The following is a 55472-nucleotide window of genomic DNA, read 5'->3' as shown; positions in this document are numbered from 1 at the left end:
AATCAAGATGTTAACGCAGAGATAGGAAATTCGTATTCTTGTGCTAACCTGTCTTTCAGGGGTATTGCAGCTAAAATCCCATCTCAAAAGCACGGAAATCGGCATGCTTGGTGTCGGACCCTTCGATAAAACCATTAATGTTGGCTATTACAGAGATAAGTTTTACCGCTCTAAATGCGCTTGATAATTATTATCATTTATATAGAGTGGAGATAAACGTAATTTCAGTAAGGGTTCAACATATGCTGAACAGTCGCGTGGTTGAAACCACCCCCGGTCGCTCCGCCAGAAAAATCAAACTCTCGCTGATGGGGCCCGCCTTCATCGCCGCTATCGGCTATATCGATCCCGGTAACTTCGCCACCAACATCCAGGCCGGCGCCTCGTTCGGCTACAGCCTGCTGTGGGTCGTGGTCTGGGCCAACGTGATGGCGATGCTGATCCAACTGTTGTCTGCCAAGCTGGGCATCGCCACCGGAAAAAACCTGGCCGAGCACATTCGCGATCGCTTTCCGCGGCCGGCGGTGTGGGCCTATTGGGTGCAGGCGGAGATCATCGCCATGGCGACCGACCTGGCCGAGTTTATCGGCGCGGCGATCGGCTTCAAACTGCTGCTCGGCGTGTCCCTGTTGCAGGGCGCGGTGCTGACCGGCATCGCCACCTTTTTAATTTTGATGCTGCAAAAACGCGGGCAAAAGCCGCTGGAGCGGGTGATTGGCGGCCTGCTGCTGTTCGTCGCCGCCGCTTACATCGTCGAGCTGGCATTTTCCCAGCCGCAGCTCGCGCCGCTGCTGAAGGGCATGGCGCTGCCCGATCTGCCTAACGGCGATGCGGTATTTCTGGCCGCCGGGGTGTTGGGCGCCACCATCATGCCGCACGTGATCTACCTGCATTCGTCGCTCACCCAAGTCGGCGGTGAGCACGATAAGGCGGAGCGCTATGCCGCCACCAAAGTCGACGTCGCCGTCGCCATGACCATCGCCGGTTTCGTCAACCTGGCGATGATGGCCACTGCCGCCGCCGCGTTTCATTTCAGCGGCCACAGCGGCATCGCCGATCTCGACGTGGCCTATCTGACGCTGCAACCGCTGCTCGGGCAAGCCGCCGCCACCGTGTTTGGCCTGAGCCTGGTGGCCGCCGGTCTCTCCTCTACCGTGGTGGGCACGCTGGCGGGGCAGGTGGTGATGCAGGGGTTTGTGCATTTCCATATCCCGCTGTGGCTGCGTCGCGCGGTGACCATGCTGCCGTCGTTTATCGTTATCATGCTGGGGATGGACGCCACGCGCATTCTGGTGTTGAGTCAGGTGCTGCTCAGCTTCGGCATTGCGCTGGCGCTGGTGCCGCTGCTGGCTTTCACCGGTAATCGGGCGCTGATGGGGGAAATGGTCAACGGCCCGCTGGTGCAAAACCTGGGCAAGCTGATCGTACTGGTGGTGGTGGGATTGAACGGCTACCTGCTGATCGGCAGCGTGCTGTAGGCAAAAAAAAACGCGGGCCGGCATTACGCCGGCCCGTCGTCGTTAATCGCGGTCGTCATCGCCGTGGCGGCGCCAGCGATCGCGGTCATGATCGTGGTGGTGCTTTTTCTCTTTCTTCCAATGGTGCTTATCGTAATGCTTGTCGTATTTACGATAGCGTCCTTCATGATAGTAATAGTGTTTGCGCCAGTAGTCGCGGTCGCGCCAGCGATAGCCGTCCCAGTAGTAACCGCGACGGCTGCGGTCGCCGAGATAGCGCCCCTGATGGCCTTGCCACCAGTCGCGATCGCGCCAGTCGTAACCGTCCCAGTAACGGCCGCGATTGTCCTGATCGCCGATGCGCAGTGAAACGCCCGGCATCAGATCGATGCTGATCCCTTCGGCGTGTGCTTGCTGTGCGGCGGGCAGTACCGTCGCCGCCAAGATGGCGGCCAAGAGCAGAGGTTTAAACATGGCTTCTCCTTCCCGCTTGCGCGGCTTGGCCGTTTGTCACTTTATGAAGCGCGTTCATCAGTTTAAAAAAGCGGCCTTATCGTTATTTTGCTGCAATATCGGCATCATAGCGCCAGCGCATAGGGTTGAATCTGAGAGCCACTCTGAAAACGATGCGGGAGGCCAAGATTTGAGATTTTTCTGGAGTCTCGCCGCTCGATTGAGCGGCGGAATTTGTAAACGATTACAATAAGATTTTCTCGATCTGCGCGAGCTCTTCTTCACTGAAGTGACGATTGGCCAGCATGCCCACCGCGTCTTCTATCTGCGCATTCTTACTGGCGCCGATCAGCACCGAGGTAACGCGATCGCCGCGCAGCACCCAGGCCAGCGCCATCTGCGACAGCTTCTGCCCGCGTTGCCGCGCCAGCGCATCGAGGCGGCGCACCTTGTCCAGCCGCTCGTCGGTCAACTGCTCCGGCTGCAGGAAGCGGCTGCCGCTGGCGGCGCGGGAATCTTGCGGGACGCCGTGCAGGTAGCGGTCGGTCAGCAGGCCGCCCGCCAGCGGCGAGAAGGCGATCGCGCCGACGCCATGCTCCGCCAGCGTATCCAGCAATTCCGCCTCCGGCGTGCGTTCCAACATCGAATACTTGGGCTGGTGGATCACGCACGGCGTACCGAGCCGCTGCAGAATGTCGAACGCCTGCCGCGCGCGCTCGGCCGGGTAGTTGGACAGGCCGACATACAGCGCTTTGCCCTGGCGCACCAACAAATCCAGCGCCGCCATGGTTTCTTCCAGCGGCGTGTCCGGATCCGGCCGGTGGTGGTAAAAGATATCCACATACTCCAACCCCATGCGCTTCAGGCTCTGATCGAGGCTGGCGACCAGGTACTTTTTCGAGCCCCAATCGCCGTAGGGGCCGGGCCACATGGTGTAACCGGCTTTGGATGAGACGATCAGCTCATCGCGCCAGGCCCGCAGATCGGCGTTGAGCATGCGGCCAAAGTTCTCCTCGGCGGCGCCGGGCGGCGGGCCGTAGTTATTGGCCAGATCGAAATGGGTAATGCCGCGATCGAAGGCGCAGCGGATCAGGCCGCGGGCGTTGTCATACAGCGTGGCGTCGCCGAAGTTGTGCCACAGCCCGAGCGAGACGGCGGGCAGCTTCAGCCCGCTGCGGCCACAGCGCCGGTATTCCATATCTTGATAACGCGTAGGGGAGGCTTGGTAGGACATAGTTATCCTTGTCGGCGAGAGGTGAAGTGCTTTGAGTGTATACGTTTCCACACCACGCTGCCGGGGGAGCGATCACAGCGCCGGCATGTAACGCCAGGTTGCCGTTCGATGCCGGAGCGTTTGTTCGAAATTTGAACGGCATCTTCGATAATTAAGATAATCGCTCCAGCTGCAGACAGGTGATGATCATGACTCAGACCTATACGGTGGCCGATTATCTTCTCGATCGTCTGGCCCAAATCGGCATCCGTCATTTCTTCGGCGTGCCGGGGGATTACAACCTGCAATTTCTTGATCATGTTCTCGCTCATCCGCAAATCACCTGGGTAGGCTGCGCCAACGAATTGAACGCCGCCTACGCCGCCGATGGCTACGCGCGCTGCAAACCGGCGGCCGCGCTGCTCACCACGTTTGGCGTCGGCGAGCTAAGCGCGTTGAACGGGGTGGCCGGCAGCTACGCCGAATACCTGCCGGTGATCCACGTGGTTGGCACCCCGGCGCAGCGCGCCCAGCGCGCCGGTGATTTGTTGCATCATTCGCTGGGGGATGGCGACTTCACCCACTTCGCCCGGATCGCCAAAGAGGTGACCGTCGCGCAGGCCAATCTGACCGCCGATAACGCCGCGATGGAGATAGACCGCCTGATCGGCGTCGCCTTGCTGGAACATCGCCCGGTTTATCTGATGTTGCCCAGCGACGTCGCGCAGGCGCCGCTGCCGAGTAAACCGGCGCCGCTGATGCTGCGCCAGGCCAAACTGTCGCAGAGCACATTGCAGGCATTTATCGCCGCGGCGCGCGAAAAGCTGCTGTCGGCGCGGCGGGTGTCATTGTTGGCGGATTTCCTGGCCGATCGCTTCGGCGCCGAAGCGGTGCTGGACGAGTGGCTGCAGGAGGTCGACATTCCGCACGCTACGCTGCTGCTTGGCAAAGGCGTGCTGGATGAGAACCGCACCGGTTTTGTTGGTACCTACTGCGGCGGCGCCAGCGATCCGGCGGTGAAACAGCTTATCGAAAACGCCGATGTGGTGATCAACGTCGGGGTGCGTTTGACCGACACCATTACCGCCGGTTTCACGCATCATCTGCCGGTGGAAAAATGCATCGATATTCAGCCGTTCGAAGCCTGGGTTGGGCGGCGGTGTTTTAGCCGCATCCCGATGCGCGAGGCGGTACAGGCGCTGCACCGCCTGAGCCTGTCGCTGGCGTCGCGTTGGCCGTTGCCGCCGATCGTCCGCCCGGCCCTGCCGGAAGGCAATGGGGAAGGGTTGGATCAGCACGCCTTCTGGCGGCAGATACAGGATTTCCTGCGGCCGGGGGATATCGTGCTGGCCGATCAGGGCACCGCCTGTTTCGGCGCGGCGGCGCTGACGTTGCCGCGCGGCTGCCGGTTGATCGTGCAGTCGCTCTGGGGATCGATCGGCTATACCCTGCCGGCGACGTTCGGCGTGCAGACCGCCGAACCGCAGCGCCGGGCAGTATTGCTGATCGGCGACGGCGCCGCGCAGCTGACCGTGCAGGAACTGGGATCGATGCTGCGCGACGGGCTTAAGCCGGTGATCTTCGTGCTGAACAATCAGGGGTATACCGTTGAACGCGCGATCCACGGGCCGGAGCAACGTTATAACGATATCGCGCGCTGGAACTGGACGCAGTTACCGCCGGCGTTGGCCGGCGAGCGGCCGGTGAAGGCGTTGCGGGTCAGCGATCCGGACGGATTGCGTCAGGCGCTGCGCGAGGTAGCGGACGACGAACGGCTGGCCTTCATCGAAGTGATGCTGCCGAAGATGGACATTCCGGAACTTCTCGATACCGTCTCCCGCGCCATTCAGGCGCGCAACGCCGCCGCTTAGGGCAGGGTATCGCCCAGTAGGCGCTCCAGCATCCAGAACCCCGCCGGGCCCGGCGGGGTCAGTTTGGACCATACCGCATCCACCGAAATCAGTTTTGGCCAGCCGCGCGGCCGCAGCTGGGTGAGCCTGCCGTGGCCGTATTGCTGCACCAGCCAGTGCGGCAACACCGCCCAACCGAATCCTTGTTCCGCCATTTCCAGCAACAGCAGATAGCTGGGCGCCGACCAGACCAGGCCACCCTGTCTGGCCGCCTCGGCGCCGGTGTAGGTATTGAGGATCAGTTGGCGGGTGCTGGACAATTGCTCTGGCGTCGGCGCGGCGACCTGCGCCAGCGGATGCTGATGGGCGACGAACAGCCCCATTTCGGTCTGCTCAGGCAGCCGGGAGAAGGCGATATCCGGCGGATAACGTTTTTGCACTTCTACCATGCCCAAATGCGCGCGGCCGCTTTGCAGCAGATCGATAACGTCGTCTTCCTCGGCGATCATCCATTCCAGCTCAATTTCCGGGTAGCGCTGTTCGAACAGCTGCATTAACCGATCGTGATGCTTGGGCTGGTAGGTATCGGAAAACACCATGCTCAGGCGCGGTTCAACCTCGCCCGCCAGCTGAATGCTCAGGGCATCGAGCCGTTCGCTGGCCGCGAGGATCGCCTGTACGTGCCCCAGCACTTTGCGGCCGGCGGCGGTGAGCACCGGCTGGCGCGCGCTGCGATCGAACAGCGTCAATGCCAGGTCGGCTTCCAGATTAGCGATGGCGGTGCTGACGGTGGATTGGCTTTTACGCAGCTTGCGCGCGGCGGCGGAAAATGAGCCGAGGGCGGCGGCTTCCACGAACGCCTGTAACGCTTCCGGTGAATAGTGCATATATCTACTTTATCGATGGAATCTATTTTTAATCTACCCAAAAAAGCGATGATAATCACCTGGCTTTCGCAACAACTGTTGAAAAAAAGGTGATGTATGCAACTGCAAAACAAGTCTCTCATTGAACGTATCGTCCACGCCGTCGGTTTCGAGGCCATCGCCGTGATGGTTTGCGCCCCGCTGGGCGCGTGGCTGCTGAACCGCTCAATGGTGCAGGTCGGTGCGTTGGCGGTGATGCTCTCCACCGTCGCGATGCTGTGGAACATGGTTTACAACACGGTGTTCGACCGCCTGTGGCCGGTCAGCCGGGTGGTGCGTAACCTGAAGGTGCGCGCGCTGCACGCCGTCGGCTTTGAAGCCGGTTTTATCCTGATCGGCGTGCCGATCGCCGCCTGGATGCTGAGTATCTCCTGGGCGCAGGCGTTTATGCTGGAAATCGGTTTCTTCCTGTTCTTCCTGCCGTACACCATGGCCTATAACTGGCTGTACGACACGCTGCGCCAGCGCTGGTTCGAAGCGCGCCAGCCGATCAATTCCGGCGCCAAATAAGGCGTCGTCAGCCCGGCGATTCTCAGGTAAGGTCAGAGGATTGTCGGAAATGCTGAGGAACGAAGGATGAAAGTGTTGGGTCTGCTGGGCGGCATGAGTTGGGAATCCACCATTCCGTATTACCGCACCATCAACGAGCAGGTAAAGGCGCGCCTCGGCGGGCTGCATTCGGCCAAAATCGTGCTCTACAGCGTCGATTTTCAGGAAATTGAACGCTTGCAGCATCAGGGCGATTGGGATGGTGCCGGCCGGCTGCTGGCCGAGTCCGCCGTGGCTTTGCGCGCCGCCGGCGCCGAAGCCATCGTGATCTGCACCAACACCATGCACAAGGTGGCGGAGGCGGTCGAGCAGGCCAGCGGCCTGCCGCTGATTCACATCGCCGACGCCACGGCGCTGCAGGTGCGGGAAAAAAACATTCGCCGCGTCGGGCTGCTGGGCACGCGTTTTACCATGGAGCAGACCTTCTACCGCGGCCGCCTGCAGGAATTGCACGGCATTGATGTGGTGACGCCGGTCAGCGCCGATCGTGACATCGTGCACCGCATCATCTATGACGAGCTGTGCCTCGGTAACATTCGCGATGCCTCGCGCGATGAGTATCGCCGGATCATCAGCGACCTGGAGCAACAGGGCGCGCAGGGGATTATTTTCGGCTGCACCGAGATAGGGTTGCTGGTGAGCGAGCGGGATGCGTCGGTGCCGGTGTTCGACACCACCGCGATCCACGCCCGCGCCGCCGCGGCGTTCGCGCTGGACTAATCGTCGTGCGGCGGTTGCCGGCGGTTCACCAGCATCAGCGGTTTGCCTGCCAGCGTCAGCCAGGCGGGCAGCATCACGATGCATAAGACGGGCAGCAGGTGCAGATCCGGCACCACCGCCACCGCCATGAACAGGCTGAGCCAGCCGTCGCGCGTGACCACCAGCACCAGCCCCATGATGGCGCAGGAGACGGTGATCGCCGCCGGCACCGCCGGAACGTGCTGGTGCAGCATCAGCCCCAGCGCCACCCCGACGAACACCGCCGGGAAGATGCGCCCGCCGCGAAAGCCGCTGGCGGCGGCGATCACCAGCGCCGCCAGCTTGGTCAGGGTAACGGTCAACAGCGCCGGCACCGAATAGTTGCCGTCTGCCGCGAGGCGCTTCATTTCATCCAGCCCTTTGAACAGGGTAATCTCTCCGCCCACCAGCGCCAGCAGGCCCAGCACAAAGCCACCCAGTCCTAACATCAACACCGGATTCTTCATCGAATGGAACAGGCGGTGAACGTGTGGGAAGCACCACAGCGCCACCATGCCGAGCGCGATGGCGATCAGCGCTACGATGGCGCCGCTGAAGATGTCCGGCAGTCGCGTTACGTCGTAGGCGTCGAGCTGCAGGGCGAAATTGGGTACGAAGAACATCTGGGTGGTGACCGCGCCGGCGGCGGCGGCCACCAGCGGGGCGAACAGCCGATCCCACAGCGGCGTTTCGTTATTGCCCGCCAGGGTTTGCGAGAAGATCAGTGCGGCGGCGACCGGCGTGCCGAACATCGCGCCGATGGTGCCCGCGGCCGCCAGGATGATCCAGTCCATGCGCGGCACCTTCGGCAGCAGGCGCGCCCCCGCCGCCGCCACCAGCGCGATATTGATGGCGGTGATCGGGTTTTCCGGCCCCAGGCTGACGCCGCCGGCCAGGCCGACGATCAGCGCCAATCCCAGCCCCGGCAGGGCGGAGAGCGGCAGCGGCATGCCGATCAGCGATTCCGTCGCCGGATCCGGCCCGGCGTGGCCCGGCATGTAGCGCACGATCAGGCCGACCGCCACGCCGGTCAGCGTCAGCATGCCGAGCGGCCACCAGGGTGCCTGGGCATCCAGGCTCAGCGCGTCGGGCAGCGTCACCCACAGCCATTGCTGCAGCGTAGCGGCGACTTTCATCATCAATAGCAGCACCAGACTGGAGGCGGAACCGATAATCAGCGCAGGCAAAGCAAAGGCCAACATGGCATTGGCGCGCGGATGCAGCATGGATAATCCCTTGTCGATGCCTCCATGCAGGGCAGGGAGAGCGGGTGGTTGGGCAGTGGCCACAGCTTGCCAGACTATCGGCGAGCAGGCACGCATTGATATTGCCCGGCGTCGATGACGGTTAACAGTCGCGGCGGCGCGTTTTTTGCCGCAATTTGTTTCAAATCGCGGCATCACAGGCAAGCTGAAACGTTTTTTGTGATCCGGATCGCTATTGGGGCGCAGATCCGAGGCGGGTGATTGTTGTTTTCGCAGCAGGATTTTACAGTGTGGGCAGCTTTTTATTTTTCATTTTGCGGAGACGAAATCAATGACCTATGCCCTCGTGGGTGATGTTGGCGGCACCAATGCCCGCCTGGCGTTGTGCACTGTTGCGACGGGTGAAATTACCCAGGCGAAAACCTATTCCGGCCTGGAGTTCGACAGCCTGGAGGCGGTGATCCGCCACTACCTGAAAGCGTGCGATATCGAGGTGCAGGACGCCTGTATCGCGATCGCCTGCCCGGTGACGGAAGACTGGGTCGCGATGACCAACCACAGCTGGGCGTTCTCTATCAAAGAAATGAAGGCCAACCTGGGGTTGAGTCATCTGGAAGTGATCAACGATTTCACCGCCGTCTCGATGGCGATCCCGATGCTCTCGCCGGACGACGTGCTGCAGTTTGGCGGCGGCGATGCGCAGCCGGGCAAACCGATCGCGGTGTACGGCGCCGGCACCGGGCTGGGTGTTGCCCACCTGGTGCAGGTCGATCGCCGCTGGGTCAGCCTGCCGGGCGAGGGCGGCCATGTCGATTTCGCACCGAACAGCGAAGAAGAAGACATTATTCTGGAGGTGCTGCGCGGTGAAGTGGGGCACGTTTCCGCCGAGCGCGTGCTGTCCGGGCCGGGCCTGGTCAACCTGTATCGCGCCATCGTCAAGGCGGACAACCGCCTGCCGGAGAAACTGGAGCCGAAGGACATTACCGAGCGGGCGCTGGCCGACAGCTGCATCGACTGCCGCCGTGCGCTGTCGCTGTTTTGCGTGATCATGGGGCGCTTCGGCGGCAACCTGGCGCTGAATCTGGGCACCTTTGGCGGCGTGTACATCGCCGGCGGCATCGTGCCGCGCTTTATGGAATTCTTCAAGGCCTCGGGCTTCCGCGCCGCTTTCGAAGACAAGGGGCGCTTCCGCGACTATGTGCGAGACATTCCGGTGTTCATGATAGCCCATGGCCAACCGGGCCTGCTGGGGGCCGGCGCGCATCTGCGCCAGACGCTGGGCATGCAGCTGTAAGCAATGCGGCGGCACGATAAAAAAAGGGGCGCAATCCGCAGATTGCGCCCCTTGTCGTTTTCGTGGGGTATCAGGCTTTGGCCAGCTCCGCCGTTTGGGCGGTTTCTACCGTTTCCGCTGCCACCGCCTTCGGCGCTTTGATGAACAGCGTAATCAGCAGAGAAGCGGCGGACAGGACGCCAATCACCATAAAGGTGGCGTGGAAGCCGCCGAAGTATTTGGCGACGAACGAACCGGCCAGCGCGCCCAGGCCGAAACCCTGGTAGATGATGCCGTAGTTCTTGCTGTGGTTTTTCAGGCCGAAGAAGTCGCCGACAATCGCCGGGAACACGGTGATGTTGCCGCCGAAGCAGAAGGCCACCGCACCGACGCAGATGAAGAACAGCGTGTGGTTCAGGGTCATGAAGCTCAGGGCGACAATCGCCAGCACGGTAACCAGCATGGTGAAGCTGATGACGCGCATGCGGCCCACTTTATCGGACAGCGTACCCAGGATGATGCGGCCGGCGGTGTTGAAGATGGCGACGGCGGACACGGTGTTGGCGGCGGTGGCCAAATCCATCCCGGCCAGTTGAACGCCCATGTCTTTCACGATGCCAATCAGGTACAGACCGCTCATGCAGGCAGCGAAGAAGATGGTGAACAGCAGGTAGGCTTCTTTGGTGGCCAGCATCTGACGCACGCTGTAGTCGTTGCCCAGACCGTTGGCGCCTTGCTGCGCGGCGTTGGTCGCCAGCACCGGCTCTTTCAGCAACAGGGAGCCGACGACGATCAGACCCATCACGATGGCACCCCAGTAGAAGAAGGCGCCGGAAACGCCGACGTCGGCGATCAGGGCGGCGTTGACGTATTTGAACAGCAGGCTGCCGCTGCCGAAGGCGCCGACGGAGATGCCGGAAATCAGGCCTTTGTTGGCGGGAAACCACTTAATCAGGTTGGACAGGGTGGAGATGTAGGCGATACCGACCGCAAAGCCCACCACCACGCCGGCCAGCAGGTAGATCATGTCGAGCGAGCTGACGTGGGCGCTGGCGATGAGACCCAGGCCGACCAGGATGCCGGAACACAGCGTCAGATTGCGGATGCCGAAGCGTTCTTGCAGCTTACCGGCGAACAGCGTGGCGAAGGCCAGGAAGAAGCTGGTGATGGAGAAGGTGGTGGCAACGTCTGCCAGCCCCCAGTGGAACTTGTCGACCAGCGGCTGGTTGAACAGGCTCCAGGTGTAGATGGTGCCCAGACCCATCTGACAGATGATGGTGCCGAGAACGATTAAGCTGCGATTTGCCGGTTTGGTGTTCATGGCCGGTCTCCTTCCTGTGTGTGCGTTGCCGGGCGTGAGCCGTTGGCTGAAATTTGCGGGGTGAATCTGTGTTCCCGCGGTATGGGCTTATTATATGGCCGGCTCCTCCGGCGGGCGGCGGATCGGGAATGAGTTGCACGACGGAAGGAATGAAATGCATGTTATGCGGCGTGAGTTGCCGTTTTTGCGCCGAAAAGCGCGTGAAATGCCGGGGGAGACACGTGATCTACATCAAAGATATCAACGATTTATTGTTAATCGCCGGTGAACGATTGTGGTGAAATTGTGAAGGATGCGTCTGAAAGGCGTAAATCGGCATTGCGCCTATAGAGCGGCGGCGAGCGCGGGACTATGTTATCTGCGATCGGACGAGGTCCGCTCTGCAGGAGTCCATGAAATGAAAAAAACGCTGTTGTTACTGGCCGCGCTGCTGGCGCTGCCGCTGGCGAGCCAGGCCGACGTGTCCATCGGCGTGAACGTGCCTGGCCTGTCGTTGCATATCGGCGATCGCGATAATCGCGGCCACTACTGGGACGGCTATCGCTGGCGCGATCCGCGTTGGTGGGCCGATCATCACCGGTATGAACGCCCGCGCGGGTACTATTACGGCCCGCCGCCACGGGTGATTTACTACGGGCCACCGCGGCGCGACTGGCGAGATCGGCCGCATTACCGCATGCCGCCACCGCCGCCGTCCGGCTATTACTACCGTCCGGGCCCGCGCTGGTAAGCGCTTACAGGCGCATCAGCTTGCGGAACTCTTTCACCTTGCTGCGGCTGACCGGCACTTCAAACTCGAGATCGCTCAGCCGCAGAATGTAGGTATTGTTGAACCAGGGGACGATCTCGCGGATCTTCGCCAGGTTAACGCAGTAAGAGCGATGGCAGCGGAAGAAATGTTCTTCCGGGAGCCGGCCGTAAAACTCGGTGATGTTCATCGGCATCACGAACTCTTCCCGGCGGGTATAGACCCGCGTCACCTTTTCATCGGCGGCGGCGTAATAGATGTCGTTGATGTCGGTAACGATGATCCGCTCGTCTTTGATCAGGTTGATGCTATGGCTGCCGCGGCTCGGCGCGCTGGCCGGCTCCGTCGCGCCGGCGGGGCGATGATGCAGCGCCTCCAGTTTTTGCAGCATGGTGACGATGCGCGCCTCGTGATAGGGCTTGAGGATATAGTCGAACGCTTCGATCTCGAACGCTTCCACCGCGTGCTCTTTATAGGCGGTGATGAACACGATCGACGGGCGATGCGCGAATTTACTGATGTTTTGCGCCAGCAACACGCCGTCCAGCGACGGGATGTTGATATCGAGGAAAATGGCGTCGACCTGGTGAGTCTGCAGGTATTTGAGGACGTCGAGGCCATCCTCGAAGGTGGCGACGATATCGATATTGCTGTGTTTCTTGATCAGGTAGCTGAGTTCTTCCTGCGCGAGGAATTCGTCTTCCACGATGATGGCTTTCATGAGGCCTCCCCGACCGGCGGCGCGCTCGGCTCCTGATGCAGCTTGCCGCCGTTTTTGCTGATGTAGAACGCGATTTCGGTGCCCGGCTCCAGGCGGCGGATATGCAATCCCTCGCCGTACAGCAGCGACACGCGGTGATGCACGTTAAGCAGGCCGATATTGTGGCCCGGCATTTCGTTGCGCGCCACCCGGTCGATGGTTTCCTGGTTGATGCCGTGGCCGGTATCCTTCACCGAAATCTTCACCCGGTCGCCCTGATCTTTCACCGCGATCACCACCACCCCTTTCCCCTTGCAGGGTTGGATGCCGTGCACGATGGCGTTCTCCACCAGCGGTTGGATCAGCAGGCTCGGAATACGCACCGAGACGTCGTCGTCGATGTCGTAAATTACCGTCAGCTTGGCGCCGAAACGCGCCTGTTCGATGGCGATGTAATCCTGGATCTGATGCAGCTCCTTGCGGATATCGATCAGTTCATCGTTCAGCTCCAGGTTGTAGCGCAGGTAGCGCGACAGGTTGATGATCAGCTGGCGCGCGGTGTCCGGATTCAGGCGAATGGAGGAAGAGATGGCGTTCAGCGCGTTGAACAGGAAGTGCGGGTTAATCTTGCTCTGCAGCGCGCGCATTTCGGCTTTATCCGCCATCTGGCGCAGGTGTTCGATGCGCGAAACCTCCATCTGCGTGGAGATGATCTGCGACAGCCCGACCGCCATCACCTTCAGCGTGTTGGTGATCTGGTGGGCGTGGCAGTAGTAGATTTTCAGCGCGCCGGTCACTTCGCCTTTTTCCCACAGCGGTACCACCAGCTGCGAATGGATCTGCGGCGCGGCCGGGTTTTCCAGGTTGTTCTTGATGATGATTTTGCCGTGGCGAATGCTTTCGCGGGTGACGCGGCTCAGCCCTTCGCGGCCGATCGGGTAGGCTTCACGCCCTACGCCGACGTAGGCCAGCACCTGGTGGGTATCGGTGATCGCCACCGCGTCGGCGCGGATGTCCTGGCGAATGATATCGCAGATGGTGGCCAGCGATTCGCTGTTGATGTTGCGGAAATAGGGCAGCGTCTTGTGGGCAATATCCAGCGCCAGTTTGGCCTGGCGCGCGGCGATCACTTCTTTCTCATCCTCGACGCTCTGTACCAGCAGCACGATCAGGCCGATGCACACCGTACCGAGGATCATCGGCAGGGCGATCTGCGACACGATATCCAGCCCAAGCTCGGTCGGCTTGGCCCACAGCACGATCAGCAGCATGGTGAGGGATTCGCACAGCATGCCGCCGACGATGCCGGCACGCCAGCGCTGCTCTTTTTTCACCTTGAGGTTGATGTAACCGGCGCTGATGCCGGCGATGATGCTGGTGATAAGACAAGGCACCGAGGTGATGCCGCCGATGTCGATCAGATAACGGTGCACGCCGGCGATGATGCCGGTGACGATCCCCACCCAGGGGCCGAACAGGATGCCGCCGGCCATGATGGCGATGACGCGCACGTTAACCAGCGATCCTTCGACGTTGATGCCGGAGTAGGTGCTGAACAGCGCGAACAGCGAGAAGATCGCCGTGACGATGCCGAGCTCGAGCGGCGTATGGTCTTCTTTTTGCAGCAGTTGGCGGAACAGCCGGGTGCGGGTCAGGAAAAACAGACAGATCAACATCAGCGCGGCGCGATCAAACACCGCCAACAGCATTTCAAAAAAAGGGTGCACGACGGGTTCTCGCTGCGGCTTACGGATGGCGGCAGTATACCACAGCGAAAGGGGCCCGTGGCGTGCGCCACGGGCGGGGGATTAGCCCATGCCGAGCTGCGCTTTGCCCAGTGGCGTCAGCAGGTCGACGGTGGCGCGTCCGTCGAAATCCACCTCGAAGTCGTCAGGGGCGAAGTCTGGCGGCGTTCTGCCGTCGATAAAGCTGGGCAGCTGGCGCTGCAGATAGGCGTCGTTTTTCTCGCAGCTCGGCGCGGCAGCGATGTACATCACGTTGCTGTCGAACTCGCCGTTATGCTCGTTCTCCACCGCGTGGATCACATCGCAGTGCCAAAAGACCGTGTCGCCCGGCTCCAGATCGGGAATGGGGGAAATCCCACTTAATAAAAGGGGATGCCACTTTTCCGAGATCGACAGCGCGCGGCCCGGTGCCGCATCGCACAGATCGTCGTCGGCGACGTCGTCCTGCAGCGCGCGCAGCAGCACATAGGCCATGGCGTTGGCGATCGGCACCAGGTTCAGCGTGCCGGCGTTGGTGCGCTGCGGCGTCAGCGCCGTCCAGCCCTGGAAGGTGCGGAACATCGAGCAGACCGCCGGGGAGGCTATTTCGCGCACCTCGGTGCGGCCGTCGGCGGCGAAAGGATCGTACTGCTGCCAGTCGCCGGAGAAAACGTGGCGATACACATAGCGGAAGTTTTCGTCCAGCCAGCGCTCAATGGTGCCGCTGTCGACGTGCGGCGACAGGCCCAGCGACGAGGAGTTCGGCGGGCGGCGGCGGGTGCGATCGGCGTAGGTGGCGACGCGGGTCGGATCGAAATGCTGTTTGCCGTTGCTCTCGGTGGCCCACAGGCTGTTGAGGAACACCTGCACCGCATGCATGCGCGCATCCTGCCGCGCTTCAACCTGCGGTTTTGACCAATAGATGCCGTAAATCTGCGGCTTGCTGGCGGCCAGCTTGCCGAAATAGTTGTCTTCGGCGGCGTTTTTCAACCGTTCGACGAAGTTGTTGCGCTCAAGGTAGTCACCGATTTCGCGGTTCCAGTCCTCGGCTTTGGCGCGCGGAAACACCCCGCGAATGGCGCAGGCACCGCGCTGTTTGATCAGCGCTATCTGCTGCTCGCTGACGCGCTGCTGCAGGATATCTTCCGCGTCGATCTGCGGCACCGGATTATGGCCGGCGGCCAGCTCGCGACGGATCTGTTCGACCTGGCCGCGGATGTTCTCTTCCAACGCCAGAAAGACGTCGCGGTAGTTCGGCAATGCCTGGCGCAGCTGGCGCTTGACGTTAACGATCGCCTGCGGAATATCGTCGATGACTAAAGAGGCCATAGTGTTCTCCTGGTGCCGCGCGTATCACCGCGGCGGACGGTTGTAGGGAATAGGGCAAAACGTTATGGTTTTGTGGTTTTAACGTGAATGATTATCGGCAACCAATCGGGGAAAATAAAGAGATATCTTTCATTCGTAAGTTCCTCTTTTTCGTTTTTCGGAGATTTTATGAAGCTGGTCACTGAACGTCTGCACTTACAGTCGATAACCGTCGAGGATTGGCCGCTGTTTCTGCGCCTGTACCAAGATCCCGAGGTGATCCGTTACATCTCCGATCCGCGCAGCGAAGCGGAGATCCGCGCTCGGTTCGAAGAGCGGCTGCCGGCCTGGGACAAACACGGCGAGCAGTGGTTGTGTCTGGTGATGCGTGAGAAGCACAGTGGAGAGGCGGTGGGCATTACCGGCTTTCGCCCGCACTGGGCGCCGTATCGGCAGGCGGAAGTGGGATACGGGAGTTTGCCTTCCGGGCAGGGCAAGGGCTATGGCAAGGAGTCGCTGCGGGCGGTGCTGGATTTTGCGGTGAACGCCTGCGGTTTTCACAAGCTGACCGCCACCGTGACCGCCGGTAACGTCGCCTCGCGCGGCCTGCTGGAGTCGTGTGGTTTCCAGCTGGAGGGCACGCTGCGCGACAACTACCGTCTGGCGGATCAGTGGTGCGATGACTGGCTGTTCGGGCTGCTGGCGGCGGAGTTTCAGAGCGCTAAATAAAAATATCGCGCAGGGTATCGACAAGCTCGTCGGCGCTGCGCTATGTTCGATATTCGGTCAGTTCGCTGGCCAGCGTCGCTCGGACGGTCCGGGCGCTAACGTCTATCGAGGAATCCCCTATGGCTGATAACAGTCCACAGCGCCGTTTCACGCGCATTGAACGCCTTCCCCCTTACGTATTCAACATCACCGCCGAACTGAAGATGGCCGCACGCCGTCGCGGCGAGGATATTATCGACTTCAGCATGGGTAACCCCGACGGCCCGACGCCGCCGCACATCGTGGAAAAACTGTGCGCCGTCGCCCAGCGCGACGACACCCACGGTTATTCCACCTCGCGCGGCATTCCGCGCCTGCGCCGCGCCATTTCGCGCTGGTATGCCGATCGTTATCAGGTGGATATCGATCCGGAAAGCGAAGCCATCGTCACTATCGGTTCGAAAGAGGGGCTGGCGCACCTGATGCTGGCGACCCTCGATCACGGCGATACGGTACTGGTGCCGAACCCCAGCTACCCGATCCACATTTACGGCGCGGTGATCGCCGGCGCCCAGGTGCGCTCGGTGCCGCTGGTGGACGGTGTGGATTTCTTCGGTGAGCTGGAGCGCGCCATTCGGGAAACCATTCCGCGCCCGAAAATGATGATCCTCGGTTTCCCGTCCAACCCGACCGCGCAGTGCGTGGAGCTGGATTTCTTCGAGCGGGTGGTGGCGCTGGCCAAACAGTACAACGTGCTGGTGATCCACGATCTGGCCTATGCCGATATCGTTTATGACGGCTGGAAAGCGCCGTCGATCATGCAGGTGCCGGGGGCGAAAGACATCGCGGTGGAGTTCTTCACCCTGTCGAAAAGCTATAACATGGCCGGCTGGCGCATCGGGTTCATGGTCGGCAATCCCGAACTGGTCAGCGCGCTGGCGCGCATCAAGAGCTATCACGACTACGGGACCTTTACGCCGCTGCAGGTGGCGGCCATCGCCGCGCTGGAAGGCGATCAGCAGTGCGTGCGCGATATCGCCGAGCAGTATCGGCAGCGCCGCAACGTGTTGGTGAAGGGGCTGCATGAGGCGGGCTGGATGGTGGAAAACCCGAAGGCGTCGATGTACGTGTGGGCGAAAATTCCCGAGCCTTATGCCCACCTCGGTTCGCTGGAGTTTGCCAAACGCCTGCTGGCGGAAGCCAAGGTCTGCGTCTCGCCGGGCATCGGCTTCGGCGACTACGGCGATACCCACGTGCGTTTCGCGCTGATCGAGAACCAGGACCGTATCCGCCAGGCGGTGCGTGGCATCAAGGCGATGTTCCGCGCGGACGGGCTGCTGAAGCCGGGCAAGGCCGGCAGCGCTAAATAATCCTGTCAGGCCGGGCGTTCGCCCGGCCTTATTTTTTCAGTCCCAAGGTTTTCTTCATTATTTCCCCATTATGCTCAACTACGCTGAATTTTATTTTTTGGATAGAGTGTATGAGCAACCGCTACGCGCGATCGCAAATCGTTTTACATTGGCTGACTTTGCTGATGGTGATCCTCACCTATGCGGCGATGTTGCTGAAGGATTCAGTGCCGGAGGCGTGGGCGCCGCTGGTCAAAACTCTGCACTTTAATTTTGGGGTATCGGTTTTTGCCATGATGCTGATTCGGTTGGCCATGCGCGCTTTCCACGCTGCGCCGCCGACCACGCCGCCGCTGGAGGAATGGCAGGAAGTGGGCGCCAAGATCTCCCATTGGCTGCTGTACGTGGTCTTCCTGATGTTGCCGTTGCTGGGCATGTTAACCCTGGCCTACGGCGGGAAATCGTGGTCTTTGCTGGGCTGGCCGATGCCGCAGTGGGTGACGCCGGATCCGGTGATGCGCAGGCTGGTCAAAACGGTTCATGAGACGCTGGCGAATATCGGCTACTTTATCATTGGCGCACATGCGTTGGCGGCGCTGTTTCATCACTACCTGCGTAAGGACGACACCTTGCGCCGCATGATGCCGGGCAAATGATCGTTAACAGAAACGACAAAGGGACGCTTGCGCGTCCCTTTGGCTGTGTTCCTGGTCTGGCTACCGTCAGGCAACCATCAACATGAAGGTGCCAACCCAGGCAACCAGCATGAATGACACGCCCATCAAAAAATATTTCACTGAACAACTCCTGTCTGGAGTCCTCGCCAGCAATGATCCCGATTGTTGTGCTGAGTATTTTATGGGCAGCCTGCTTGTCGGGCGGATTCTTCCAAGCGAAAGAACAACGTCCTCGAGCGCGGGCTGTCCGGTTGTCGCGCCTCATGCTCCGTGAGGTAAAATCCGAACCGCGACAGGATCGGCGCTAATGTACTCTCAATACTGGTCTGATTTCAATACTGTGTTTTTGATCACAATTTTCGGCTATTTTTTGAACAGGGTGCGCTGTTTTATAACGCTTTTTATGGGCGGGCGACAGGAACTAGCCCGCCGTGGCGGGCTGTTAAATAGGGGATGAAACAATGCAGCGGCGGGCGCTCAGGCGACGGCGTTGATGCCGGTCGCCAAAATGACCCAAAAAACGAGACAAGACAGCAGAATAACGGCCCAAATATGACGGCGACTCCACTCCATTTTTAGCCTTCGTTGTTGCGACAAGTGATTAGGTAGCCATCATATCGGCGCAAAACGGGGAAAATTTAGTCCTGTTGACGAATATTTCGCTAACTTAGCGCTAACTCATTGGCAAACTTCGCTTATCGTCACGCGCACTTCGTAGCCCAGCAGATACAACGCCTGCTCCAGCGCTTCAACCTTCGAGGCGTAGCCGATATCCAGCAACCGCTCCATTTGCCCGCCGTTGAATCCCAGCTTGCGCGCCAGCGCCGCTTTGCCGGTGTTTTTGCGTAGCATGGCATTGTGCAGTTCGATCTTCAGCGCCACCAGCGCCGGCAGGTGTACTTTCAAGTCATCGGTTTGCGCAGGAGAAGGGGCGGGCAGAGGCAGACCTTCATCCATCGCGGCGGCGATGGCGGCCAGCAGGCTTTCCTGCGCTTCCAGCTCGATGTCTTCGCGTTTATAGCAGGCAGATTGCCACTCGGGGAAGTCGTGGAAACCGATCTGCCAGGCGTCGCTGTCGCTATCGAAGGTGTAATGGGCGGGGTAGTGGCTGTACATGGCAATCCCTGATTGAAACCTGAATGAGGCGCTATTGTGACGGCGCGGCCGGCGGATAGCCATAGCCTTGAGCGGAATGGCGCTCAATCGGCATGTTCACGCGGCTTGCGACGCAGCCCGTCGGGCGGCAACAGTAGGGCGCAGATCATGACGGCCAGACTGAACAGCGGCAGCCAGCGCGCCACCGGGCCGGGGGAGTAGTTGTTGAGCACCGAGCAAACGTAGCATGTGACGGCCAGCACCCAACCGGGCAGGCCGATATCATTAAGGCGAAACGCGGTTTTGGCCATAAACCACGCCACCAGGCCAAAACAGAACAGCGCCCACACCATGATGCACAACAGATACAGCAGCACCGAGACGAATTCCTCGGTGTCGCCGTGCGCATGGGCGCGAAAATGGTTTTTATCCAGATAGGTCGACAGAAACGACAGCAGCACGATGCCAACGGCGAAGATCGCCAGCGAGAAAACAAAGGGTTTGCGCGAGATGCGCCCGCGGTAAAGGTCTTTGGTGAGTTGTCCGAGAGATTCCATCACAGTCCGTTGTCGTCATCATTGGCCGCCCGGCGGAGGCCGGATGGCAAGCAGCCGGGCATTCTAGCGGGGTAAACGGGGGCGTCAAGGTGATAATTTTTCTCATTTAGTCGCGGTTGAGATTCCACGCGGCCGCACAGGGCGTCCTTTCACCGAGCAAAACGTCACAATTTGGCACGTTTGGCTACCTGACGCGGTCATTGGCGGCATAATCCTGTTTGTTCGCGTTGAACAATGCATTAACATAACTCCCACTTATCTCTTGCATGGCTATGGATATCCGATGCGTCACCTGGTTGCGCTTTTACCGCTGATTACCTTGCTTGCTGCCTGTAGCAGCACGCCGAAACCCAGTACCACTGCTACGCCGCAGAGCACCCCGGTAAAGGGCGGCTTTTTGCTGAGCCCGGCGCACAGCGGCGCGCCGCTGGGAGGGGATTTCGCCAATAACCCGAATACCGCGCGCTTTATCGATAAGATGGTGCAGGAACACGGGTTTGACCGGCAGCAGCTGCACGACGTGCTGGCGCAGGCTCGGCGATTGGACTCGGTGCTGCGGCTGATGGACAGACAGGCGCCGACGCCGTCTACTCAGGGGCCAACCGGGCCGAACGGTTCCTGGCTGCGCTACCGCAACAAGTTCATCACCCCGGATAACGTGCAAAACGGCGTGGTGTTCTGGAATCAATATCAGGATGCGCTGCAGCGCGCCTGGCAGGTGTACGGCGTGCCGCCGGAGATCATCGTGGGGATTATTGGCGTGGAGACCCGCTGGGGCCGCGTAATGGGTAAAACCCGCATTATCGACGCGCTGGCGACGCTGGCCTTCAACTACCCGCGCCGCGCCGATTACTTCGCCGGTGAGTTGGAAACCTTCCTGCTGATGTCGCGCACCGAAGGTGACGATCCGCTCGAGCTGCGCGGCTCCTTCGCCGGCGCGATGGGCTATGGGCAGTTCATGCCTTCTTCCTTCAAAAGCTACGCGGTTGACTTCAACGGCGATGGGCATATCAACCTGTGGGATCCGGTCGATGCCATCGGCAGCGTGGCCAATTACTTCAAGGCGCACGGCTGGTCCAAGGGCGAGCCGGTCGCCATTCAGGCCAACGGCCAGGCGCCGGGGTTGGAAAACGGCTTCAAGACCCGCTACTCGGTCGCCGCACTGGCTGAAGCCGGCCTGAGCCCGCAGGGTTCACTCGGGGATAACCAAGAGGCCAGCCTGCTGCGGCTGGACGTCGGCACCGGCTACCAGTATTGGTACGGTCTGCCGAACTTCTACGCTATCACCCGCTATAACCACAGCACCCATTACGCCATGGCGGTATGGCAACTGGGCGAAGCGGTAGGGCGCTCGGCGCGCGGCGGCTTCTGACCGCTGCTTCAAACAACGAAAAAGGCCGCTTGCGCGGCCTTTTTTACGTTCTGAGCAATCAGAAATCGTAGCGCAGACGGACCACGGTCATATCGCCGAGGTTGTCGGTGCTCGATGTCAGCACGTGCTCTACGTCAACGCGGAAACCGTAGTCAAACTGTACGGTAACCCCGAGGCCGTTGTCGATGCGCTGGTAGTTGCGGCCGCTGATGTATTCCAGGCGGTCGCCCATGAAGTACGGCATCACCGATTTCACCGCGTACTGGCCCACCGGCACGGTATAACCGGCCAGGTATTCGATACCCCACGCATCGCCGGCGAAGTAATTGTTGACGTCGGCTTTCTTGGTGGTCAGGAAGTCGTTGTAGTAACCGCCGCCGAAGGTGAGCGTCCAGTTGTCCGGTTTCCAGCTGATGGCGGTACCGAAAATGTTTTGGTCATAACTCTTGCTGCCGCTGGTGGACGGGTTGCGCATTTCGGCGCGGGTGTAGTTCCAGGCGGTACCCCAGGTCAGATCCTGTGTAATGTGGTAATCCACACCCAGTGAGCCGCCGCCTTTGCGCTTATAACGCAGGCCGTTGCCCGGCAGGTAGTCGCTGTCGCTGAACAGGTACGAGGCGTAAACGTCCGCATCGCCGAAGCGGTTCTTGTACTTCAGCATTTTGCGTGAACGGTAAGAGCCGTCGTAGTCGCCGTTGATGCCGTTGCCCGGTGCCTGGGCCAGCATGTCGTAGTCCCAGATATCGGTCTTGGCGCCAACCACGTCATAGTAAACGCTGTTTTGCTGACCGAAGGTCATCTGGCCCCAGGTGTTGCTTTTCAGGCCGGTATACAGCATACGGCGGCTGGTGTTTCTCGCGCCGTCGGCATAGTGGTGATCCCAGTCAAACAGCGCCGGAATGTTCACACCCAGCTCGTAGTAGCTGATCCAGCTGATATCGTCGAACAGGTAGTAGTCCGCTGCGAAACGGAAACGGGTGCCGCCATCGAAGCCGTTACGCTTATACGAGCCCTTGTCACCGTCGCCCGTCATGTTGTTGAACTGCGGACGGATGCTGCCGCCAACGGTAAAGTTCAGGCGGCTGAGCGGATCGCCGGCCTGTGGATCTTGCTTCAGCAGAGTGATTTCTGCCTGAGCGGCGAACGACGCGCTGCCGATCGCCAGACCCAGCGCCACCGCTTGAGTCACTACGCGCAATTTCATTGCCATGTGTTATCCCTGTTTTATGTATGACCGCCCCATCAGCGCCGCCATGCCGATGTTTTGCGCAGAACGCTGCGTTTTCACGCATTTTGACGGTTTTTTTGGTGTTTTAGCGGCGGGCGGCATTTGTAACATAAACGGTGAGATAAATAATTACTTTTCTTGCTAATTATTGGCCGGTTTTTGACCATTTCGTGCGGTGAAAAGCGCCATTATTTATGTCTCTCGATTCGGATGAATTCATCTAACGCCAAGGTTTATATTTTTCATTTGTCAGTCATCGGCGTCAGCCTGTAATTTTAGTCGTGCAAGAGATAATTAATTTCAGCCTGTCACCGCCGTATTAACGTTTGCCTTCTTCTGCGTAAACGGTCGGCAGGAATAAGCGATTGGGAGGTCGCCATGAGAAATCTGTTAATGTTGTTGGTGGGGCTGTTTTCATTACCGACGATGGCGGCGGAGTCGCACGTTTGCCATTCTCAAGCTTATGATTATGCAGAGGTTAGCAAACTCAGGTTATCTGACGATACCCTGTTTACCTGCCGCGGCGTGGGGCGCCTGACGATCCCGGAATTGGCGCGTAAAGGATGGCGGGTGATTCATTTAGCGCAGCAAACTGAATATACCGACTCCGTCGACAGCGATGGTGAGGTTATTAAACTTTATCAGGAAATCGTGGTGTATAAAGAATAATTCTACGGTGGCCTGTGATTATTTCAACGGTGGCGAGAATTCTATTATGAATGCAAGAGTCGGTATTGACGGCAGGGCCGCCGCCGCCATGGTGCTGCTTTGCGCCATCTGGGGGATGCAGCAGGTGGCGATCAAGGCCGCCGAGCAGGATGTGTCGGCGGTGCTGCAAATTGCCATTCGCTCGGGCCTCTCCGCGCTGGGGGTATACCTGTTGGCGCGTTGCCGCGGCGAGTGTTTCACCTGGGATCGCGCCACGCTGAGCGCCGGTTTGAGCGTAGGGGCATTGTTCGCGCTGGAGTTCTTTTTTGTCTCCGAAGGGCTGCGCTACACCAGCGCCTCGCATATGGCGGTGTTTTTGTACACCGCGCCGCTATTTTCCGCCCTCGGTCTGCATTTTCTCCTTCCTCAGGAGCGTCTGTCGCCGGTGCAGTGGCTGGGCATGCTCATCGCCTTTGGCGGCGTGGTGCTGGCCATATCGGGCATGGCTGACGGAAGTGGCGGAGCCGATCGGCTGAAAGGCGATTTCTATGGCCTGCTGGCGGGGATCGCCTGGGGCGGTTCTACCCTGGTGATCCGTACCACGCGTCTGGCGGAGTGCCCGGCCAAACAGACGTTGTTATTCCAGTTGACGGGCGCCTGCGTGCTGCTGTCGCTGCTGGCGATAGCGACGGGCAATTTGCACGTCGTCCTGAGCCCGGTGGCCTGGTGCAGCCTGCTGTTCCAAACGCTGATCGTGTCGTTTTTCAGCTACCTGATCTGGTTTTCACTGCTGCGCCGTTATCAGGCTTCCTCGCTGGGCATTCTCACCTTTATGACGCCGATATTCGGCATCCTGGCGGGGGTCGCCATTCTCGGCGAACCACTGCAAATTGAGTTTGTATTGGGTGCCGTGCTGATCGTGCTGGGGTTAATCGTGGTGAGTTGTTCATATCTTCTTTATTTTGACCGAAGGGTGGCACCAAAAATATAAATTATGGATGTTGATGTACAGAACTACCAAATAAGCTGCGAAAGCCAATTCATTATTCAGTTGCAAATATCCCGCTATGCTTGGGGCGTGCCGCTGATTACGCTCAGCGATAACGGTGATTTTACCGTGATAAGAAGCCGAGGCTGGTCGAGGTTGGCGAATGGGATGCAAGTGGAGGTTTATTATTTTGCCAATAATTCCCTGCTGACCTGGGATAAAAGTCGCAAATATATTTCTTATTCAAAGGCCGGCCGGCTCTACGCCTGCGCGCTGCATTTTTCTTATTCCCCCAAAGTAGAGCGCTAACCCTCTGGCCATCAGACCAGAGGGGAGATTTTCATGATCCACTGCTTAAACGCGAGGATCTTGGGCCACTGCCGTTCGGAAATGGTCGAGGTAAAATAGCAGTGCTCACAGGGCACGGTCATGTTGGTGAACGGAATGATCAGTTCGCCGCTTTTTATCCAGTCCTGCACCAGATTAAGCCGCCCCATGGCGACGCCAAGGTGCCGTGTGGCGGCCAGTACCGCGAGATCGGAACGGTCGAACTCCATGCTTTTACTGTCGGTATCCAGCCCCAACGCAAAGTGTTGTGACCAGGTTTGCCACTCATCTTCGCCGGAGTTGTAGCGATCGTGCAGCAGCGTACAGTGAGCCAGGTTTTCCGGCGCATCGTACAGGTTATGTGCAGCGGCGTACTGCGGCGTGCAAATCGGCACCATCGATTCCTGCATAAAGGCCTCGTCCAGATGCCGCCCCGAGGGCAGTTTGCCGAAGTACATCGCCAGGTCCACGCCGCGGTTGGCCAGGTTGATGATTTCCTGCCCGGTCAAAATGTTGAGGTGAATGGTGGGGTGCTGGGCGATAAAGTCGCCGATGCGCGGCAGCAGCAGACATTGCACCAGAGACGGGTGTGAGTAGAGGGTCAATGTTCCCGTCAACTCGCGATTTTTAATGTCCAGAATTTCCTGATTCAAGGTGTTGAAGGAACTGTCCAGCGCCCATTGCATGCGCTCGCCCTCCGGCGTCAGGGTAATTCTGCGATGAAAGCGCTGAAACAGCAGAAAGCCCAATTCCTTTTCGAGCAAATTAATGCGGTGGCTTACGGCGCTGGGGGTGATCGACAATTCTTGCGCCGCCAGCGCAAAAGATAAATGGCGGGCGACGCATTCAAAAGTATGCAGCCGGGAAAATTGATAGCTGGTCAGCGGGGTCGCCCGCTGTGAATGTTTTTTACTGGGGAACATGCTATTTCTCCGTGCGCACAATCTGGCAATATTAACATTTAATGGCGCGGAGGATAAACCCAGCCTGATTGATCTATTCGGTTTTTATGCCGAGGGATTTCGATATGTTGAAGAGAATTGCATAACAACCGGAAATAACAGGCGGTGGGGGCGATGATAATCAGCAATAGGACGAATATAATAAAAAGAGGTGCCGTTAAGCAGCGAGTAAAGGCGGTGTACCGCAGCCTGAACGATAAAAGCTCATATTCCCTGCGGGATATAACGGTTTCGCCATAATCATCCGTCGCATGGCGACGTTGAGTACGCGTTAAGCCCGGATGCCAACGAGATGGAGGTAGCAATCGATAACGCTGAGCCCCGCCTGGCCAGAGAACCGTGCCCAGTGGTTACCCACCGGGCACAACATTCAGGGAAAAGCAGGTTGATCGTCGGCGCTAATCAACGGCGACGCAGCAGCAGGCCGGCCAACAAACCTGCGCCGGCAACGAGTGCCAACGCGGCGAGGGGGTTTTTCTTCATCATACTGCCGGCGCAGCTCAGGGCATCGCCGTATTTTTCTTGCAGCGCGCCCACTGCCTGGCGCGTGACGCCTTCGGCCTGCCAACGTTCGTTACCGCTGACGTCGCCTGCGATTTCCTGCGCTTTGCCCGCCACTTTGTCCATCATGCCATTGGCTTTTTCGCTGTTCATTATGATGTGCTCCTAAGGTTCGATCCGTTTGGCGTTCGCACAGAGCGAAAGCCTGCATTTGCACCGCCATGTTATGCACTTCACTCTGCGCTCATAAGGGGCGTTTGCATCGGTGCGGGTAGTGCATTTGCAGGCTACTTGCCGTTCCTGGAGGCCGCTCCGCCGGTAAACAGCCCGCGCTCTCTGGCCCAGACGATGGCTTCGCTGCGGCTGTGCACGCCGAGTTTGGAATAGACCGTCGCGACATGATTGCGGATGGTGTTGAGCGCCAGATTGAGACGCGCCGCGATTTTCTTGTCCGGCAGCCCCTCGCAAATCAATTCCAGCACATCGCGCTCGCGCGGCGTGAGGTCGCTGGTGGTGAATCCAGCCTGGTCGGGCCGGTTGATGCTTTTTACGTTGGCCAGTTTTTCGATCAAAGTTTGGCTGAACCACGAGGCATCCTGCATCACTTCTTCGATGGCATTCACCAGCTCCAGCTCCGATCGTTTACGCTCAGTAATGTCCATGAGCACCAACAGGTAGCAGGGCGCATTATGGATACTGACGGCATCCGCCGAGGCCACGCAGTCGATTAGCTCGCTCCCTTTCTTTCGCACCTCGATATCCAACCCTTCGACGTTGCCGCTTTTTTCCAGTGCGGCAAACAAACGGCGGTTCGCCTCGGGATCGTCAATAAACTGGATCTCATCGACCGTTTTGCCGATCAACGCTTCGGCGTCGTACTCGGTGGTGCGGGTGAACGCTTCGTTGACGTCCAGCACGCGCCTCTCGTCTGCGGTACACACCAACGTCGGCACCGGGCTCAGGCGAAATGCCTTGGCGAACCGCTCTTCACTTTCTCGCAGCGCCGATTCCGCCAGGCGCCGGGGTTCGAGATCGGTAAACGTGAACAGCATGCAGTCGTCTTCATTGATATCCAGCGGTTGACCGGCAACCACCACCAGCTTGCTTCCTCCGCCGGGCAGTTTCAGCTCGGCCTCCATCTGCGGAATGGTGGCGCCTTCCCCCAGGCGCTGAACCGCCAGCTCTTTGTGCTCTGCCTGTTCCAAGACGTCGAGTTCATAAACCGAACGCCCCATGACCTGTTCACGCTGGTAACCGGTCATATCGAGGAACCCCTGGTTGACCTTGACGTAACGCAGGTCGCTTAGCCGACAAATGACCGCCGGCGCCGGATTGGCGTTGAAGGTTTTTTCAAAGCGCTGTTCGGCGCTGGCCCACTCCGTTGCGTCGCTCAGGATCAGCGCCAGCAGCTCCGGCTGCCCCTGCGCATCGGTGATGATCAGGCTCCGCAGGCGGTGCACCCAGAAGCTCTCCGGATCGTCGACCTGCCGAACCTCCACCACCACATCGGTGAAGGTTTCGCCATCGGCAACCCGGCTCAGCGGGTACTGTTCCAGCGCCAGCGGGTGGTTGTTGCGATAACGCAGTGCAAAACGCGCCGCGTACTCGCCGGCATCAGCCCCCAGGGCTTTCTGGTGGCTCACGCCGTGCATGGCCAACGCGGCTTCGTTAGCCCAGAGAAGCGTTTGATCGGTATCCGTCAGGATCACGCCGTCGGACAAGCCGGAGATGATTTGCTGCAGGTGGCCGCGGTGGGTTTCGCTGGCCAGAACGGATGGGTTCATGTGCTCTCCGCTAGACAGAAGGGGAGCGGCCTCTGATCGGGGCCGCGGGTTACGCTACTCGCTGAGCAGCTTAGTGCATAAGGTGCGTATTCGCAGGGTGTGAATGCACTAGGCATTCTGGCGCAAATGAACTGGGACGGCCGACGCCGCCGCGCGGCAGACTGAATTTGTCTGCGCGGTTATCCACCGTGCGTGCAATCACTTGTCCAGAAAATATAAGGAACAACGATGACCACTGTCTATGAATCAAATCGCTTTGCGTTTCAGGTGTCATGGGGCTCGATATTGGCCGGGAGTGCCGTGGCGCTGGTGACTTATCTTATCTTCAGCGTGCTGGGTACGGCTATCGGTGCCCAGGCCGTGGATATGATGCAAAAGGGCAATCCGCTGAGCGGTTTTGGCACCGGCACCGGGATCTGGCTGCTGGTTTCCACGCTGGCATCGCTGGCCGCCGGCGCGTTCGTCGCCGGACGCACTGCGCCGAACCGCGGCGGTTTGCATGGCCTGCTGAGCTGGGCGATCACCACCTTGCTGACCACCTGGCTGATGGTTTCATTAGCAAGCGGCGTGGTGGGGCTGGCGGGCAGCGCGGTGGGTAAAGGGCTCTCGCTGGCGGGCAGCGGCCTGGCGGCGGCAGCGCCAAACGTGGGTGAAGGCCTCAAGCAACAGCTGGATAAAAAGGGTATCAGCCTGGACTGGGGAAGCCTGGAGAATCAGTTGAACGCCACGCTCAAGCAGACCGGCAAGCCGGAATTGGATCCGGCTCGGTTGGAACAGAAGGCCGATAGGGCGACCGCCGACGGCAAGCAATCAGCCATGGACGCGGCTGCCGATCCGGCGCAGGCCGCTACCGAGCTTAAGCAGTGGTTCGAACGCGTCAAGCAGTCCGGTGAGCCGACGTTGAGTGCGGCCGACAAGGATGCGTTGGTGAATATCGTTGCGGCACGCACCGGCAAGAGCCGTGATGAAGCGAGCCAAATCGTCGATAACTACGCCCAGGCTTATCAGCAGGCGGTGCAGAAGGTGGAAAAACTCAAGGCCGAAGCCGAGCAGAAAGCGCGTGAAGCGGCTGATGAAGCGGCAAAACAACTGTCTCGCGCCGCATGGGGCTCACTGCTGATACTGCTGTTGGGCGCTGCGCTGAGCGCCGGCGTGGGGCGGATTGCCGAATCAACCCGCCGTATCGTCGCGGTAAGTTGAGATGAGGAAAAACCTGTCGTGCATCTCGCTGAACTATCGAAAAGTGGCGGGAGCGTCCGCGCCCGTGCTCGTCATCGATTTTTGCAACGAGAACAACGAGCGCTACACCTTGCGCTACAACCTGCCGCCGGATACCCCGGAACGCACCGAGCGGCGGGTATCTTTGCTGCTGAATCTGCTACGCAAGCACCGATCGGCAGAGATCGACAACCTGGCTGATTAATCAGTCCGTTAATGAAAAGCCCGGCCTGGCGAGCCGGGCTTTTTGCCGTGCTGTGGCAACAAAGCACGGGTATGCAGACACGGCACTGTTACGAGGGAAGAGCGAGGCATAAATGGCGCCCCAATTGGCGTGGAAGGTAACGTAGGGCATCGAACAAGGTTTGTTGAAACATCGATTCTGCTTTGTTGGGAAAAGATAAAAAAGAAACGCGCTATGAAGCTCTGCGATTATCTGGCCCGAGGTTAAGGCCTTGCGTTTATCCACCGCATCCTTCCTCGACATTGTTCCTATTTCTTCATATTAGGTTCAATAATTTTATCAACCGACCAAACAATAAATCACGATTTAATTTGTGATGATGAAATTCCTATTCGTCCATGCCACTGGAGTGTAAAAAAACACGTTAAGATAAAACAATTGGCAAAAAGTGTGATTCTCCCTGGTGATGTAAATGCATCTTTGACGGGAGCACTTTATGTGGGTTGTTTTTGTTTTGCCGTTTTTTGCGGGTGGATTTATATAACATGATCATTTTCAGTTATTTAAGTAATGACTTTTCCTATGCCGTAAAAATGGCGCCCCCAAGGTGATTTTTTTTAGGATTAATCTTAATGACTTGGTTTGGTTGGTTAACGATTTTAATGAAAAGGACACAATTTTTATAAAAGCAAGGAGCGCGCATGGACTATCGGAAAGATATTCTTTTACAGGTGTTAGAGTATATGGAGAAGAATATTATAGAGGGCCTTTCCGTTGAGAAAGTGTCTATTATCTCAGGGTACTCTAAATGGCATTTGCAACGGCTGTTTAAACATTATTTTGGTATGACGCTCGGAACTTATATCAGGCACAGAAAGCTGAGCCGATCCGCAATTTTGCTTAAACAACATCAAGGGAACATACTGGATGTCGCCTTGGCATCGGGCTTTGCCTCTCAGCAATGTTACACGCGGGCATTCAAACGTTTCTTTGGCGAAACGCCCAACAGCTTTAGAAACAGCCGGGGATGGGATTTCTCCATCCAGATCCCACCGTATGGCAATGACAAGAAACCCTATTTTTATCACACGGTCATGCCGGATGATATTGAGTTGTTAAAACAGTACAAAGCATTGATTTTCCATTCCATAAGGAAATACAGAGATGCTAGTGACATTACGCAGACTAATGAAAAATGGTTAAGCAAGAATGGAAAAACTTATGGTGTGGAAAAAAGAAGAGCGGGTAAATGGCATTCAAATGGTAAGGAACAAGAGGTTTTTCACTCTATTTTTAACTTCTACATACCCAGAGGGAAATATATTGTTATTCCCTTTATGGGGGCGTTGCCTGAGTACATTGATTTTTTTGAAAGCATCTATGACGCTTACCTGCCGGCCATTAATGTCAAGATGAGGGAAAGCTTTTTTATCGAGCTATATAGAAACGAGCATTTAAACAGCGAAGTTGTTAATGTCGATATACTGATTCCTGTGGTGTAGCGTTGAGAAAAGGAGACATCATGAGTGTAGAGAAATCCCCCGGTTCAATGAATAAACACCATTACGCTTTCGGTATGCTACCTTTAACGTTGTCTGTGTCTGGCTGGGTGAACGTTACCGGTTTAGGCTGGCAGGTCATTCAATTAATGCTGGCATTAACTCTCTTCATGTTTTCAGGAAATGCGATGGCCAATAATCGGGAGCATCAACAAATAGCGTTAGTCGGTACCTGGACCCATATTCCGGATGCGCCCACGGTGCAGAAACCGGCGTTCCCCAGTGAAGGGCTCTATCGTCTGAGGGTAAATGTCGACGGCACGTTAACGCTGCTCAATGTCATCAAGATGAAAAGCCCGTCATGGATCGCAAAATCTCGCGATGGTCGTTTCGCCTATGTCACCAATGAAGAGGATGCGGGAACGGTGACCGCCTTGGCAATAGACGACGCAGGCAGCGTGCGGGTGCTGAATACGGTGAGCAGTGCGGGCCAGCAGCCGACGCATGCCACACTCAGCCCGGACGGTAAGTTTCTGTTTGTCGCCAACTACTCCGTCGCCAAAGGCGGCGCGGGGGTGACGGTATTGCCGATTCGCAGCGACGGCACACTGGGTGAACGCGTGCAGCATTACCCGTTTATACCCGGCTCCGGCATCGTGCAGGGGCGCCAGGAAGGCGGGCATGCGCACTCCACCACCTTCAGCCGTGATGGCCAATACCTGTACGCGGCGGATCTCGGCGGCGATAAGTTGCACGCCTATCGCTATCGCCCGGATAACGCGCAGCCGCTGCAGGCGGATGCTTCGCGCGATGTCGGCTTTGCGCCCGGCGCCGGTCCACGGCACATGGTGTTCTCGCCAGAAGGCGAATATGCGTATGTCATCACTGAAATGGCGGGCGAGATCGAGGCGTTTGCCGTCAGCGATCATCGATTGACGCGGCAAGGGAAAGTGAAACTGAACGGCGGCCTCGATTCGGCGGAGGCGAAAAGCGGCGGGGCTATTATCCTGAGCCCGAGCGGCAGATATCTTATTGCCACCCATCGCGGTACCGATAACCACCTGCTGGTATTTAAAATAGGCAGGGACGGTCTGCCAGGCGTGCCGACGCGCTATGAGGCCGGCGGCATTGAACCGCGGGCGCTCGCTTTTGATGCCGACGGCAACCGCCTCTATGTCACGAATGTGTTCACCAATAGCGTTACGCTGTTCGATTTCGATGATGAGACGGGCGAGTTGCAGGCCAGAGGTGAGGCGGCGACGATCTCAACGCCGACGGATATCAAGTTTTTCAACTAATGCCCATCATAACGCTTGGAGGAATCCGGGACTGAACAAGGGAAAAGGGGGATTGCGGGTGCAGATGATGGGGAATGGCTTGATGAGAAAGAATGGTGTCCCCGACTGGAATCGAACCAGTAACTAGCCCTTAGGAGGGGCTTGTTATATCCGTTTAACTACGGGGACGCTGCGGACCGGCAACCGAAGCTGCCGGGGCATTATACCTTTTTTTACCCGCAGAATAAGCGCTTAGCGGCGCGTTTGCTCAATACCTCGCCAGTTCGCGCCGAAATTTCCTCGGCTAACCGACGGCGATCACGGTTTTTCCCCGCCGTGGCGCCGTTTTTCCTCTTGCAGGCGCGCCGCCTTATTTTTGGCGCTCAAATCGTTGCGGATTTGCGCGTGGCTGATCAGCGCAAAGATAAAGGTGCCGCCGATGATGTTGCCCGCCAGCGTCGGCAGGGCGAACGGATAAACGAATGCTTGCCAGCCAATCGCGCCGTTGAACACCAGATACAGGATCTCCACCGAGCCGACCACGATATGCGTCAAATCGCAAATCGCCACCAGGTAGGTCATCAACACGATCACCCAAATTTTCGCCGCGCCGGCGGCCGGGAACATCCATACCATGGTGGCGATGATCCAGCCGGCCAGGATGCCGTTGGCGAACATTTCTCCCGGCGTATGGCGCATCACCTCTTCGCCCAGGCTAATGAAGGCGCGGCGCGTTTCGGCGTCGAACAGCGGCATATGGGTAAACGCCAGCGCCGCCAGCGCGGTGCCGATCAGATTGCCGAGCAGCACCACGCCCCACAGGCGCAGCAGGATAAGCAGGTTGCGCGGCGTGGGTTTATGCATAATGGGCAGCACCGCCGTGACGGTGTTTTCGGTAAACAGCTGCTGGCGCGCCATGATGACAATGATAAAACCGAAGGTGTAGCCGAGGTTCTCAATGAAAAAGCGGCTGGGATCGTCCGGCAAGCGGGCGTGGAAAATGCCTTTCGCCGCCAGCGAGGCGCCCATCGACAGCCCGGCGGCAATCGCCGACCACAGCAGCGCCAGCCCGTCGCGCTCCAGCTCTTTTTCGCCTTCCATTCGGATCTGTTCATGCACCGCCGCCGCGCGTGACGGCAGATTCTCTTCCCTGACTTCGATTTCGCGTTTGCCCTGTTCCTGCTCTTCGCTCTCTACCTGCATTGTCTCATCCGGCTCGTGCTGCTGGCGTTGCTGGTCGTTCATGCTGTCGCTCCTGCTCAATAAGGGTGAGGTCACGTCATTAAGCGTAGTTGCCCGGCCAAAATGCGGCGAAATACAGAAAAAGGTAACAAGAGTTAAAATCCGCCGATTTTTTCCACGCATTCTTGATCCTGCTCGCCATATTGGCCCCTCGGCGCGCCCGCCGCAGGCTGCGTGTGGGGAAAGGCTTATGCTATGATTCGCTATCCCAAAGAAAAATATGAGTTCCCTGATGCTGGAAGCCAAAAGTCTGAGTTGCGTGCGCGATGAGCGCATCCTGTTTAGCGAGCTAAGCTTTTCGGTTCAGCCGGGCGATATCATTCAGGTAGAAGGGCCGAACGGCGCGGGCAAGACCAGTTTGCTGCGCATCCTCGCCGGTCTGGCGCGGCCGGACGGCGGTGAGGTGTGCTGGCGCGGGCGCAACACGCTGCGCGATCGCGCGGCGTATCAGCAAGATTTGCTGTTTATCGGCCATCAACCGGGCATCAAAGCCGTATTGACACCCTTCGAAAATCTGCAGTTTTATCAGGCGGTGCGCGGCGCGGCCGAGCATCAGGCCATCTGGCGCGCGCTGGAGCAGGTCGGGTTGGTGGGGTACGAGGATCTGCCGGTGGCGCAGCTTTCGGCCGGGCAGCAGCGGCGGGTGGCGCTGGCGCGATTGTGGCTCAGCGCGGCGCCGCTGTGGATCCTCGATGAACCCTTGACGGCGATCGATAAACAGGGCGTAGCCGAGTTGATTAGCCTTTTTGAACAACATGCGCAGCGTGGCGGCATGGTATTGTTGACCACGCATCAGGATTTGGCCGGCGTCAGCCAAACGGTGGGCAAAATTCGTTTGGCGGAACACGACGCGGGGAGTTTGTGATGTTTTTGACTCTGGTGCGTCGCGAATTGAAGATCGCCTGCCGTAAAGGGTCGGAGATCGTCAACCCGCTGTGGTTTTTCCTGATTGTGATCACGCTGTTCCCGCTGGGGATTGGCCCTGAACCGCAGCTGCTGGCGCGGATTGCGCCGGGCATCGTGTGGGTGGCGGCGCTGCTGGCCTCGCTGCTGTCGCTGGAGCGGCTGTTTCGCGACGACTTTCTCGACGGTTCGCTGGAGCAGCTGTTGCTGCTGCCGACGCCGCTGCCGATGACGGTGCTGGGCAAAGTGTGTGCTCACTGGGTCGTGACGGGATTGCCGCTGCTGATCCTGTCGCCGCTGGTGGCGCTGCTGTTGTCGCTCGATATGCAAACCTGGCTGGCGGTGGCGGGTACGCTGCTGCTCGGCACGCCGACGCTGAGCCTGATCGGCGCTATCGGTGTGGGGTTGACCGTCGGCTTGCGCAAAGGGGGCGTGCTGCTCAGCCTGCTGGTGCTGCCGCTGTATATCCCGGTGCTGATCTTCGCCACCGGCGCGATCGACGCCGCCTCGATGGGCATGCCGATCGACGGTTACCTGGCGATACTCGGTGCGATGCTGGCGGGCAGCGTGACATTGGCACCGTTTGCCACCGCAGCGGCGCTGCGAGTGAGCGTGCACTAGCTAACGTATTGAATGAACAGACGGGGCAAGGCCGACAAGAGCGTACCCTGCAGAAGATTTTCGCCGTTTCGATCGCTCGGGGCGGCCGACGCATAAAAATTACCGTGAGCACTGACGACAATGTGGAAATGGTTACATCAACTGGCGCGGCCTGAACGGCTGTATCACGTCTGCGGCCGCTTTATCCCCTGGCTGGGGCTGGCGGCGGCGGCCTGCCTGCTGCTTGGCTGGGCATGGGGCTTTGGTTTCGCGCCGAAGGATTATCAGCAGGGCGACAGCTTCCGCATCATTTATATTCACGTGCCGGCGGCCATGTGGTCGATGGGCATCTATGCCTCGATGGCGGTGGCGGCGTTTATCGGCCTGGTGTGGCAGATGAAAATGTCCGATACCGTGGTGGCGGCGATGGCGCCGATCGGCGCGGTGTTCACCTTTATCGCGCTGGTGACCGGCTCCGCCTGGGGCAAGCCGATGTGGGGCACCTGGTGGGTGTGGGACGCGCGGCTGACCTCCGAGCTGGTGCTGCTGTTCCTTTATATGGGCGTCATCGCGCTGTATAACGCTTTCGAAGACCGCCGCCTGGCGGGCCGGGCCGCCGGCATTCTGGTGCTGGTGGGCGTGGTGAACATTCCGATCATCCATTTCTCCGTCGAATGGTGGAATACGCTGCATCAGGGCTCGACCAACATGCAGCAATCCATCGCGCCAAGTATGCGCACCCCGCTGCGCTGGGCGATCCTCGGCTACCTGCTGTTGTTCGTTACGTTGACGCTGATGCGTCTGCGCAATTTGATTCTGTTCCAGGAGCGCCAGCGCCCGTGGGTTGCCGGGCTGGTGAATAAGGAGCGTCAGTCATGAATGCCGCATTCGATTCCTGGCCGGCGTTTTTCGCCATGGGCGGTTATGCCTTCTATGTCTGGCTGGCGGTCGCCGTCACGCTGATTTCGCTGTTGGGGCTGGTGGCACACACCGTCTGGCAGCGGCGGCAGTTGCTCGCCGAGATCGGCCGCCGTCAGGCGCGCGAGCGGCGCATTCGCCATGCGCAACAATCAAAACAAAAATCCGCCGCACCGCGGGAGAAATCATTGTGAATCCACGTCGTAAAAGCCGCCTTTATCTGGCGATCGTTGTGCTGATCGGCATTGCGCTGACCGCAACCCTGATGCTGTACGCGCTGCGCTCCAACATCGATCTGTTCTATACCCCGGGTGAAATCCTGCAGGGCAAGGGCGAAAATCATGAGAAGCCCGAGGTCGGCCAGCGGCTGCGTATCGGCGGCATGGTGATGCCCGGCTCGGTGAAACGCGATCCCAATACGCTGCAGGTCAGCTTCAAGATTTACGACGCGCGCGGCGCGATCGGCGTGACCTACACTGGCATTCTGCCGGACCTGTTCCGCGAAGGGCAGGGCGTGGTGGCGCAGGGCGTGCTGGGCGAGGGCAACGTGGTCAATGCGCGCGAAGTGCTGGCCAAGCACGACGAGAAATACACGCCGCCAGAAGTGGCCGACGCGATGAAAGAGAATCACAAAGGGCCGGCGGAAGCGTATAACGCGCCGCAGGCGGAGGGTGCCAAGTCATGATGCCGGAACTGGGCAGTTTTCTGCTGTGCCTGGCGCTGGCGATCGCGCTGTTGCTGAGCATCTACCCGCAGTGGGGCGCGGCGCGGCAGGACAGCCGCATGATGGCGGTGGCCCGGCCGCTGACCTATGGCATGTTCGCGGCGATTGCGCTGGCGTTCCTGTGCCTGGTGCATGCCTTCGTGGTCAACGACTTTACCGTCGCCTACGTGGCCACCAACTCCAATACCCAACTGCCGGTGTATTACCGCATCGCCGCCACCTGGGGGGCGCACGAAGGTTCGCTGCTGCTGTGGGTGCTGCTGCTGAGTTGCTGGTCGCTGGCGGTGGCGTTGTGCAGCCGGGCGATGCCGCAGGACGCGGTGGCGCGGGTGCTGTCGGTGATGGGCATGATCACCGCCGGTTTCCTGCTGTTCATCATCATGACCTCCAACCCGTTCACCCGCACGCTGCCGAACTTCCCGATCGACGGCAGCGATCTCAACCCGCTGCTGCAGGATATCGGCCTGATTTTCCACCCGCCGCTGCTGTACATGGGCTATGTCGGCTTCTCGGTCGCCTTCGCGTTCGCCATCGCCTCGTTGATGGCCGGCCGGCTCGACACCGCCTGGGCGCGCTGGTCACGCCCGTGGACTACCGCCGCCTGGGTGTTCCTCACGCTGGGCATCGTGCTCGGATCGGCCTGGGCCTACTATGAGTTGGGCTGGGGCGGTTGGTGGTTCTGGGATCCGGTGGAGAACGCCTCCTTTATGCCGTGGCTGGCCGGCACCGCGCTGATGCATTCGCTGGCGGTGACCGAGAAACGCGGCACGTTCAAAGCCTGGACGGTGCTGCTGGCGATCACCGCCTTCTCGCTGTGCCTGCTGGGCACCTTCCTGGTGCGCTCCGGCGTGCTGGTCTCGGTGCACTCCTTCGCCTCCGACCCGGCGCGCGGCATGTTTATTCTCGCCTATCTGGTGATCGTCATCGGCGGTTCGCTGCTGCTGTACGCGGTCAAGGGCGGCCAGGTGCGTAGCCGTGTACAGCACGAGACCTTCTCGCGCGAGACCTTCCTGCTGGGCAATAACGTGCTGCTGATCGCCGCCATGCTGGTGGTGCTGTTGGGCACGCTGCTGCCGCTGGTGCACAAACAGTTGGGGCTGGGCAGCATTTCGATCGGCGAGCCGTTCTTCAATACCATGTTCACCTGGCTGATGGCGCCGCTGGCGCTGCTGTTGGGCATTGGGCCGCTGGTGCGCTGGCGCCGCGATGAGCCGCGCAAGCTGTGGCGGCGCCTCGGCGTAGCGCTGCTGGCGACGCTGGTGCTGTCGATTCTGCTGCCGTGGTTGCTGCAGGACAGCATCGCCGGCATGACGGTGGTGGGCCTGATCATGGCACTGTGGGTGATCATCCTGACGCTGATGGAGCTGCATGAGCGCGCCACCCATCGTCACGGTTTCTGGCGCGGCCTGCGACAGCTGTCCCGCAGCCACTGGGGCATGGTGCTCGGCCACCTCGGCGTGGCGGTGACGGTGATCGGCATCGCCTTCAGCCAGAACTACAGCGTGGAGCGTGACGTGCGGATGAAGGCCGGCGACAGCGTGGATATCCACAATTATCATTTCGTGTTCCGCGACGTGCACGACATCCGCGGCCCGAACTACAGCGGCGGCGTCGGTATCATCGACGTGACGCGCAACGGCAAGCCGGAGGCGACGCTGCATGCGGAGAAACGCTACTACAGCGTGGCGCGCAGCATGATGACCGAGGCGGCGATCGACGGCGGGTTCAGCCGCGATCTGTACGCGGCGCTGGGCGAGGAGCTGGAAGACGGCTCCTGGGCGGTGCGCCTGTATTACAAACCCTTCGTGCGCTGGATCTGGTTCGGCGGCGTCTTTATGGCGATCGGCGGCCTGCTGTGCATTCTCGACCCGCGTTATCGCATGAGCAAAAAGCTCAAGCGCGAAGGCAAGCTGGAGGCGCAATCATGAAGCGTAAGCTGCTGTTTATCCCGTTGGTGCTCTTCCTGCTGCTGGTGGCGGCCCTGATGGTGCAACTGACGCGCAACGCCGGCGGCGAAGATCCGACCATGCTGGAGTCGGCGCTGATCGGCAAACCGGTGCCGACCTTCAGGCTGGAATCGCTGGATCAGCCCGGCAAAACCTACGATCAGGCGGTGCTGCGCGACGGCAAGCCGATATTGCTCAACGTCTGGGCCACCTGGTGCCCGACCTGCCGCGCGGAGCACCAGTATCTCAATACGCTGGCGGCGCGCGGCGTGCGGGTGGTCGGCCTGAACTATAAAGACGATCGTGCCAAGGCGGTGACCTGGCTGAATTCCCTCGGCAATCCCTATGCGCTCAGCCTGTACGACGGCGACGGCATGCTGGGGTTGGATCTCGGGGTGTACGGCGCGCCTGAGACCTTCCTTATCGACGGCCAGGGGATCATTCGCTATCGCCACGCCGGCGACATGAACGAGCGCGTCTGGCAGCAGGAAGTGCTGCCGCTGTATAAAAAGTACGGGGGCGAGGCATGAGGTTGATTGTTCTGCTGTGCGCCGCGCTGCTGAGCTGGAGCACCGCCGCGGCGATCGATACCTATCGCTTCAACTCCGTCGAGCAGGAGCAGCAGTATCGCGAGTTGACCGAACAGCTGCGCTGCCCGAAATGCCAAAACAACAGCATTGCCGATTCCAACGCTATCATCGCCGCCGACATGCGCACCAAGGTGTACGAGCTGATGATGCAGGGGCAAAACAAGCAGCAGATCATCGACTACATGGTGGCGCGTTATGGCAACTTCGTCACCTACGAACCGCCGGTAACGCCGGCGACGCTGATCTTGTGGATCGGCCCGCTGCTGTTCGTATTGATCGGCGGGGCGGTGGTGATCCTGCGCACCCGTCGCAAGCCCGACGCGGTGGTGGACGATGCATTCTCCGAACGGGAACGGCAGCGCCTGGCGGCGCTGTTGCAAGAGACTGACAGGAAGAAACCCTAATGGCTTTTTGGCTGATTATTTGCGTGTTGTTGGCCGGCGCCGCCGCGTTGCTGGTGGTGCCGGCGATGCGCCACGGCAAGCAGAGCGCCGCCACGCGCGATGCGTTGAACAAAGCGTTTTATCAGGATCGCCTCAGCGAGCTGGAGCAGGATGAGCAGCAGGGCGTGGTGGCCGAGCGTCCGGAACTGGTCAAAGAGCTGCAACAGAACCTGTTGAACGACATCCCGGCCGAGCAGATAGCGCAGGCGAAGCCGATCAACCGCTGGGCGCTGGTGCCGGGCGTGCTGTTATTGCTGGCGGTGACCGTTGGCTTTTATCTGAAAACCGGCGGGTTGGCGCAGGTGCTGGACTGGCGTCTGGTGCAGGCGCAAATGCCGGAATTGCGCGAGCGCGTCGCCAACGAGCGCGCCAAACCGCTGAGCATGGAAGAGATTGCCCGTCTCGGACTGGGGCTGCGCACCGCGCTGCAGCAGGACGATCGCAATATCAACGACTGGATGATGCTGGGGCGCGTCGGCATGGCGTTGAACAATGCCACTACCGCTACGCAGGCCTTTGCTCATGCTTATCAATTGGATCCGAATAGTCTGGAAGTGCGGCTCGGCTATGCCGAGGTCTTGACGCGATCCAACGATCCGGAGGATAACAAGCAGGCGACGCAGCTGTTGCGGCGCATGATCGCGGAAAACCACAGCGATCCGCGGGTGCTCAGCCTGCTGGCGTTCAATGCCTTCGAACAGGGCGATTTCAAGCAGGCGATCGGCGCCTGGCAAGTGATGCTGCAGCTGCTGCCGGCCAACGATCCGCGCGCGGAAGTGATAAAGCGCAGTATTGCACAAGCAAAAGCCCAGGCCGGCGGAGAAACTGTTAAACTGAATGTGACCGTTGCGCTGTCACCGCAGGCGGCGAAAGCCATGCCGCCGCAGGGGACGCTGGTTATCTCGGTGACCGACGGCGTCAGCCCGGTGCCGGTCGCAGTAAAACAATTGCCGTTGAGCCGTTTTCCGCTGTCTTTCTCACTGGATGACAGCAACGCCATGATGCCCGAGCGTCTGCTCTCGGCGCAGCATCAGGTGCAGGTGCGTGTGCGCCTCTCACAGGACGGATTGGCCACGCCGCAACCGGGGGACTGGTTCGGCGAAAGCTCGCTGCAGACATTCAGCGGTAAAGAGCAGGTTAGCGTTCAGATAAACAAGCAGGTCCCTGAAAAATAAGACCGAACGTGTTTTTATGGAGAAAAATATGAACTTTCGCCTGACTGGGGTGGCATTCGCAGCGGCATTACTGGTGGGCTGTGCCAGCGCGCCAGACAATGAGCCGCAAGGGCGTTCTGATCCTCTGGAAGGATTTAACCGGACGATGTTCGACTTCAACTACAACGTCCTGGATCCTTATATCTTGCGTCCGGTCGCGGTGGCCTGGCGTGACTACGTGCCGATGCCGGCGCGTAACGGCATCAGCAACTTCACCTCCAACCTGGAAGAGCCGGCCAGCATGGTCAACGCCTTCCTGAAGGGCGATCCTTACCGCGGGATGATCCACTTCAACCGTTTCTTCCTGAACACCCTACTCGGGATGGGCGGCCTGATCGACGTGGCCGGCATGGCCAACCCGAAACTGGCGCGCGAAGAGCCGAATCGCTTCGGCAGCACGTTGGGGCATTACGATGTGGGTTACGGCCCGTACGTGATGTTGCCGGGCTACGGCAGCTTTACCCTGCGTGACGAAGGTGGCGACTTTGCGGATACGCTGTATCCGATGCTGAGCTACCTGACCTTCTGGATGTCGGCGGGCAAATGGGTGGTCGAGGGTATCGAAACCCGCGCTCAACTGCTGGATTCCGACGGTCTGCTGCGCAATTCCTCCGATCCTTACATCATGGTGCGCGAAGCTTACTTCCAGCGCCACGATTTCATCGCCAACGGCGGTTCGCTCAAGCCGGAAGAGAACCCGAACGCCAAGGCGATTCAGGGCGAACTGGACGAGATCGACTCGCAGTAATCCCGGGCATTATGCCAATGAAAACCCGCCGTCAGGCGGGTTTTTTTATGCCCGCGCGAGCGACAGGCAAAGAAAAAGCGCCCCAGGGGGCGCTTTGGCATCCATCTCAAGTGAGATTAGAAGCGGTAGTTGAAGTTGGCGCCGTACAGCCAGGCTTTACCCACCGAATTGAAGGTGTAAGGGCCTTCGTTGATGGTGACTTTCTGGCCGTGCATGTAGGACACGCCGACGTCGACCGAGGCGTCTTTGTTGAACGCATAGGTAGTACCGGCACTCAGCCAGAAACGGTCCTGATCGGGAATGGAGATCGAACGGTTTTGGGCGGGCACCGGGCTGTCATCGAAGGCGATACCGGTCCGGAAGGTCCAGTTGTCGTCGTAGAAGTAGGTGGTGCCCAGCGCGATACGGTAAGCGTCTTTGAAGCCTTCATGCTTCTCGAACAGCGTCTGACCGTTGTTGCCGGTGGCTCTCAGCTCCTGGAACTGGCTCCAGCTGGTATAGGCCAGGCTGTAGTGAATGGCCCACTGCGGCGCCACTTTGTTGTAGCCGGACAGCTCCCACATTTCCGGCAGATTCAGATCCAGAGAACCCGGGATGGTGCTGCCGCTGGTACCCCAAGGCAAGCCTAAGCCCAGAGATTGAGTCAGAGGGTTGAATTGTGCTGGCAGGCTGCTCTTGTAATCGCCATCGAACTTGATTTTGACTTCAGAGCGATAGGTGAAGCCGTAACGGTTGTTTTCATCCACTTCGTACAGGATGCCGGCGTTCCAGCCGTAACCCCATTTATCGCCTTTCAGGTGAGAAATCTGGGTATCGCCAGGGATTTGAGCGATCATTCCGGCTTGCTGAGGCGTTAATCTACCGGTTTGCAGGCCTTGACCTGCAAGCAGTTTCGGCAATTCACCGGCGTAGCGTTCCAGTTTGGCTTTGGCGTACACCGCGTCGAAGCCCAGGCCGAAGCTGAAGTGTTGATTCAGACGGTAGGCGCCGCTCAGGTTGAGGTTAACGGTAGTCAAATCGGTCTTACCGCCGTAGGCGCCAGCGGTATAACCGTCGTTGAATTCGGTCGCCAAACCGAAGTTGCTGGTGACCGAGCCGCCTACGGCGAACTGATCGTTAATCGGGTGAACATAATGCAGGTTCGGCACCCAGGCGACAGGGGCGATATTTTTGGAGTCCAGGCTGGCACCGGAAGGCGATTTGCCGGTGATGTCAACGTCCGGGTCGATGAAGACTGCGCCGATGGACAGCTCGGGACGGGTATACATCATCAGCAATGCCGGGTTGCGGCTTGCGGAGGCCGCTGTATCCGCCATGGCGCCTTCGCCAGAATACGAACGTCCTAAACCAGCTGATGAGAACTCATTCAGCTGGAATCCTGCGGCAGACACGTTTGAAGAAATAATTGCCACTGCAGCTGCGAGAGCTGATTTAGTCAATAGGTTTTTCTGGCTCATGACCAAAACCTCATTATGTGTTTATTATTTAAACTATTGTTACACGAAGTAACAAGGAGCGCGGGATTGTAGGGTCCGTTATCGTTCAGACAAATCAGACCAGTGGCTGAAGTATAGGTCTGACCTGTGAAATTGTTGCAAGTTTGTTTTTGAAATATTTCCAACCTGATATCAAAAAAGAGATCTGCTTAACAAAAAGCCAGCGGTAAATAACAAAATTCTTACCATTCCTTAGCAGACGCTCATTTTTATTTGTGATTTCCATCACTTAAAACACCCAGTAAAAGTAAGTGCTAGTGATTGCCGGCGTGGAAGCGTAAAATACCCGCAGAATTTTGTGGCTTTGTGCCGGTGAGTGAAACGGCAATTTGGGCTGATAACCGAGGCCCTTGAGGAGAACCAATCATGTCAGATGCAATTAATAAATGCAGCGCCCAGGAAACCGCCGCGTGTTGCTGCGTGGATGTCGGCACCGTGATGGATAACACCGATTGCACCGCGTCCTACAGCCAGGTGTTCAGTAATCAACAAGATGCGGAAGCGATGCTGGCCGCCCTGAGCGAAAAGGCGCGCGCGGTCGAATCCGATCCTTGTGACATCAGCAGTAGCATTAAACCGGTTGACGGCGGCGTGCAGTTGGAGGCCGATTTCACCTTCGCCTGCCAGGCGGAAACCCTGATCTTCCAGCTCGGCCTGCGTTAATCCCCGCTTTACCCCCGGCGCCGCCTGCTGCGCGCCGGGGATTTCCTTCCCCGTGCCGCCCCGATAGAAAGTGCGCCTGCTCGCAGTTTTGATCTCTGCCGGTTTGCCAAATGTAACCGTTTGGTTAACAATGACCTCATCAGGTCAGACCTCTTTCTGCCCATTGCGCTGACGTTATTTTCTTCAGGAGCATTTATGAGTAAGGCACTGCCGTTGGTGACCCGTCATGGTGACCGCATTGCGATTGTGAATGGACTGCGTACCCCCTTTGCCAAACAGGCAACTGCCTATCACGGCATTCCGGCGGTGGATTTAGGGAAAACGGCGGTGAGCGAGCTGTTGGCGCGTAGCGGCATCGATCCGCAGCTGATCGAACAGCTGGTGTTCGGCCAGGTGGTGCAAATGCCCGAGGCGCCGAACATCGCGCGTGAAATCGTGCTCGGTACCGGTATGAGCGTTCATACCGACGCTTACAGCGTGTCGCGTGCCTGCGCCACCAGCTTCCAGGCGATCGCCAACGTGGCGGAGAGCATCATGGCCGGCAGCATCAGCGTCGGTATCGCCGGCGGGGCGGACTCTTCTTCCGTCTTGCCGATCGGCGTCAGCAAGGCGTTGGCGCGCACGCTGGTGGACGTCAACAAGGCGCGCACGCTGTCGCAGCGTCTCAAACTGTTCAGCCGGCTGAAATTCCGCGATCTGATGCCGGTGCCGCCGGCGGTGGCGGAGTATTCCACCGGTCTGCGCATGGGCGATACCGCTGAGCAAATGGCGAAAAGCCACGGCATCACCCGCGAAGCGCAGGATGCGCTGGCGCACCGTTCCCACGAACTGGCGGCCAGGGCCTGGCGTGAGGGGTGGCTGCGCGATGAGGTGATGACGGCCTACGTGCCGCCTTACCGCGCGCAGCTTTCTGAAGACAACAATATCCGCAAAGACTCCAGCCTGGCTTCCTACGCCAAGCTGAAACCGGCGTTCGATCGCAAACACGGCAGCGTCACTGCGGCCAACAGCACGCCGTTGACCGACGGCGCGGCGGCGGTACTGATGATGAGCGAATCGCGCGCCAAAGAGCTGGGGCTGCAGCCGCTCGGCTATCTACGCAGTTTCGCCTTTGCCGCCATCGACGTGTGGGAAGACATGCTGCTGGGGCCTTCCTACGCTACGCCGCTGGCGCTGGATCGCGCCGGCATCGGTCTGGCCGATCTGACGCTCATCGACATGCATGAAGCCTTCGCTGCGCAAACGCTGGCCAACCTGAAGATGTTTGCCAGCGAAGCGTTCGCCCGCGAGAAGCTTGGCCGCAGCCAGGCGATCGGTGAGGTGGACATGGACAAATTCAACGTTTTGGGCGGTTCCATCGCCTATGGCCACCCATTCGCCGCCACCGGCGCGCGCATGATCACCCAGACGTTGCGCGAGTTGAAACGCCGCGGCGGCGGGCTGGGCCTGACCACCGCCTGCGCCGCCGGCGGGTTAGGGGCCGCGATGATCGTGGAGGTGGAATGATGAGTGCCGAAAACGCATTGCACGAACAGCGGGCCAAACCGTCGGCCTTTCAGCTGACGATTCGTCCCGACAACATCGGCGTGATCACCATCGACGTGCCGGGCGATAAGGTCAATACGCTCAAGGCCGAGTTCGTCGAACAGGTGAACGACGTGCTGATCCGGGCGCAGCAGCATACCGCGCTGGAAGGATTGGTGATCGTTTCCGGCAAGCCGGACTCGTTTATCGCCGGCGCCGACATCACCATGATTGCCGCCTGCACCAGCGCCAAAGAGGCGGAAACGCTGGCCAAGAAAGGGCAGAGCACGCTAGCGCAGATCGCCGCCTTCCCGGTGCCGGTGGTGGCCGCCATTCATGGCGCCTGCCTGGGCGGCGGCCTGGAATTGGCGCTGGCCTGCCACGGCCGCGTCTGTTCGTTGGATGACAAAACCGCGCTCGGTCTGCCGGAAGTGCAGCTGGGCCTGCTGCCGGGCTCCGGCGGCACTCAGCGCCTGCCGCGCTTGGTTGGCGCCGCCAAGGCGCTGGACATGATCCTGACCGGCAAGCACATTCGCGCCCGCCAGGCGCTGCGCATGGGGCTGGTGGACGACGCCGTGCCGCAGTCGATCCTGTTGCAGACCGCCATCGAGCGGGTGAAACAGGGCTGGAAGCATCAGCGCGAGCTGCCGTGGCAGGATCGCCTGCTCAATGGCCCGCTGGGCAGAAATCTGCTGTTCAGCATTGTGCGCAAAAAAACGTTGGCGAAAACCCACGGCAACTACCCGGCGGCGGAACGCATCATTCTGGTAGTGCGCACCGGGCTGGATCACGGCAGCGCCAGCGGCTATGAAGCCGAAGCGCGCGCCTTTGGCGAACTGGCGATGACGCCGCAGTCGGCGGCGCTGCGCAGCCTGTTCTTCGCCTCCACTGCGCTGAAAAAAGAGCGGGGCGGCAATGCCAAGCCGCATGCCCTGCATCGCGTCGGCATTCTCGGCGGCGGCCTGATGGGCGGCGGCATCGCCTGCGTCACCGCCACGCGCGGCGGTTTGCCGGTTCGTATCAAAGACATTAATGAAACCGGCATCAATCACGCGCTGAAATACAGCTGGGACGTGCTTGGCAAACGGGTACGCAGCAAGCGCATGCGCCCGGCGGAACGGCAAAAACAGATGATGCTGATCTCCGGCTCTACCGATTACACCGGCTTTGAGCAGGTGGATATCGTGGTCGAGGCGGTGTTTGAGGATCTGGCGCTGAAGCAGAAGATGGTGGCCGAGGTCGAAGCGAACTGTGCGCCGCATACCGTGTTTGCCTCCAATACTTCCTCGTTGCCTATCGGCCACATCGCCGAAAAAGCCCAGCGGCCGCAGCAGGTGATCGGTCTGCACTACTTTAGCCCGGTGGACAAAATGCCGCTGGTGGAAGTGATCCCGCACGCCGGCACCAGCGAAGAGACTATCGCGACCACCGTGGCGCTGGCGCACAAGCAGGGCAAGACCGCTATCGTGGTGGGCGACAGCGCGGGTTTTTATGTCAACCGCATCCTGGCGCCGTACATCAACGAAGCGGCCCGTTGCCTGCTGGAAGGCGAGCCGATGGAGTCGCTGGACAAGGCGCTGGTGGACTTCGGTTTCCCGGTCGGCCCGATCACCCTGTTGGACGAAGTGGGCATCGACGTCGGCACCAAGATCATTCCGGTGCTGGTCGAGGCGCTGGGGCCGCGCTTCGCCGCGCCGGCTGCGTTCGATGCGGTGCTGAAGGACGGGCGTAAAGGGCGCAAGAACGGCCGCGGCTTCTATCTTTACCCGAGCGAAGGGCAGCAGCGGCAGCGGCGTAAACGTGCGGATACCTCATTGTATACGTTGCTCGGCGTCACGCCGAAGGCGCACATGCTGCCGGCGACCGTCGCCCAGCGCTGCGTGATGATGATGCTGAACGAAGCGGCGCGCTGCCTGGATGAAGGCGTGATCCGCAGCGCGCGCGACGGCGACATCGGCGCGGTGTTCGGCATCGGCTTCCCGCCGTTCCTCGGCGGCCCGTTCCGCTATATGGACGAGCTCGGCGCCGAAAAAGTGGTGAAAACGTTGGAATACCTGCGCCAGCAGCACGGCGAGCACTTCGCGCCGTGCGAACGCTTGCAGCGCATGGCGCAGCAGGGCGAGCGTTTTTACCCGCTGGGGAGCTGAACGCAGGGCGGCCCGATTTGCACTATAGTTGCAACAGGGCCGCGTTGTGATCGCCATCACTCCTTGTAACAGCGTCAGCCGGTGAGGCTGTACAGCAAGGCGTAGGCAGCGGTAAGTTAGCTTGACCGTCATCAATAAATTTCATGGCGGTAAGGTTAAAATTTAACCCGTTGAATTGATTGTTCTGTGAGCAATCGAGGTTTGCCAGGGGAAGGTTGCTGTAAAAAACAGCATTTTCTTTAGGCAAACTTTCAGGCAAAATGCCCGGCCGCCATAAAGAGACGGCGCGTTATCGTTTTAAAGCTTTGGCTTTGGGTTGTAAAACTCGGCGGTACAGCACGCACGGCGTTTCTGTATAGCGTTACTTTGTCAACAACAGCGGTGCAATATGCAAGTTTTGATTATGCGTCACGGAGAGGCGGCGCTCGAGGCAGCCAGCGATGCGGTAAGGCCCCTTACCCTGTGCGGCCGCGACGAGTCCCGTCAGATGGCGGCCTGGTTGAACACCAAGTCTGTGGATATTGAACGCGTGCTGGTCAGCCCCTATCTGCGGGCCGAACAGACGCTGGCGACGGTGCGTGAAGCCTTGACGCTGCCGGAGGGCGAAGAAGTGCTGCCCGAGCTGACGCCGGGCGGCAACGCCGAACAGGTCGGCAGCTATCTGCAGGCGCTGGCGATGCAAGGGGTGAGCTCGGTGCTGATCGTGTCGCACCTGCCGCTGGTGGGCTACCTGGTGGCTGAACTGTGCCCGGGCGAGTGCCCGCCGATGTTCGCGACCTCGGCGATCGCTAACGTCGATCTGCCGGCGGACGGCAGCTACGGCAAATTTGAATGGCAGGTCAGCCCGTCGCAGGTGATGGCCAAAGTGTGAGCCGCGGATGCGGTGCGGAATAAACTCAGGGCGATGTCTGACATCGCCCTGAGTCGTTTCTGCGGGGGGCTATTCTGCCAGCTCCACCAACAGCAGGACGGCGGCGTTGCCGCCCCATTCCTTCGGCGCCTGATGGAACGCCAGCACGTCGGGATGCTGCGCAAGCCACAGCGGCGTTTGCTGTTTGAGAATGTGTTTGCCGTGCCCGTGCATCACGCAGGCGCAGTGCACGTGCTCGCGTTTGCAGGCGGCGATCAACGCCCCCAGCTCCTGCTTGGCCTGCAGCTGGGTCAGGCCGTGCAAATCGAGAAACAGCTCCGGCGAATAATCGCCGCGTCGCAGCTTCTTCAGCTCATACGGGCTGCTGCCGGGGCGCACGTAGCGCGTCGGGCCTTCCTCTTCCAGCTGCGGCTGATATTCATCTGAAAAATAATAGCTGGCATCGACCTGCTCCTGCAGCAGCCGCTGCGGCGCAACCTGTTTGACCTTGAGCTTCGGCGGGCGGTGGACGATGGTGTCCTGGCGCAGCTTTTTTGCGCCCGCCACCGACTCTCTGAAGAGCTGTTGTTCGTCTTTGCTCAGAGGGGGCTTGTTCTTCATGCTTCATTCACCGGAAATCGTTTATTTCGCTAGTTTACCTTGTGAATGAGCGCTGTCGACGCAAAACTCGGGCCAGAGTGAAAAGCGCGAGGGGCGCGCGTGATTTGTCGCGGGCTTCATGGCAAACTATGCGGCTAAATCATGAAACACAGCGCCTGCCGGAGGGCAAATTGGACAAAATTTTCGTCGACGAAGCAGTGAACGAACTGCACACCATTCAAGATATGCTGCGCTGGACGGTAAGCCGCTTCAACGCCGCCAATATCTATTATGGTCACGGAACCGACAATCCGTGGGACGAAGCGGTGCAATTGGTGCTGCCAAGCCTGTTCCTGCCGTTGGACATTCCGGAGGACATGCACACCGCCCGTCTGACCTCCAGCGAGCGCCATCGCATCGTTGAGCGCGTGATCCGCCGCGTCAACGAACGCATCCCGGTCGCTTACCTGACCAACAAGGCCTGGTTCTGCGGCATGGAATTCTACGTCGACGAACGCGTGTTGGTGCCGCGCTCGCCGATCGGTGAGCTGATCAACGATCGTTTCAGCGCGCTGATCCCGCACCCGCCACGCCATATTCTCGACATGTGCACCGGCAGCGGCTGCATCGCCATCGCCTGTGGCTACGCTTTCCCGGAAGCGGAAGTGGACGCGGTGGACATCTCCAGCGAAGTGCTGGCGGTGACCGAGCGCAATATTCAGGCGCACGGCGTCGAACATCAGGTGATCCCGATCCGTTCCGATCTGTTCCGCGACGTTCCCGCGATCCAGTACGATCTGATCGTCACCAACCCGCCGTACGTCGATGCGGAAGACATGTCCGATCTGCCGCAGGAGTTCCGCTTTGAGCCGGAACTGGGCCTGGCGGCGGGCAGCGACGGCCTGAAGCTGGTGCGCCGCATCCTGGCCTGCGCGCCGGACTACCTGACCGACGACGGCGTGCTGATTTGTGAAGTGGGCAACAGCATGGTACATCTGATGGAACAATATCCGGACATCCCGTTCACCTGGCTGGAATTCGAAAATGGCGGCGACGGCGTGTTCATGCTGACCAAACAGCAGCTGGTGGATTGCAAGGATCACTTCAGCCTCTATCGCAGCTAAACCGCATTTCCAGGGCCCGCACGGCGGGCCTCATAACGATAAAAGACTAACGGTAAGGAGCCGTGATGGCAGGAAACAGTATTGGGCAGATTTTCCGCGTCACCACCTTCGGTGAATCTCACGGGGTGGCGCTGGGTTGTATCGTCGATGGCGTACCGCCCGGCATTCCGCTCACCGAAGCCGATTTGCAACACGATCTGGATCGTCGTCGTCCGGGCACCTCGCGTTACACCACCCAGCGTCGCGAACCGGATCAGGTGCGCATTCTCTCCGGCGTATTCGAAGGCGTGACCACCGGTACCAGCATCGGTCTGATCATTGAAAACACCGATCAGCGCTCGCAAGACTACAGCGCCATCAAAGACGTGTTCCGTCCGGGGCATGCCGACTACACCTACGAACAGAAATACGGTCTGCGCGACTATCGCGGCGGTGGCCGCTCTTCGGCGCGCGAAACCGCCATGCGCGTTGCGGCGGGCGCCATCGCCAAGAAATACCTGCAGCAGAAGTTCGGCGTGCAGGTGCGCGGCTATCTGGCGCAGATCGGCGATGTGACCTGTGAGCTGAAAGACTGGGATCAGGTCGAACAGAACCCGTTCTTCTGCCCGGATCCGGACAAGCTGGAAGCGCTGGACGAACTGATGCGCGCGCTGAAAAAAGAGGGCGACTCCATTGGCGCCAAGGTCAGCGTGATTGCGGAGAACGTGCCGGTTGGCCTGGGCGAGCCGGTGTTTGATCGCCTCGACGCCGATCTGGCGCACGCGCTGATGAGCATCAACGCGGTGAAAGGCGTGGAGATCGGTGACGGATTTGCTGTCGTGACCAAACGCGGCAGCGAAAACCGCGATGAAATCACCCCGGAAGGCTTCCAGAGCAACCATGCCGGCGGCATTCTCGGCGGCATCAGCAGCGGCCAACCGGTGATCGCGCATCTGGCGCTGAAGCCGACCTCCAGCATCATGGTACCGGGCCGCACCATCAATCGCCAGGGCGAAGCGGTGGAAATGGTGACACGCGGTCGCCACGATCCGTGCGTGGGCATCCGCGCCGTGCCGATCGCCGAAGCGATGATGGCAATCGTGTTGATGGATCACCTGCTGCGCCAGCGTGCGCAAAACGGTGATGTGGTTTCCGACGTACCTCGCTGGTAATCGCCATGAAAAACTGGATGTTGGGCCTGGTGGCCTTGACGGCCTCCGCTTCCGCCATGGCGCTGACGCCGTGGCAGAAAATCGACCATCCGGTGGCCGGCGCGCCGCAGGCGGTGGGCGGTTTCGCCAACGGCTGCGTCATCGGCGCGCAGCCATTGCCGCTGAATTCACCGGACTACCAGGTGATGCGTACCGACCAGCGCCGCTATTTCGGCCATCCGGATCTGCTGGCGTTCATACAGCGCCTCAGCAGCCAAGCGAACCAGAAAGCGCTGGGCACGGTGCTGATCGGCGACATGGCGATGCCGGCCGGTGGGCGCTTCAGCAGCGGCCACGCCAGCCACCAGTCGGGGCTCGACGTCGACATCTGGCTGCAGTTGCCGCGCCAACGCTGGAGCGCGCAGCAATTGCTCAAACCGCAGCCGATCGACCTGGTGTCGGGCGATGGCAAGCAGGTGGTGGCGAGCCAATGGCAGCCGCAAATTGAGTCGCTGATCAAACTGGCGGCGCAGGACGCGGACGTGACGCGCATCTTCGTCAACCCGGCGATCAAGCAGCGTCTGTGCCTGGACGCCGGCGCCGATCGCGCCTGGCTGCACAAGGTGCGGCCGTGGTTCGGCCACCGTGCGCACATGCACGTGCGTCTGCGTTGTCCGGCCGGCAGCCTGGAGTGCCAGGAGCAGGATACGCCGCCGCCGGGCGACGGCTGCGGCGCCGAACTGGCGAGCTGGTTCGTGCCGCATCAGCCGAACGCGAAGCCGGGCAAACCCGTGCCGCCGCCGTTACCGCCGACCTGTCAGGCATTGCTGGATCACCATTTCTCAGCGGAATAACACATGGACTGGTTCGTCATTGGCCCCGAGATGCTCGGGGTGTTGTTTGCGGTAGCGCTGCTGGCGGGGTTTATCGACTCCATCGCCGGCGGCGGCGGATTACTGACGGTGCCGGCCTTGCTGGCGGTGGGGGTTCCTCCGGCGCAGGCGCTGGCGACCAATAAGCTGCAGTCGGTCGGCGGCTCCTTCTCCGCCAGTCTGTACTTCATTCGTCGGCGAGCGGTGAACCTCAACGACCAGAAGCTGACGATCTTTCTGACGCTGATCGGCTCGATCGCCGGCGCCATTTTGGTGCAGCATATGCGCGCCGATTTGCTGCGGCAGATGTTGCCGCTGCTGGTGATCGGCATCGGTCTCTATTTCTTGTTGATGCCGCGACTGGGTGAGGAAGATCGTCAACGCCGTCTCGGGGCCTTGCCGTTCGGGCTGGTGGCCGGCGGTTGCGTCGGGTTTTACGACGGTTTCTTCGGCCCCGGCGCCGGGTCATTCTACGCGCTGGCCTACGTGACGCTGTGCGGTTTCAACCTCGCCAAGTCCACGGCGCACGCCAAGGTGCTGAACTTTACCTCCAACGTCGGCGGGCTGGCGCTGTTCATCATCGGCGGCAAGGTGGTGTGGAGCATTGGTCTGGTGATGTTGGTGGGGCAGGTGCTGGGGGCGCGTTTGGGCGCGCACATGGTGCTGACCCGCGGCCAGAAATTGATTCGGCCGATGATCGTGATCGTCTCGCTGGTGATGAGCCTCAAGCTGCTGTACGACAATCACGGCGCGGAAATTCAGCAGTGGTTGACCGCCTTGGTGCACGGTTAAAGATGAAGAGGGGGCGTTGCTTACGCGCCCTGTCTTATCGGGTATAATGGCCTCTTTATTTTTGTGGTTATAGAGTTTTTATGTCAGACAAGCAGACCCGCCATCACTATGAGCAGTTGATCGAGATCTTCAATCGGTGCTTCAGCGATGACTACAACACCCGCCTGGTGAAGGGCGACGACGAACCTATCTACCTGCCGGCCGACGACGAATTGCCGTATCACCGCATCGTGTTCGCCCACGGCTTCTACGCCAGCGGCCTGCATGAAATCTCGCACTGGTGCATCGCCGGTGAAGCGCGCCGCCAACTGGTGGACTTCGGTTACTGGTATTGCCCGGACGGGCGCGACGCGCAAACCCAGAGTGAATTCGAAGCGGTGGAGATCAAACCGCAGGCGCTGGAATGGATGTTCTGCGTGGCGGCCGGTTTCCCGTTCAACGTCAGCTGCGACAACCTGAACGGCGACTGCGAGCCGGATCGCATCGCGTTCCAGCGCAAGGTGCGCGCCCGGGTATTGATGCTACTGGAGCAGGGAATACCCACACGGCCTGCGCGCTTTATTCAGGCGTTGCAATCGTTCTACAATACGCCACCGCTGGCGGCCGAGCATTTTCCGTATCCGGAAGATCTCAACTGACGCCACAGCCCGTTATTTAATGAGGAAATTTGATGATCGCAGAATTTGAAGCGCGCATTTTGGCGCTGATTGATGACATGGTAGAGCACGCCAGCGATGATGAACTGTTTGCCGGTGGCTACCTGCGCGGTCATCTGACGCTGGCGGTGGCCGAAGCGGAAGAACAGGGCGAGCATACTGCCGAAGCGCTGAAAGCGCGGGTGGAAGAGAGCCTACACAAGGCGATCGCCGCTGGGGAACTCTCGCCGCCGGATCAGATTTTGGTGCGCGGCATGTGGGAAAACCTCTATCAGGCTGCCACCCCTGCCGCCTGACCGCCATGCCGGGGCGCGTCGCCGCGCCCCTCATCCATGAATTAAACCGCACGTCCTTTCAGTAACTTTCGCACCCACATTCGATTCGGATTCAACGCCGCCAGCAGGCGCGCGTCGCCCGGTAACGGTTCGCCGAACAGCTGCGCCGCCAGAATTTCCGCCGCCAGCGGCGCCGAACACAGCCCGCGCGATCCCAACCCACCGATAGCGAACAGGCCGGGATAGACCGGCGCATCGGCGACGGTTTCGCCGCGCTGGTTCTGCCGCTGCAAATCCTGATACTGCGTCAACGTGGCCTGATAGTCCGGCAGCGCGCCGACCATCGGTAAATGATCGCGGGTGGCGCTGCGCACGCCGCAGCGCGCCTGATGAGCGCTGACGTCCACCTGCTGCGGCCAGGCCTGCTCCGGCAGGCAGCGCAGCAGGCGTTCACGGTTTTCCTGTTGCTCCTGCTCGCGGTAGTCGGTGGTGATGTCGCCGCGCTGGTAGCTGGCGCCAATGCAGTGGTGGCCGTTGTTGGCATTAACCGGCGTCAGGTAGCCGTCGTAACACAAGACCTGTTTCAATTGACCGAGGGCCGGCGAGCTTGGGATATGCGACACCTGTCCGCGTACCGAATACAGCGGCAGGGCTTCCGTCGGCGCCAGTTCGGCCAGCCGATGGCCATTGGCCAGGATCACCGTCGCATGGCTGCGGCTTTCGCCGTGGGCGAAGTCGATGCGCCAGCCGTTTTCTTCCTGCGTCAGCCTCTGTGCATCGTGCCGGTAGTGGCAGACCAAGCCCTGGCGCTGCGCCAGCGCGAGAGCGCCGCGCGTCAGCTCGGCCGGACAGAGCCAACCGCCTTGGGGGTAGGTGATGCCGCCAAAGCCGGTATCGACGCCGCACAGTCCGCTGAGCGTCTCGCGGTCGGCCGCCATCGCCAAGGCCTGCGGCCAGTCGGTTTTCAGCATATTGGCGATCTTAGCGCCGCTCTTGTCGTCATAGGCCAACTGGCTGACGCCGCACCACTGATGATCAAAGGCGACGCCTTGTTGCAACAGCGCGTCGTACTGGCGGCGGGCGAAGGGAAACGCGGCGCTGAAGAAGCTCTCCAGCGCGTCGCCGCTGCCGTTCAGCAACGGATAAATCGCCCCCTGGCGATTGCCGGATGCCCCCTCCGCCGCCTGCTCATCGGCGCAGTACAGCGTGACGGTGGCACCGCGCCGCAGCAAGGCCAGCGCGGTGAGCGCGCTGGCGACGCCGCCGCCGATCAGGGCGATGTCGGCGGTGTTGTCCGCCGCCGGGCGCCGATACCAGGGCGCCGGATGTGCGGCGGGCTGCGCATCGGCCGGGAGCTCGCCGGCGAGCATCTCACGCTTTTGGCCGAAGCCTTTGCAGCGGTTGACCTGAAAACCGGCCTGTTGCAAGCCACGGCGCACAAAGCCGGCGGCGGTAAAGGTGGCGAAGCTGCCTCCCGGCCGGGCGAAACGCGCCATGGCGGCGAACAGTTGATCGGTCCACATGTCGGGATTTTTTGCCGGCGCGAAACCGTCGAGGAACCAGGCATCCACCTGGTTATTCATGCTGGCGTCAAACTGCGGCAGCAGGTCGTTGACGTCGCCGAACCACAGATCGAGCGTAATGCGGCCTTCGGCCAGCAACAGACGATGGCAGCCCGGTAGCGGCAGCGGCCATTGGGCGCGCAGCTCGTCGGCATAAGGCGCCAGCTCCGGCCAGCGCGCATGCGCCGCCGCCAGATCGGCCTGGTGCAGGGGGAATTTTTCGAAGCTGATAAAGTGCAGGCGTTGCAGCGCGGCGTCCGGCTCGGCCTGGCGGAAGCCGGCGAAGGCCTGCCACAGCGTGAGGAAATTGAGCCCGGTGCCGAACCCGGTTTCCGCCACCACCAACAACGGACGCGGGTGGGTGGCGAAACGTTGCGGCAGCCGATTGCCGTGCAGGAAGACGTAGCGGGTTTCTTCCAGCCCATCCTGATTGGAAAAATAGACGTCATCAAACTGTTTCGAAACAGGTGTACCCTGTTCGTTCCAGGTTAGCGTTGCGGTTTGGATGGGGGCGTGATTCACGGTCAATGGCTCGAAATTCAAGGGATGCCGCGAATTCTAACGGCGCTGGCGCCCCGGCGCAAACTGGACAACAATAAAGCTGAAAAACGCTG

Annotated in this window: 56 protein-coding genes and 1 tRNA gene; 37 read left to right on the top strand and 20 right to left on the bottom strand. The window is 59.8% G+C overall.

The window, feature by feature from the left end; translation table 11 throughout:
- The first annotated feature begins 242 nt into the window (after positions 1 to 242).
- Positions 243 to 1478, top strand: coding sequence for an Nramp family divalent metal transporter (locus GUC32_RS17680; RefSeq protein ID WP_167324492.1), 1236 nt, complete (start codon positions 243 to 245; stop codon positions 1476 to 1478).
- A gap of 42 nt (positions 1479 to 1520) precedes the next feature.
- Here the strand turns inward: GUC32_RS17680 and GUC32_RS17675 are convergent, their stop codons facing one another.
- Both GUC32_RS17675 and mgrA read right to left on the bottom strand, forming a co-directional pair.
- Positions 1521 to 1931: a DUF2502 domain-containing protein gene (locus GUC32_RS17675; protein ID WP_025303761.1), complete on the bottom strand. Its 411-nt coding sequence runs from the start codon at positions 1929 to 1931 to the stop codon at positions 1521 to 1523.
- Between the two features lie 223 nt (positions 1932 to 2154).
- Positions 2155 to 3144, bottom strand: coding sequence for an L-glyceraldehyde 3-phosphate reductase (mgrA, locus tag GUC32_RS17670; RefSeq protein ID WP_099816968.1), 990 nt, complete (start codon positions 3142 to 3144; stop codon positions 2155 to 2157).
- A gap of 188 nt (positions 3145 to 3332) precedes the next feature.
- Here mgrA and GUC32_RS17665 point away from each other — a divergent pair, with 188 nt between their 5' ends.
- Positions 3333 to 4994 (top strand): alpha-keto acid decarboxylase family protein, encoded by a 1662-nt coding sequence (locus GUC32_RS17665; protein ID WP_049294926.1) that lies wholly within the window; start codon positions 3333 to 3335, stop codon positions 4992 to 4994.
- Here GUC32_RS17665 and GUC32_RS17660 read toward each other — a convergent pair.
- Entirely contained in the window at positions 4991 to 5860 is an 870-nt protein-coding gene (locus tag GUC32_RS17660; RefSeq protein ID WP_099816969.1) for a LysR family transcriptional regulator, read from the bottom strand. The genes GUC32_RS17665 and GUC32_RS17660 overlap by 4 nt on opposite strands.
- Positions 5861 to 5956: 96 nt before the next feature.
- Between GUC32_RS17660 and GUC32_RS17655 the strand changes: the two genes are divergently transcribed.
- Together GUC32_RS17655 and GUC32_RS17650 are read left to right on the top strand one after the other, a co-directional pair.
- Positions 5957 to 6409: a multidrug/biocide efflux PACE transporter gene (locus GUC32_RS17655; RefSeq protein WP_016926809.1), complete on the top strand. Its 453-nt coding sequence runs from the start codon at positions 5957 to 5959 to the stop codon at positions 6407 to 6409.
- Positions 6410 to 6475: 66 nt separating this feature from the next.
- Positions 6476 to 7168, top strand: coding sequence for an aspartate/glutamate racemase family protein (locus GUC32_RS17650; protein WP_099816970.1), 693 nt, complete (start codon positions 6476 to 6478; stop codon positions 7166 to 7168).
- Here the strand turns inward: GUC32_RS17650 and GUC32_RS17645 are convergent.
- Positions 7165 to 8412 (bottom strand): ion channel protein, encoded by a 1248-nt coding sequence (locus GUC32_RS17645; RefSeq protein WP_025303755.1) that lies wholly within the window; start codon positions 8410 to 8412, stop codon positions 7165 to 7167. The two genes, GUC32_RS17650 and GUC32_RS17645, sit on opposite strands and share 4 nt — an antisense overlap.
- Before the next feature lie 310 nt (positions 8413 to 8722).
- Here GUC32_RS17645 and glk point away from each other — a divergent pair, with 310 nt between their 5' ends.
- Positions 8723 to 9685 (top strand): glucokinase, encoded by a 963-nt coding sequence (glk, locus tag GUC32_RS17640; protein ID WP_369435356.1) that lies wholly within the window; start codon positions 8723 to 8725, stop codon positions 9683 to 9685.
- 70 nt (positions 9686 to 9755) lie between these two features.
- Here glk and GUC32_RS17635 read toward each other — a convergent pair whose 3' ends face one another.
- Positions 9756 to 10985: an OFA family MFS transporter gene (locus GUC32_RS17635; RefSeq protein ID WP_369435355.1), complete on the bottom strand. Its 1230-nt coding sequence runs from the start codon at positions 10983 to 10985 to the stop codon at positions 9756 to 9758.
- A 397-nt stretch (positions 10986 to 11382) separates the two neighbouring features.
- Between GUC32_RS17635 and GUC32_RS17630 the strand changes: the two genes are divergently transcribed.
- Positions 11383 to 11715: a DUF2502 domain-containing protein gene (locus GUC32_RS17630; protein ID WP_325976990.1), complete on the top strand. Its 333-nt coding sequence runs from the start codon at positions 11383 to 11385 to the stop codon at positions 11713 to 11715.
- Between the two features lie 4 nt (positions 11716 to 11719).
- Here GUC32_RS17630 and GUC32_RS17625 read toward each other — a convergent pair whose 3' ends face one another.
- The 3 genes from GUC32_RS17625 to GUC32_RS17615 form a co-directional block, all read right to left on the bottom strand.
- Complete coding sequence (locus tag GUC32_RS17625; RefSeq protein ID WP_025303751.1) at positions 11720 to 12454, bottom strand: LytTR family DNA-binding domain-containing protein; 735 nt, start codon at positions 12452 to 12454, stop codon at positions 11720 to 11722.
- A complete protein-coding gene (locus GUC32_RS17620; protein ID WP_025303750.1) occupies positions 12451 to 14142 on the bottom strand; it encodes a sensor histidine kinase in 1692 nt (563 codons plus the stop codon). Before GUC32_RS17620 ends, GUC32_RS17625 begins: the two co-directional genes overlap by 4 nt.
- 99 nt (positions 14143 to 14241) lie before the next feature.
- Positions 14242 to 15486, bottom strand: coding sequence for a DUF1479 domain-containing protein (locus GUC32_RS17615; protein WP_369435354.1), 1245 nt, complete (start codon positions 15484 to 15486; stop codon positions 14242 to 14244).
- Between the two features lie 168 nt (positions 15487 to 15654).
- Here GUC32_RS17615 and GUC32_RS17610 point away from each other — a divergent pair, with 168 nt between their 5' ends.
- From GUC32_RS17610 to GUC32_RS17600, 3 genes are all read left to right on the top strand, one after another.
- Positions 15655 to 16194: a GNAT family N-acetyltransferase gene (locus tag GUC32_RS17610; protein ID WP_049294905.1), complete on the top strand. Its 540-nt coding sequence runs from the start codon at positions 15655 to 15657 to the stop codon at positions 16192 to 16194.
- A 119-nt stretch (positions 16195 to 16313) separates the two neighbouring features.
- On the top strand, positions 16314 to 17543 hold the full coding sequence (gene alaC, locus GUC32_RS17605; RefSeq protein WP_016926818.1) for an alanine transaminase: 1230 nt from the start codon (positions 16314 to 16316) through the stop codon (positions 17541 to 17543).
- A 110-nt stretch (positions 17544 to 17653) separates the two neighbouring features.
- The gene (locus GUC32_RS17600) at positions 17654 to 18178 is read left to right on the top strand and encodes a cytochrome b (RefSeq protein WP_197771062.1); all 525 of its coding nucleotides are present in this window, start codon (positions 17654 to 17656) and stop codon (positions 18176 to 18178) included.
- Positions 18179 to 18244: 66 nt separating this feature from the next.
- Here GUC32_RS17600 and ypdK read toward each other — a convergent pair whose 3' ends face one another.
- The 3 genes from ypdK to GUC32_RS17585 all read right to left on the bottom strand — a co-directional run bounded on the left by ypdK (position 18245) and on the right by GUC32_RS17585 (position 19851).
- The gene (ypdK, locus tag GUC32_RS17595) at positions 18245 to 18319 is read right to left on the bottom strand and encodes a membrane protein YpdK (protein ID WP_099782600.1); all 75 of its coding nucleotides are present in this window, start codon (positions 18317 to 18319) and stop codon (positions 18245 to 18247) included.
- Between the two features lie 558 nt (positions 18320 to 18877).
- Positions 18878 to 19315, bottom strand: coding sequence for an antitoxin HicB (locus tag GUC32_RS17590; RefSeq protein ID WP_025303746.1), 438 nt, complete (start codon positions 19313 to 19315; stop codon positions 18878 to 18880).
- A gap of 83 nt (positions 19316 to 19398) precedes the next feature.
- Positions 19399 to 19851, bottom strand: a complete 453-nt coding sequence (locus GUC32_RS17585; RefSeq protein ID WP_043140239.1) for a DUF805 domain-containing protein — start codon at positions 19849 to 19851, stop codon at positions 19399 to 19401.
- A 283-nt stretch (positions 19852 to 20134) separates the two neighbouring features.
- Here GUC32_RS17585 and mltB point away from each other — a divergent pair, with 283 nt between their 5' ends.
- A complete protein-coding gene (gene mltB, locus GUC32_RS17580; protein ID WP_060447968.1) occupies positions 20135 to 21223 on the top strand; it encodes a lytic murein transglycosylase B in 1089 nt (362 codons plus the stop codon).
- Positions 21224 to 21281: 58 nt separating this feature from the next.
- Here the strand turns inward: mltB and GUC32_RS17575 are convergent, their stop codons facing one another.
- A complete protein-coding gene (locus tag GUC32_RS17575; protein WP_025303743.1) occupies positions 21282 to 22433 on the bottom strand; it encodes a porin in 1152 nt (383 codons plus the stop codon).
- Between the two features lie 396 nt (positions 22434 to 22829).
- On the opposite strand from GUC32_RS17575, the gene GUC32_RS17570 reads away from it, so the two are divergent.
- The 3 genes from GUC32_RS17570 to GUC32_RS17560 are packed head-to-tail and all read left to right on the top strand — an operon-like array spanning position 22830 to position 24396.
- Positions 22830 to 23120, top strand: coding sequence for a hypothetical protein (locus tag GUC32_RS17570; protein ID WP_025303742.1), 291 nt, complete (start codon positions 22830 to 22832; stop codon positions 23118 to 23120).
- 46 nt (positions 23121 to 23166) lie between these two features.
- Positions 23167 to 24090 carry a DMT family transporter gene (locus GUC32_RS17565; protein ID WP_025303741.1) on the top strand — a complete coding sequence of 308 codons (924 nt, stop codon included), beginning with the start codon at positions 23167 to 23169 and terminating at the stop codon, positions 24088 to 24090.
- Between the two features lie 3 nt (positions 24091 to 24093).
- Complete coding sequence (locus tag GUC32_RS17560) at positions 24094 to 24396, top strand: hypothetical protein (RefSeq protein ID WP_025303740.1); 303 nt, start codon at positions 24094 to 24096, stop codon at positions 24394 to 24396.
- Between the two features lie 11 nt (positions 24397 to 24407).
- Here GUC32_RS17560 and dsdC read toward each other — a convergent pair whose 3' ends face one another.
- The 3 genes from dsdC to GUC32_RS17545 form a co-directional block, all read right to left on the bottom strand.
- Positions 24408 to 25337, bottom strand: a complete 930-nt coding sequence (dsdC, locus tag GUC32_RS17555; RefSeq protein ID WP_025303739.1) for a DNA-binding transcriptional regulator DsdC — start codon at positions 25335 to 25337, stop codon at positions 24408 to 24410.
- 441 nt (positions 25338 to 25778) lie between these two features.
- Positions 25779 to 26030, bottom strand: a complete 252-nt coding sequence (locus tag GUC32_RS17550; protein ID WP_025303738.1) for a CsbD family protein — start codon at positions 26028 to 26030, stop codon at positions 25779 to 25781.
- 134 nt (positions 26031 to 26164) lie between these two features.
- Complete coding sequence (locus tag GUC32_RS17545) at positions 26165 to 27661, bottom strand: helix-turn-helix transcriptional regulator (RefSeq protein WP_342122426.1); 1497 nt, start codon at positions 27659 to 27661, stop codon at positions 26165 to 26167.
- A 228-nt stretch (positions 27662 to 27889) separates the two neighbouring features.
- Between GUC32_RS17545 and GUC32_RS17540 the strand changes: the two genes are divergently transcribed.
- The 4 genes from GUC32_RS17540 (at position 27890) to GUC32_RS17525 (ending at position 31860) form a co-directional block, all read left to right on the top strand.
- On the top strand, positions 27890 to 28861 hold the full coding sequence (locus GUC32_RS17540) for a TIGR04086 family membrane protein (RefSeq protein WP_049207366.1): 972 nt from the start codon (positions 27890 to 27892) through the stop codon (positions 28859 to 28861).
- Between the two features lies 1 nt (position 28862).
- Positions 28863 to 29084, top strand: a complete 222-nt coding sequence (locus tag GUC32_RS17535) for a hypothetical protein (protein ID WP_025303735.1) — start codon at positions 28863 to 28865, stop codon at positions 29082 to 29084.
- Positions 29085 to 29764: 680 nt separating this feature from the next.
- Entirely contained in the window at positions 29765 to 30565 is an 801-nt protein-coding gene (locus tag GUC32_RS17530; RefSeq protein ID WP_369435353.1) for a helix-turn-helix domain-containing protein, read from the top strand.
- 20 nt (positions 30566 to 30585) lie between these two features.
- Positions 30586 to 31860, top strand: a complete 1275-nt coding sequence (locus GUC32_RS17525; protein ID WP_342100840.1) for a lactonase family protein — start codon at positions 30586 to 30588, stop codon at positions 31858 to 31860.
- Between the two features lie 93 nt (positions 31861 to 31953).
- Here GUC32_RS17525 and GUC32_RS17520 read toward each other — a convergent pair.
- A tRNA-Arg gene (locus GUC32_RS17520) sits at positions 31954 to 32028 on the bottom strand.
- A gap of 129 nt (positions 32029 to 32157) precedes the next feature.
- Positions 32158 to 33084 (bottom strand): formate/nitrite transporter family protein, encoded by a 927-nt coding sequence (locus GUC32_RS17515; RefSeq protein WP_049207362.1) that lies wholly within the window; start codon positions 33082 to 33084, stop codon positions 32158 to 32160.
- A 229-nt stretch (positions 33085 to 33313) separates the two neighbouring features.
- Here GUC32_RS17515 and ccmA point away from each other — a divergent pair, with 229 nt between their 5' ends.
- The 10 genes from ccmA (at position 33314) to mlaA (ending at position 41167) form a co-directional block, all read left to right on the top strand.
- On the top strand, positions 33314 to 33946 hold the full coding sequence (ccmA, locus tag GUC32_RS17510; protein ID WP_015378626.1) for a cytochrome c biogenesis heme-transporting ATPase CcmA: 633 nt from the start codon (positions 33314 to 33316) through the stop codon (positions 33944 to 33946).
- Positions 33946 to 34605, top strand: a complete 660-nt coding sequence (ccmB, locus tag GUC32_RS17505; RefSeq protein ID WP_025303731.1) for a heme exporter protein CcmB — start codon at positions 33946 to 33948, stop codon at positions 34603 to 34605. The genes ccmA and ccmB overlap by 1 nt, the downstream gene beginning before the upstream one ends.
- Positions 34606 to 34725: 120 nt before the next feature.
- A complete protein-coding gene (locus GUC32_RS17500) occupies positions 34726 to 35463 on the top strand; it encodes a heme ABC transporter permease (protein WP_004936270.1) in 738 nt (245 codons plus the stop codon).
- Positions 35460 to 35696 carry a heme exporter protein CcmD gene (ccmD, locus tag GUC32_RS17495; RefSeq protein WP_025303729.1) on the top strand — a complete coding sequence of 79 codons (237 nt, stop codon included), beginning with the start codon at positions 35460 to 35462 and terminating at the stop codon, positions 35694 to 35696. The genes GUC32_RS17500 and ccmD overlap by 4 nt, the downstream gene beginning before the upstream one ends.
- Entirely contained in the window at positions 35693 to 36187 is a 495-nt protein-coding gene (ccmE, locus tag GUC32_RS17490) for a cytochrome c maturation protein CcmE (RefSeq protein ID WP_004936264.1), read from the top strand. Before ccmD ends, ccmE begins: the two co-directional genes overlap by 4 nt.
- Complete coding sequence (locus GUC32_RS17485; protein ID WP_025303728.1) at positions 36184 to 38154, top strand: heme lyase CcmF/NrfE family subunit; 1971 nt, start codon at positions 36184 to 36186, stop codon at positions 38152 to 38154. Before ccmE ends, GUC32_RS17485 begins: the two co-directional genes overlap by 4 nt.
- A complete protein-coding gene (locus GUC32_RS17480) occupies positions 38151 to 38702 on the top strand; it encodes a DsbE family thiol:disulfide interchange protein (protein WP_015378623.1) in 552 nt (183 codons plus the stop codon). Before GUC32_RS17485 ends, GUC32_RS17480 begins: the two co-directional genes overlap by 4 nt.
- Complete coding sequence (locus tag GUC32_RS17475) at positions 38699 to 39166, top strand: cytochrome c-type biogenesis protein (RefSeq protein WP_099816978.1); 468 nt, start codon at positions 38699 to 38701, stop codon at positions 39164 to 39166. Before GUC32_RS17480 ends, GUC32_RS17475 begins: the two co-directional genes overlap by 4 nt.
- The gene (gene ccmI / locus GUC32_RS17470) at positions 39166 to 40380 is read left to right on the top strand and encodes a c-type cytochrome biogenesis protein CcmI (RefSeq protein ID WP_060433754.1); all 1215 of its coding nucleotides are present in this window, start codon (positions 39166 to 39168) and stop codon (positions 40378 to 40380) included. Before GUC32_RS17475 ends, ccmI begins: the two co-directional genes overlap by 1 nt.
- Before the next feature lie 28 nt (positions 40381 to 40408).
- The gene (gene mlaA, locus GUC32_RS17465) at positions 40409 to 41167 is read left to right on the top strand and encodes a phospholipid-binding lipoprotein MlaA (protein ID WP_025303725.1); all 759 of its coding nucleotides are present in this window, start codon (positions 40409 to 40411) and stop codon (positions 41165 to 41167) included.
- A gap of 116 nt (positions 41168 to 41283) precedes the next feature.
- On the opposite strand, the gene fadL is transcribed toward mlaA, so the two are convergent.
- The gene (gene fadL, locus GUC32_RS17460; protein ID WP_038629776.1) at positions 41284 to 42624 is read right to left on the bottom strand and encodes a long-chain fatty acid transporter FadL; all 1341 of its coding nucleotides are present in this window, start codon (positions 42622 to 42624) and stop codon (positions 41284 to 41286) included.
- Positions 42625 to 43029: 405 nt separating this feature from the next.
- On the opposite strand from fadL, the gene GUC32_RS17455 reads away from it, so the two are divergent.
- The 4 genes from GUC32_RS17455 (at position 43030) to sixA (ending at position 47868) form a co-directional block, all read left to right on the top strand.
- Positions 43030 to 43326 (top strand): YfcZ/YiiS family protein, encoded by a 297-nt coding sequence (locus GUC32_RS17455; RefSeq protein WP_072145088.1) that lies wholly within the window; start codon positions 43030 to 43032, stop codon positions 43324 to 43326.
- A 195-nt stretch (positions 43327 to 43521) separates the two neighbouring features.
- On the top strand, positions 43522 to 44832 hold the full coding sequence (gene fadI, locus GUC32_RS17450) for an acetyl-CoA C-acyltransferase FadI (protein WP_025303722.1): 1311 nt from the start codon (positions 43522 to 43524) through the stop codon (positions 44830 to 44832).
- The gene (fadJ, locus tag GUC32_RS17445) at positions 44832 to 46997 is read left to right on the top strand and encodes a fatty acid oxidation complex subunit alpha FadJ (RefSeq protein WP_369435782.1); all 2166 of its coding nucleotides are present in this window, start codon (positions 44832 to 44834) and stop codon (positions 46995 to 46997) included. Before fadI ends, fadJ begins: the two co-directional genes overlap by 1 nt.
- 388 nt (positions 46998 to 47385) lie before the next feature.
- Positions 47386 to 47868 (top strand): phosphohistidine phosphatase SixA, encoded by a 483-nt coding sequence (gene sixA, locus GUC32_RS17440; protein ID WP_004936230.1) that lies wholly within the window; start codon positions 47386 to 47388, stop codon positions 47866 to 47868.
- Positions 47869 to 47937: 69 nt separating this feature from the next.
- On the opposite strand, the gene smrB is transcribed toward sixA, so the two are convergent.
- On the bottom strand, positions 47938 to 48468 hold the full coding sequence (gene smrB, locus GUC32_RS17435; protein WP_025303720.1) for an endonuclease SmrB: 531 nt from the start codon (positions 48466 to 48468) through the stop codon (positions 47938 to 47940).
- Positions 48469 to 48638: 170 nt separating this feature from the next.
- Here smrB and prmB point away from each other — a divergent pair, with 170 nt between their 5' ends.
- The 6 genes from prmB to GUC32_RS17405 all read left to right on the top strand — a co-directional run bounded on the left by prmB (position 48639) and on the right by GUC32_RS17405 (position 53317).
- On the top strand, positions 48639 to 49571 hold the full coding sequence (gene prmB / locus GUC32_RS17430; protein WP_025160157.1) for a 50S ribosomal protein L3 N(5)-glutamine methyltransferase: 933 nt from the start codon (positions 48639 to 48641) through the stop codon (positions 49569 to 49571).
- Positions 49572 to 49636: 65 nt separating this feature from the next.
- Positions 49637 to 50722 (top strand): chorismate synthase, encoded by a 1086-nt coding sequence (gene aroC, locus GUC32_RS17425; protein ID WP_004936219.1) that lies wholly within the window; start codon positions 49637 to 49639, stop codon positions 50720 to 50722.
- Positions 50723 to 50727: 5 nt separating this feature from the next.
- On the top strand, positions 50728 to 51555 hold the full coding sequence (gene mepA, locus GUC32_RS17420) for a penicillin-insensitive murein endopeptidase (RefSeq protein WP_043140182.1): 828 nt from the start codon (positions 50728 to 50730) through the stop codon (positions 51553 to 51555).
- Positions 51556 to 51558: 3 nt separating this feature from the next.
- Complete coding sequence (locus GUC32_RS17415) at positions 51559 to 52365, top strand: sulfite exporter TauE/SafE family protein (RefSeq protein ID WP_025303718.1); 807 nt, start codon at positions 51559 to 51561, stop codon at positions 52363 to 52365.
- A gap of 80 nt (positions 52366 to 52445) precedes the next feature.
- Positions 52446 to 53003 (top strand): elongation factor P hydroxylase, encoded by a 558-nt coding sequence (locus tag GUC32_RS17410; protein ID WP_025303717.1) that lies wholly within the window; start codon positions 52446 to 52448, stop codon positions 53001 to 53003.
- A 32-nt stretch (positions 53004 to 53035) separates the two neighbouring features.
- Positions 53036 to 53317: a YfcL family protein gene (locus tag GUC32_RS17405; RefSeq protein ID WP_016926855.1), complete on the top strand. Its 282-nt coding sequence runs from the start codon at positions 53036 to 53038 to the stop codon at positions 53315 to 53317.
- 41 nt (positions 53318 to 53358) lie between these two features.
- On the opposite strand, the gene mnmC is transcribed toward GUC32_RS17405, so the two are convergent.
- A complete protein-coding gene (gene mnmC, locus GUC32_RS17400) occupies positions 53359 to 55380 on the bottom strand; it encodes a bifunctional tRNA (5-methylaminomethyl-2-thiouridine)(34)-methyltransferase MnmD/FAD-dependent 5-carboxymethylaminomethyl-2-thiouridine(34) oxidoreductase MnmC (RefSeq protein ID WP_334671206.1) in 2022 nt (673 codons plus the stop codon).
- Between the last annotated feature and the right edge of the window lie 92 nt (positions 55381 to 55472).

This window comes from Serratia sp. NGAS9, assembly GCF_009905295.1.
GTDB lineage: Bacteria > Pseudomonadota > Gammaproteobacteria > Enterobacterales > Enterobacteriaceae > Serratia > Serratia bockelmannii.
This window is presented reverse-complemented; position numbering and strand designations above follow the sequence as displayed.

Bases quoted from the DNA above. Each gene is read 5' to 3' on its own strand.
- GUC32_RS17680 (WP_167324492.1), top strand. From the start codon at position 243: ATGCTGAACAGTCGCGTGGTTGAAACCACCCCCGGTCGCTCCGCCAGA.
- GUC32_RS17675 (WP_025303761.1), bottom strand. From the start codon at position 1,931: ATGTTTAAACCTCTGCTCTTGGCCGCCATCTTGGCGGCGACGGTACTG.
- mgrA (WP_099816968.1), bottom strand. From the start codon at position 3,144: ATGTCCTACCAAGCCTCCCCTACGCGTTATCAAGATATGGAATACCGG.
- GUC32_RS17665 (WP_049294926.1), top strand. From the start codon at position 3,333: ATGACTCAGACCTATACGGTGGCCGATTATCTTCTCGATCGTCTGGCC.
- GUC32_RS17660 (WP_099816969.1), bottom strand. From the start codon at position 5,860: ATGCACTATTCACCGGAAGCGTTACAGGCGTTCGTGGAAGCCGCCGCC.
- GUC32_RS17655 (WP_016926809.1), top strand. From the start codon at position 5,957: ATGCAACTGCAAAACAAGTCTCTCATTGAACGTATCGTCCACGCCGTC.
- GUC32_RS17650 (WP_099816970.1), top strand. From the start codon at position 6,476: ATGAAAGTGTTGGGTCTGCTGGGCGGCATGAGTTGGGAATCCACCATT.
- GUC32_RS17645 (WP_025303755.1), bottom strand. From the start codon at position 8,412: ATGCTGCATCCGCGCGCCAATGCCATGTTGGCCTTTGCTTTGCCTGCG.
- glk (WP_369435356.1), top strand. From the start codon at position 8,723: ATGACCTATGCCCTCGTGGGTGATGTTGGCGGCACCAATGCCCGCCTG.
- GUC32_RS17635 (WP_369435355.1), bottom strand. From the start codon at position 10,985: ATGAACACCAAACCGGCAAATCGCAGCTTAATCGTTCTCGGCACCATC.
- GUC32_RS17630 (WP_325976990.1), top strand. From the start codon at position 11,383: ATGAAAAAAACGCTGTTGTTACTGGCCGCGCTGCTGGCGCTGCCGCTG.
- GUC32_RS17625 (WP_025303751.1), bottom strand. From the start codon at position 12,454: ATGAAAGCCATCATCGTGGAAGACGAATTCCTCGCGCAGGAAGAACTC.
- GUC32_RS17620 (WP_025303750.1), bottom strand. From the start codon at position 14,142: ATGCTGTTGGCGGTGTTTGATCGCGCCGCGCTGATGTTGATCTGTCTG.
- GUC32_RS17615 (WP_369435354.1), bottom strand. From the start codon at position 15,486: ATGGCCTCTTTAGTCATCGACGATATTCCGCAGGCGATCGTTAACGTC.
- GUC32_RS17610 (WP_049294905.1), top strand. From the start codon at position 15,655: ATGAAGCTGGTCACTGAACGTCTGCACTTACAGTCGATAACCGTCGAG.
- alaC (WP_016926818.1), top strand. From the start codon at position 16,314: ATGGCTGATAACAGTCCACAGCGCCGTTTCACGCGCATTGAACGCCTT.
- GUC32_RS17600 (WP_197771062.1), top strand. From the start codon at position 17,654: ATGAGCAACCGCTACGCGCGATCGCAAATCGTTTTACATTGGCTGACT.
- GUC32_RS17590 (WP_025303746.1), bottom strand. From the start codon at position 19,315: ATGTACAGCCACTACCCCGCCCATTACACCTTCGATAGCGACAGCGAC.
- GUC32_RS17585 (WP_043140239.1), bottom strand. From the start codon at position 19,851: ATGGAATCTCTCGGACAACTCACCAAAGACCTTTACCGCGGGCGCATC.
- mltB (WP_060447968.1), top strand. From the start codon at position 20,135: ATGCGTCACCTGGTTGCGCTTTTACCGCTGATTACCTTGCTTGCTGCC.
- GUC32_RS17575 (WP_025303743.1), bottom strand. From the start codon at position 22,433: ATGGCAATGAAATTGCGCGTAGTGACTCAAGCGGTGGCGCTGGGTCTG.
- GUC32_RS17570 (WP_025303742.1), top strand. From the start codon at position 22,830: ATGAGAAATCTGTTAATGTTGTTGGTGGGGCTGTTTTCATTACCGACG.
- GUC32_RS17565 (WP_025303741.1), top strand. From the start codon at position 23,167: ATGAATGCAAGAGTCGGTATTGACGGCAGGGCCGCCGCCGCCATGGTG.
- GUC32_RS17560 (WP_025303740.1), top strand. From the start codon at position 24,094: ATGGATGTTGATGTACAGAACTACCAAATAAGCTGCGAAAGCCAATTC.
- dsdC (WP_025303739.1), bottom strand. From the start codon at position 25,337: ATGTTCCCCAGTAAAAAACATTCACAGCGGGCGACCCCGCTGACCAGC.
- GUC32_RS17550 (WP_025303738.1), bottom strand. From the start codon at position 26,030: ATGAACAGCGAAAAAGCCAATGGCATGATGGACAAAGTGGCGGGCAAA.
- GUC32_RS17545 (WP_342122426.1), bottom strand. From the start codon at position 27,661: ATGAACCCATCCGTTCTGGCCAGCGAAACCCACCGCGGCCACCTGCAG.
- GUC32_RS17540 (WP_049207366.1), top strand. From the start codon at position 27,890: ATGACCACTGTCTATGAATCAAATCGCTTTGCGTTTCAGGTGTCATGG.
- GUC32_RS17535 (WP_025303735.1), top strand. From the start codon at position 28,863: ATGAGGAAAAACCTGTCGTGCATCTCGCTGAACTATCGAAAAGTGGCG.
- GUC32_RS17530 (WP_369435353.1), top strand. From the start codon at position 29,765: ATGGACTATCGGAAAGATATTCTTTTACAGGTGTTAGAGTATATGGAG.
- GUC32_RS17525 (WP_342100840.1), top strand. From the start codon at position 30,586: ATGAGTGTAGAGAAATCCCCCGGTTCAATGAATAAACACCATTACGCT.
- GUC32_RS17515 (WP_049207362.1), bottom strand. From the start codon at position 33,084: ATGAACGACCAGCAACGCCAGCAGCACGAGCCGGATGAGACAATGCAG.
- ccmA (WP_015378626.1), top strand. From the start codon at position 33,314: ATGCTGGAAGCCAAAAGTCTGAGTTGCGTGCGCGATGAGCGCATCCTG.
- ccmB (WP_025303731.1), top strand. From the start codon at position 33,946: ATGTTTTTGACTCTGGTGCGTCGCGAATTGAAGATCGCCTGCCGTAAA.
- GUC32_RS17500 (WP_004936270.1), top strand. From the start codon at position 34,726: ATGTGGAAATGGTTACATCAACTGGCGCGGCCTGAACGGCTGTATCAC.
- ccmD (WP_025303729.1), top strand. From the start codon at position 35,460: ATGAATGCCGCATTCGATTCCTGGCCGGCGTTTTTCGCCATGGGCGGT.
- GUC32_RS17485 (WP_025303728.1), top strand. From the start codon at position 36,184: ATGATGCCGGAACTGGGCAGTTTTCTGCTGTGCCTGGCGCTGGCGATC.
- GUC32_RS17480 (WP_015378623.1), top strand. From the start codon at position 38,151: ATGAAGCGTAAGCTGCTGTTTATCCCGTTGGTGCTCTTCCTGCTGCTG.
- GUC32_RS17475 (WP_099816978.1), top strand. From the start codon at position 38,699: ATGAGGTTGATTGTTCTGCTGTGCGCCGCGCTGCTGAGCTGGAGCACC.
- ccmI (WP_060433754.1), top strand. From the start codon at position 39,166: ATGGCTTTTTGGCTGATTATTTGCGTGTTGTTGGCCGGCGCCGCCGCG.
- mlaA (WP_025303725.1), top strand. From the start codon at position 40,409: ATGAACTTTCGCCTGACTGGGGTGGCATTCGCAGCGGCATTACTGGTG.
- fadL (WP_038629776.1), bottom strand. From the start codon at position 42,624: ATGAGCCAGAAAAACCTATTGACTAAATCAGCTCTCGCAGCTGCAGTG.
- GUC32_RS17455 (WP_072145088.1), top strand. From the start codon at position 43,030: ATGTCAGATGCAATTAATAAATGCAGCGCCCAGGAAACCGCCGCGTGT.
- fadI (WP_025303722.1), top strand. From the start codon at position 43,522: ATGAGTAAGGCACTGCCGTTGGTGACCCGTCATGGTGACCGCATTGCG.
- fadJ (WP_369435782.1), top strand. From the start codon at position 44,832: ATGAGTGCCGAAAACGCATTGCACGAACAGCGGGCCAAACCGTCGGCC.
- sixA (WP_004936230.1), top strand. From the start codon at position 47,386: ATGCAAGTTTTGATTATGCGTCACGGAGAGGCGGCGCTCGAGGCAGCC.
- smrB (WP_025303720.1), bottom strand. From the start codon at position 48,468: ATGAAGAACAAGCCCCCTCTGAGCAAAGACGAACAACAGCTCTTCAGA.
- aroC (WP_004936219.1), top strand. From the start codon at position 49,637: ATGGCAGGAAACAGTATTGGGCAGATTTTCCGCGTCACCACCTTCGGT.
- mepA (WP_043140182.1), top strand. From the start codon at position 50,728: ATGAAAAACTGGATGTTGGGCCTGGTGGCCTTGACGGCCTCCGCTTCC.
- GUC32_RS17415 (WP_025303718.1), top strand. From the start codon at position 51,559: ATGGACTGGTTCGTCATTGGCCCCGAGATGCTCGGGGTGTTGTTTGCG.
- GUC32_RS17410 (WP_025303717.1), top strand. From the start codon at position 52,446: ATGTCAGACAAGCAGACCCGCCATCACTATGAGCAGTTGATCGAGATC.
- GUC32_RS17405 (WP_016926855.1), top strand. From the start codon at position 53,036: ATGATCGCAGAATTTGAAGCGCGCATTTTGGCGCTGATTGATGACATG.